Here is a 42772-nt window from a genome sequence, read left to right on the forward strand (position 1 = left end):
GGAGAACCACACCGAGCTGTAGACGTCGAAGAGCTGCAGCTTGTCGTAGACCGGGCCGAGCGTGGTGTGCCGGTCCATGAAGTCCTGGACCTTGAGCTCGTCGACGTTGTTCTGCGGGATCAGCGAGCCGGGGATCGCGCCGAGCGAGAGCAGCAGGAGCAGGATGAGGGCGACCCGCATCGAGGTCAGCTGCCGCCAGAACCAGCGGATCCAGCCGATGACGCCGATGGCGGGCATGTTGGGCGGCTCGTCGCGTTCCCGCGGGGCGGTCGACAGCTTCGCGCCGGCGGCGTCGTAGTCGCGTCGCTCCTCGGCGGTCTCGGTCGTGCCGCCGTGGGCTTCGGTCTTGCTCATGGATTCAGATCCCCACCGTGTAGCCGCTGGACCAGACCTGCATCTGCTGCACGATGCTGTCCCACACGCCGGTGACGAGGAGCAGCCCGGTCGCGATCATCATGACGCCGCCGATGCGCATCACCCACACGTAGTGCCGCTTCACCCAGCCGAAGGCGCCGAGCGCCTTGCGGAAGGCGACGGCCGCGAGGATGAACGGGACACCGAGCCCCAGACAGTACGCCACGCTCAGCAGCGCGCCGCGTCCCGCGCTGGCCTGGTCGAGGGAGAGCACACTGACGGCGGCGAGCGTCGGGCCGACGCAGGGCGCCCAGCCGACGGCGAACAGGGCGCCCAGTATCGGGGCGCCCGCGAGGCCGACGGCGGGCTTCTTGTGGAAACGGAACTCCCGCTGGGAGACCTTGGGCATGAGCCCCATGAAGAAGAACCCGAGCAGGATCATCACCGCGCCGAGCACCCGCGTGACGATGCTCTGGTTCTCCTGCAGGGTCCGCCCGAACTCGCCGAAGAGTGCCCCGTACGAGACGAAGACGACGGTGAAGCCGAGCACGAAGAGCCCGGAACCCGCCACCATCCGGCCCCGCTTGGCCTCGGCCATGTCCTGGCCGCTGACCCCGGTGACGTACGACAGGTAGCCGGGCACGAGCGGGAGTACGCACGGCGAGAAGAAGGAGACGAGACCGCCGAGCAGGGCGATGGGCAGCGCCAGCAGGAGCGCGCCGCTCATCACGGTCTGGTTCGGTCCGCTGATGGCGGCGAGGGTGGTCATCACTTCTCCGCGAGCACAGGGTCGATCATCTTCCGCAGCTTCTCTTCGTTCAGCGGCTGCTGCGAGCGGGCCGCGATCTTCCCTTCCCGGTCGATGACGAGCGTGGAGGGAATGAAGTTCGGGTTGAGCGAGCCCTTGGGGAAGCGCAGCATCAGCTTGCCCATCGGGTCGTGCAGACTCGGGTAGGGAATCCCGTGCTGCTTCTCGAACTGGATCGCCGGGCCGCGCCCGGGGTCACGCGTGTTGATGCCGACGAACTCGACGCCCTTGGACTTCGTCTCCTCGGCGACCTTCACGAAGTTCGGTGCCTCGGCCCGGCACGGGGCGCACCAGGAACCCCAGACATTGAGGACGACGATCTTGCCCTTGTAGTCCTCGGCGATGTTCAGCTTCTTGCCGTCGAGGGTCTCCCCGTCGAGCGAGGGGCTGGCCTTGCGGTCGCCCTTCTTGACGGTGGCGATGCCGTCGGAACCGGCGATGAAATTGGTGTTTCCGGAACCGCCCGAGGTGCCGCCGGAACTGCAGGCGGACAGCGCCAGCGCGACGACCGCGAGACCTGCGGTGAGCAGGGCAGCACGGCTGCGACGTTGACTGCTGCTATCGACGCGGTGTGGGGCACGGCAGGCAACACTCATGTGAAAAGTTTCGCATGCCGGTTTCGGGGATCTTCCGCACCCCCTCCGTAGCAGGAATCGCGCTCCTCAGAGCCACTTCGGCCCCTGTCCGGACATGCCTGTGGCCCTCTCCGGAGCTCCGGAGAGGGCCACACGAAATCCGGCGAAAGCTAGCGCAGGCTCTTCCAGCCGCCGGCCGGCTGCTGGCCGACCTCAAGGCCCTGGAGCTTGGCGAGCACCTTCGGGTCCTGCACGTCGAGCCAGTCGACGAATTGGCGGAAGGAGACCAGACGGACGTCCTTCTTGCCCGCGATGTGCTTCAGCGCCTCCTCGACGGCATCCATGTAGATGCCGCCGTTCCACTCCTCGAAGTGGTTGCCGATGAAGAACGGCGCGCGGTTGGACTCGTAGGCGCGCTTGAAGCCGGCTATGTAGGCCTCGGTGGCCTGCTTGCGCCAGCCCGGGTAGTTGGCCGGCGGCGCCTTCGTGGAGTTCTTCGACTGGTTGGCGAGGATGTTGTAGTCCATCGACAGGACCTCGAAGGAGTGCCCGGGGAAGGGGATGCCCTGCAGCGGCAGGTCCCAGATGCCCATCTTCTTCTGCGGCCACTTCTGGCGGCCGCCGGGCGAGGACGCGTCGTAGCGCCAGCCGAGCTTCTTCGCGGTCGGCAGCAGGTTCTCCTGGCCGAGCAGACAGGGCGTGCGGCCGCCGACGAGTTCCTTGTCGTAGTCGAAGGGCAGCGACGGCAGATCGGTCCAGCCGGTGTTCGTACGCCACTTCTTCACAAAGGACTTGGCCTGGTCGATCTCGTCCTGCCATTGCGCGGACGTCCAGTTGGCGACCGTTCCCGTGCCGGCGCAGAAGTGCCCGTTGAAGTGCGTGCCGATTTCATGGCCCTCGAGCCAGGCCTGGCGTACGTACTTCAGTGTGTCCTTGATGTGACCGTCGGTGAGATAACCGATGTCGGAGGCGCCCACCTTGTTGTTCGGCGGCCGATACAGGCGCTTCTTCGATTCCGGCAGCAGATAAAGCCCGGAGAGGAAGAACGTCATGTGCGCGTCGTGGTCCTCGGCGAGCTTCAGGAAACGCGGGAACAGTCCGTTCCCGACCTCGCCCGCACCGTCCCAGGAGAAGATCACGAACTGCGGGGGCGTCTCGCCGGGCTGCAGCGGTACGGGCTTGGCGGGCTGGCGGGGCTGCTTACCGGTATAGGCGGTCGAGCCGTCACCGATCGGCTTGGCCGGCTGCTTCTCGGCGCCGTCCCGGCCGTCACCGGCTTTCCCCGCGGACCCGGAGGAATCGCCTCCACCGCCCGAGCCGCACGCCGCGAGCCCGAAAGCGGCGGCCGTGCCGGCTCCGATCCCGAGCATTCCCCTGCGGCTGATGTCGCGCATTCCATCCCCATTCGTCGCGCCCTTGGGTCCGATCCTGCTGTATCTGCCATGCAAGAGGACAACCAGTTAGAGGGCGCGACGAACACCATGGTTCCGGCCAAGCCGCATTTATTTATGGCGATTTACCGAGAAGGACATACAGTTGCCGCGCGATTACACGCGGTTGATCGAGGGGCCGTTTTATCAGGCCCCGAATGCCTTGCCGTTGCCCTTATTCTTGCCCTTCCCCGGCTTGGCGCCGGCGAGAAGATGTGCGGGCACGAGATCCCGGGCCGGTTCGCTGTAACCCACCGAAACGATCTTGTCGCCGCGATAAGTGAACGTCGTCAGCGACGCCAGCGTGCACTGCCGCTTGCGCGGGTCGTGCCACAGCCGCCGCTTCTCCACGAAGCTGCGCACGATCCAGATCGGCAGCTGGTGGCTCACGCACACCGCCTCGTGGCCGCGGGCCGCGTCCTTGGCCGCCTCAAGGGCGCCCATCATCCGTACGACCTGCTCGATGTACGGCTCGCCCCAGGACGGCTTGAAGGGGTTGACGAGGTGCTTCCAGTTCTCGGGGTTCTTCAGCGCGCCGTCGCCCACCCCGAAGGTCTTGCCCTGGAAGACGTTGTCCGCCTCGATGAGCCGCTCGTCGGTGTTCAGGTCCAGGCCGTGCGCCTTGGCGATCGGCGTGGCCGTCTCCTGGGCGCGGTCGAGCGGCGAGGCCACGACATGCGTGACGTCGCGCCGGGAGAGGTGCTCGGCGACGCGGTCGGCCATCTGCCGGCCGAGCTCGGAGAGGTGGTAGTCGGGCAGCCGCCCGTACAGGATCCCGTCGGGGTTGTGCACCTCGCCGTGGCGCATCAGGTGGACGACCGTCAGCTCGTCGCCCGCTGCCGTGCCGCTCATGCGGTGGCCTCCGTCGCTTCCGCGGCCGCACGCGCGGCACCCGGCAGGGCGGCGGCGATGCGCTCGACGGCCTGCTCATCGTGGGCGGTGGACACGAACCAGGACTCGAACGCCGACGGCGGCAGGTAGACGCCCTGCGCCAGCATCGAGTGGAAGAAGGCGGTGAAGCGGAACGACTCCTGCGCCTTCGCGTCCTCGTAGTTGCGCACCTCGCGGTCGGTGAAGAACACGGAGAACATGTTCGACGCGTTCTGCACCCGGTGGGCGACGCCCTCCTTGGTGAGCGCGTCGGAGACCAGGGCGCGCAGCTGCCCCGACACGACGTCGATCTTGTCGTACGCCGCGTCGTCGAGGAGCCGCAGCTGGGCGATGCCCGCGGCCGTCGCGACCGGGTTGCCGGAGAGCGTGCCCGCCTGGTAGACGGGGCCCGCCGGGGCGAGGTGCGCCATGACGTCGGCACGGCCGCCGAACGCCGCCGCGGGGAAGCCGCCGCCCATGACCTTGCCGAAGGTCATCAGGTCGGGCGCCACGCCGTCGACGCCGTACCAGCCGGCCTTCGACGTACGGAAGCCGGTCATCACCTCGTCGGAGATGTAGAGCGCGCCGTTCTTGGCGCAGGCGTTCTTGAGCCCCTCGTTGAAGCCGGGGCGCGGCGGCACGACGCCCATGTTGCCGGGCGACGCCTCGGTGATCACACAGGCGATCTCACCGGGGTACGTGTGGAAGGCCTCGTGGACCGCTTCGAGGTCGTTGTACGGCACGACGATGGTGTCGCCCGCCTGGGCGCCGGTGACGCCGGGCGTGTCGGGAAGCCCGAACGTCGCCACGCCGGAGCCCGCCGACGCGAGCAGCGCGTCCACATGGCCGTGGTAACACCCGGCGAACTTGATCACCTTGGCGCGGCCGGTGAAGCCGCGCGCCAGACGGATGGCGGACATGGTCGCCTCGGTGCCGCTGGAGACGAGCCGCACCTGCTCGACGGGGTCGATGCGGTCGACGATCTCCTCGGCGAGCGCGACCTCGCCCTCACCCGGCGTACCGAAGGAGGTGCCGCGGGCGACGGCCTCCTGCACGGCGGCGATCACCTCGGGGTGGGAGTGCCCGAGGATCATCGGACCCCACGAGCACACGAGGTCTACGTACTCGCGGCCGTCGGCGTCAGTCAGGTACGGACCGGTACCGGACACCATGAAACGGGGCGTACCACCCACAGCGCGGAACGCGCGCACGGGAGAGTTCACACCGCCGGGCGTCACGGCCGCCGCACGGTCGAAAAGAGTCTGCGAAACTGGGGCGCTATACGGGAAGCTCACACGAGCCATGGTGTCAGAGGGTCCGGACATCCTGCGGACAGGTGTTTCACTCCACGTTTTAGCGGGTGAACGTGGGGGAGGTCACTGACACGATGATCGGGTTGCGTGGCGGGGGCCGCGAGGCCTAGAAAAGACAGGGCCGTGCCGCCCTGGCAAAGCAGTCGGGTGGAGATATGCATCGCGGTGGCGGACTGGGCGAGGGGACCGACGGCCTGGGCCCGCGGCGTGCCCGGCGGGGCAAGCACCGACGCGAGGCGGAAGCGGAACCGGCACAGGCGCCCGACCAGGCGCTCGGCGGCTCCGGCGGGTTCCGGCGGGACCGGGTGAGCAGCAGGAGTGGCGGGGTGGGGGTGACCTACAAATACTTCGGCGCCCCGGACGGCGCGACCGCCGCCCGAGTGCCCATCTCCATGCGGCCCGAGGAGCTCGGCGGCGACGAGCTCGGCATGGGCGGCATGTTCACGAAGATCAAGCCGGAGACGATGGCCGCGATGGTCCTCACCGGCATCGAGGGCATACCCCTGCACAAGGTCCCCCCGCTGGAACTGGTCGTCCTCCACCCCGACTACGCCGTGGTGAAGCTCCCCATGACCGTCGTCGACCCGCTGCGCGGCGTCGGCGAGGAGTCGGTGGGCGCCGCGGCGTTCATATGGTCCACGGTCCCGGACCGCGGCGGCCCGCGCGACGCGTTCAACGTCTACCAACTCCTGCACGAGTGGCAGGACTTCTCGCATCGGCTGCACGATGCGGGGCACCAGGCGTACTGCTTGGTGTGGCCCTGACAGCCTCTCTCCATCTTCGGCTGGCTCCCCCTTCCCTCTCCCCCTCCCCCCACCCCCTTCCTCCGCTCCCCTTCTCCTCAGTCGCGGCCCCAGCGTGGGTCGCGTCCCGTCTCGGCGAGCAACAACTCGAAGTCACGGGCCTGGCCGGGCACCGCCTCCGGCACCGTCACCGGCTCACCGAAGACGCCCATCTTGCGTGCGGTGGGACCGAGCCCGGCGACCGCCTCCCGCAGCCGCGCGACGAGCGCGCCGCTCCCGGCGTCCGGCCGGTACTCCTGCCTCGTGGCCCGGGCCAGGTCCCACGCGTGCACGGTCAGATCGAGCAGGACCATGCAGCCGACGGTCCCGGCCGGCATGTCCATCGCTCCCGTGGTCCCCTCTTCGGCGCCGGGCTCGCCCCAGGCGCGGACGAGCTTCTCCGCCTCGGCGAGAAGGCGCTCGCGCCAGTCACCGCCTGCGGCACCCTCACCGCCCTCGCCGATGTAGTCGGGGGACTCCGAGAAGTCCGCGTTCCGCTTGGCGGCCAGCTCCTGGAACTGGACCACGACGTGGAAGAGGTGGTTGACCAGCGCGCGCACGTCGTAGTCGGCGCACGGGGTGGGATCGCCGAGGCGATCGTCCGGAACGGCGCGGACGACGGGTGCGGCGCGCTCGACGGCCAGAGCCAGCAGCTCACTGATCCCGATGTCCGAGGTGCGTGAAGTGTCCATGGGGCGACCGTACGAGGACGGGTGGGCCCGCGGCTTGAAGAAACGCGACACTCCGCGGGCACCCACGGGCAGGCGCGCCACGACCGCGCACCCCGGATACGCACCCCGGGACCTACGATCCAGCCATGTCAGACGCCTCCGCTCCGCGCCGTGACACCCGGGGCATCGTGGACGCGGCCGGACTCTTCGCCAAGGTCCGCTTCCGCCGCCACGCGCCCGCCGAGGCGCTGCGCCCCTACCTGGAGCACTACTGGCTGATCGACTGGGGCCTGCCCGAGCCCTACGCCACCCACGTGGTGCCGCACCCGTCGGTGAACGTGGTCTTCCAGTCGTACGCGGCGCACCGCTTCGGAGAGGTCGCGGGCGTCGGACTCGACCTCTTCAGCAAGAAGCTGGAGGGTCGCGGGCGGGTGTGCGGGGTGCAGTTCCGGCCTGGCGCCTTCCGCCCGTTCGCGCCGGACCGCCCGGTGTCGGCCTGGACGGGCCGCGGGCTCCCGCTGGAACAGGTCTTCCCGCGCACCCCCGAAGACGCGGCGGACACCGCGGCGGCGATCCTCGCCCCCGACGACGAGCACGCGCGCGTGGCGGCACTCGACACCTTCCTGCTGAGCCTCGGCCCCGCGCCGGACCCGCACGCCGACCTCGCGACGGGCCTCGTCGAGCGGATCCGCGGGGACCGCTCGATCCGGCGCGTGGACGCGTTCGCGCGCGCGGAGGGCATGTCGGTGCGGGCACTGCAACGGCTCTTCGCCGCGTACGTGGGCGTGGGCCCGAAGTGGATCATCCTGCGGTACCGCATCCACGAGGCCCTGGAGCGGGCCGAGTCGCGGGACGACGTGGACTGGGCCGGTCTGGCGGCCACCCTCGGCTACGCCGACCAGGCCCATCTCGTACGGGACTTCACGGCGACGGTGGGTGTGCCGCCGACGGCGTACGGGCCGCGTTGATGGCTCGGTGACCGGGCCGTTGTCAGACCCTCCCTCTACCGTGCGTTCATGGAGCGATCACAGTCACCGCGACCGTCTCAGCCCTCTCGATCAACCAAGCCACCACAGCCACCTCAGCCATCGGCGATGCGGCTCGAACCCTGGTCGGAGGACGAGGGCCGCGCGCTGCTCCTGCGCCTCAACGCCCCCGAGATGACGGATCACTTGGGCGGCCCCGAGACGGAGGAGAAGCTCGCGGACCGCCACCGCCGCTATCTCGCCCTCGACGGCCGCGACGGCAAGGGCCAGATGTTCCGCATCACGCTGGACGGCCGGACGGCGGGCTCGATCGGGTACTGGGAGACGACCTGGCAGGGCGGGACGGTCTGGGAGACGGGCTGGGGCGTGCTGCCCGAGTTCCAGGGCCGGGGCGTCGCGGCGGGCGCGGCACGCCTGGTGATCGAGGCGGCGAGGGCGACGGGCCGCCACCCCTACCTCCACGCCTTCCCCGCGACGGACCACCCCGCGTCGAACGGCGTCTGCCGCAAGGCCGGTTTCACGCTGCGGGGCGAGGCGTCCATCGAGTACCCGAAGGGCAACTGGCACCCGTGCAATGACTGGCGGGTCGCCTTGGGCGGGGAGTGAGGGGCCCACGAGCCGCGCCGTCGTGCCGCCCCGCATGCCACCCCGCACCCCGCACCCCGCATGCCACCCTGTCGACCATGCTCATCGCCCGCTCCGCCGCCCTCTTCGTACTCGCCGCGCTCTTCGAGATCGGCGGCGCCTGGCTCGTCTGGCAAGGCGTGCGCGAGCACCGGGGCTGGGCCTGGATCGGCGCGGGCGTCATCGCGCTCGGCGTCTACGGCTTCGTGGCGACGCTCCAGCCCGACGCCGAGTTCGGCCGCATCCTCGCCGCGTACGGCGGCGTCTTCGTCGCGGGCTCCCTCGCCTGGGGCATGGTCGCGGACGGTTACCGCCCCGACCGGTGGGACGTGGCCGGCGCCCTGGTCTGCCTCGCCGGTATGGCCGTGATCATGTACGCCCCGCGGGGCGACTGACCCGCACGCATATCCTGACGTGAGACCGGACGGAGCCCGGCGGCCCGGCCGCCCCTGCTCCACCCGCCGCACCCACGCCCGACCCGAGGAGCGCCCATGACCGCCGCCGCCCACCGCATCGCGATCGTCACCGGCGCGAGCAGCGGTATCGGTGCCGCCACCGCCCGCGGGCTCGCCGCCGCCGGTTACCGCGTCGTCCTCACCGCGCGCCGCAAGGACCGCATCGAGACGCTCGCCGCCGAGCTCACCGACGCCGGGCACGACGCGGTCGCGTACGCGCTCGACGTCACCGACCGCGCGGCCGTGGACGAGTTCGCCACCGCCTTCCGCGAGATCGCGGTCCTGGTGAACAACGCGGGCGGCGCGCTCGGCGCGGACCCCGTCGCGACCAGCGAACCGGCCGACTGGCGCCAGATGTACGAGACGAACGTCATCGGCACGCTCAACGTCACGCAGGCGCTGCTGCCCGCGCTCACCGCGAGCGGCGACGGCACGATCGTGGTGCTCTCCTCCACGGCGGGCCACGGAACGTACGAGGGAGGCGGCGGTTACGTCGCCGCCAAGCACGCCGAGCACGTCCTCGCCGAGACCCTCCGCCTGGAGATCGTCGGCACCCCGGTCCGCGTCATCGAGGTCGCCCCCGGCATGGTCAAGACGGACGAGTTCGCGCTGACCCGCTTCGGCGGCGACGCCGACAAGGCCGCGAAGGTCTACGCGGGCGTCGCCGAACCGCTCACCGCGGACGACGTGGCGGACACGATCACCTGGGCGGTCACCCGCCCGCCGCACGTCAACATCGACCTCCTGGTGGTCCGCCCGCGCGCCCAGGCCTCCAACACGAAGGTCCACAGGGAGTCGTGACGATGACGCTCCCCGGCGACGACCCGGGCGGACCCGCCTACTCCGCGGACTCCCCCGACCCGCTCGAACGCCTCACCCACGAGCACGAGACCCGCCGCCTCGCCGAGGAGCAGAAGAACGAACGCCTGGTGTGGTGGTACCTCGCGTACTTCCTCTTCGGCATCCACATCGTCGCGTTCATCATGATCTACGCGGTCACCCACGCGAAGTAGCGCGTCAGCCCTTCACGCAGACGACCTGCTTCAGCTTCGCGACGACCTGGACGAGGTCCCGCTGCTGGTCGATGACCTGCTCGATCGGCTTGTACGCGCCCGGGATCTCGTCCACGACGCCCGAGTCCTTGCGGCACTCGACGCCCCGCGTCTGCTCCTCCAGGTCCTTCGTCGAGAAGCGGCGCTTGGCCGCGCCCCGGCTCATCCGCCGGCCCGCGCCGTGCGAGGCCGAGTTGAAGGACGCCTCGTTGCCGAGACCCTTCACGATGTACGAGCCGGTGCCCATGGAGCCCGGGATGATGCCGTAGTCCCCGCTGCCGGCACGGATCGCGCCCTTCCGGGTGACCAGCAGGTCCACGCCGTCGTAGCGTTCCTCGCTGACGTAGTTGTGGTGGCAGGAGATCTCCTGCTCGAACGTCGGCTTGGCCTTCTTGAACTCCTTGCGGATCACGTCCTTGAAGAGGGCCATCATGATCGCGCGGTTGTACTTCGCGTACTCCTGGGCCCAGAACAGGTCATTGCGGTACGCCGCCATCTGCGGAGTGTCCGCGATGAAGACCGCGAGGTCGCGATCGACCAGGCCCTGGTTGTGCGAGAGCTTCTGCGCTACGCCCATGTGGTGGTCGGCGAGTTCCTTGCCGATGTTGCGGGAGCCGGAGTGGAGCATGAGCCAGACCGAATCGGATACATCCACGCAAAACTCAACAAAGTGGTTGCCGGCTCCAAGCGTTCCCATCTGCTTGACCGCCCGCTCCTCGCGGAACTTCACCGCCTCCGCGATCCCCTCGAACCGCCCCCAAAAATCGTCCCACCCGGCCGTCGCCATGCCATGGAAGCGCCCCGGCCCGACGGGGTCATCGTGCATGCCCCGCCCCACCGGAATCGCCTGCTCGATCTTCGACCGCAGGCGGGAAAGGTCACCCGGAAGATCGTTCGCGGTCAGCGACGTCCTGACCGCCGACATGCCGCAGCCGATGTCGACGCCGACCGCCGCCGGGCACACCGCACCCTGCATGGCGATCACCGAGCCGACCGTCGCGCCCTTGCCGTAGTGGACGTCCGGCATGACGGCCAGGCCCTTGATCCACGGCAGCGTCGCCACGTTCTGGAGCTGCTGCATCGCCGAGTCCTCGACCGACCGCGGATCCGTCCACATCCGGATCGGTACCTTCGCGCCCGGAACCTCTACGTACGACATTTCGTCCTCTTTCCCCCGTGATCGCCTACAAGCCAAGAAGCGCAAATACCGGAGCCAAGGTCAACGAAAGGGGTGACGGACCGGCATCCACGGCAGTGCGTGCGATACACATTGTCTCCACCGGCCGCCCACCAGCGGCAACCCAATATCCAGGCAGAGCCAGGTGAGAGGAGCCATCACGGTGCAGCGGAACGGCAGGGCCCGTGTCCCGGGAATCGTCCCGGGAGTCGCCGCACTGCTCGCGGTGATCCTGACCGGCTGCACCGGCGGGTCCGGCGACGACGGGGGCGACGACGCCAAACCGGGCGACAACGGCAGCTCCGCAGCCCCGGCGCAGCCCGGCAAGTACCGCACGCTCCCCGAGCCCTGCGGCGCGGTCGGCCACGGCGCCCTCGACGCGATGCTGCCCGGCATCGTGGAGATCGAGGACGCCGACCAGCGCGAGAAGGCGTACGAGGGCACGCCCGCGGCGACGTACGACACCGACCGGCGCGTGGGCTGCAACTGGAAGATCGAGTCCTCCGGCGCCTCCCACCACCTCCTCGTCGACTTCGAGCGGGTCGTCTCGTTCGACGGCACGGTCAGCGACGACGCCCGCGCCGCGGAGGTCTACGCGACGAAACTGCGGGAGGCGGGGCTGTCCCGGCCCGCCGGGACCTCGACCCCGGACGACGGCGAAGGGCCGGACGCCGAGTCCACGGATGAGCCCGGCGACAAGGCCCAGGGCGGCAAGAAGGGCACGAGCGACGACGACAAGGGCAAAGGCAAGGGCAAGGACGCCGGGAGCGGCGAGGAGAAGGACGAGGGCGCGCAGGACGCCTCCGGCTCGCACCCCGCCACCCCGCCCCCCGGCCTGGAGCCCCGCTCCCTCACCGACCTCGGCGACGAGGCCTTCCTCGACGACGCCCTCGCCACCGCGGGATCCGCCTCCCGTCACCGCACCGTGACTGTGGTGTTCCGCACGTCGAACGTCATCGTCACCATCGAGTACGACGAGCAGCCGGGCCGCCGCACAGACGTCCCCGACAGCAAGGAAATGCAGGACAAAGCGCAGGAACTGGCCGACAGCCTGGCCGGCGAGTTCGACGAGTAGCGGCCGTCCCGAGCGGGTACGGACGGCCGGCCGACTCCCCGAAGCGGAGTCGCCCGCCACCCCGTACGCGTACCGTGGCCCCTCGGACCCGACGACGTCACGAGACGATCTGGACGTCACGAGACGAACAGAGTGAAGGAACCATGCACCGACCTGCACAGCGAAAGCGACAGCTCCGCAGCCGCCTCCTCGTCTGCGCGGCCGCCGTACCGGTGATCCTCGTCGCCGGCTGCTCCTCCGACTCCGGCTCCGGTTCCGACGGGGCCAAGAAGGACTCGGGCGCGAAGGCCTCGGCGCCGGCCAAGGGCGACGACAAGAAGGCGAGCGTGGAGAAGGCGGCGTACGCCAAGCTCCCCGAGCCCTGCGACGTCGTGACGGAGAAGACGCTCGGCGAGCTGGTGCCGAAGGCGAAGGACAAGTCGGGCAAGGCCGGCACGTCCAGCGACACGGCGCTGCGCGGCAGCTGCTCCTGGGACAGCCTCGACAACAACGGCGTGAACGGTTCCCAGTTCCGCTGGCTGCGCGTCTCGCTGCTGCGGTTCGAGTCGGACGCCTCCCTCGGCAGCGGTGCAAAGCGCGCGCAGGACAGCTTCGCCAAGCAGGTCGAGGACGCCAAGGCGACCAAGGACGCCAAGGGCGTCAAGACGGAGCCGGTGCAGGGCGTCGGCGAGCAGGCGACGCTCGTGCGGTACGACCTGAAGAAGGACAAGGACACCTTCAAGCAGCAGACGTTCGTGACGCGCACGGAGAACGCCGTCATCACCGTCGACTACAACGGCGCGGGCCTCGCGGGCGACAAGGCCCCCGACGCCGGCAAGCTGTCGAAGGATGCTCAGAAGGCGGCGAAGGAGGCCGTGGACGCGGTCATCGCGGCCAACGGGGGCGGCGGCAAGGCGTCCGGCGCGGGCGAGCCGTCGAAGAGCGACGCGCCCAAGTCCGGTGACAGCAAGGGCGCCAAGGACGACAAGAGCAGCAAGGACGGCAAGGACGCCAAGGACAGCGCGCCGAAGAGCGACGACAAGCCGAAGGACGGCGCCGGCAAGTCCTGACGGCACACGCCGCGTCCGGCGCCAACAGGCGCCCCCGGCGGACAAGTTGACGGAGCCCGGCCCGCGAGGGGCCGGGCTCCCGGCGTACCGGCCCACGGCTCCTCGCACGCGTGTGCCAGGCTGTCGCTCGCAACAAGCCGACACAGGCCTTGAACAGGGAGGGGATCGCGGGTGGCCGCGATGCAGCTGACACGCACGCACCGGATACTCATCGGCGTGGTCGTCGCCGGAGCGGTCGTCATCGCCGGAATCGGTTTCGCGGGATCGTACGCGGCCGTCCGCGAACTCGCCGAGAAGAAGGGCTTCGGCAGCTTCTCGGCGGTCTTCCCCATCGGCGTCGACGCGGGCATCTGCGTCCTGCTCGCCCTCGACCTCCTGCTGACCTGGCTGCGCATCCCCTTCCCGCTGCTGCGTCAGACGGCGTGGCTGCTCACGGCGGGCACGATCCTCTTCAACGCGGCGTCCAGCTGGGGCGATCCGCTCGGCGTCGCCATGCACGCGGTGATCCCGGTCCTCTTCGTGGTCGCGGTCGAGGCCGCCCGGCACGCGGTGGGCCGGATCGCGGACATCACCGCCGACAAGCACATGGAGGGCGTGCGCCTCACCCGCTGGCTGCTGTCCCCCGTGCCCACGTTCAAGCTGTGGCGCCGCATGAAGCTGTGGGAGCTGCGCAGTTACGAGCAGGTCATCAAGCTCGAACAGGAGCGCCTGGTCTACCAGGCCCGTCTGCAGGCCCGGTTCGGCCGCGCCTGGCGCCGCAAGGCCCCGGTCGAGTCGCTGATGCCGCTGCGTCTCGCCCGCTTCGGCGTCCCGCTCGCGGAGACCGCCCCCGCCGGTCTCGCCGCGGCGGGCATCGAGCCGGTGCTCCTTCCGCCGACCCCGGCGCTCCCGACGACGAACCCCACGTCCTCGGGCGGCCCGAAGAACCCCCATGAGACCAACCAGGCCCACCAGCCCCACCAGCCCCAGCTGACGGCCGCACCGCCCACCGCCGCCGAACCCGAGCCCGCCCACGACCCCGAGCCCGAGTCCGAGCCCGAGTTCGTCGAGGACCCGGCCTCGGCCCCGGTCCCGCCGCCCCAGGCGGAAACCCTCCCCGTGGCGAACCACGCGAGCCCCTGGTTCGCGGCGCACAACGCCTCGTACGAGCCCGTGGCCCCGTACGACGAGTGGTACGCGGAACAGGAGCAGCGGAACCAGGCAGGTCCCCATAACCAGCAGTTCCAGGAGGACCTCCAGCCCCAGCCCGAGCCCGAGCCCGAGCCCCGGCCCGAGCACGGCCCCGCCCCCGCCCCCGGCCCCTCCGAGGACGACCTGTACCAGGTGTTCCGTCACTCGATAGAGGGTGAGGGCATGCCCACTCCGGGCGCCTTCGCGGCCAACGTCGAGGCGGCCTACGGCCTGCGTCTCCAGGCGCGCGAGGTGAACCACTACATGGACGAGTTCATCGCCCGCCTGGAGAACGAGCTGATGGAAGACCACATCGCGTAGCGGCGGCCCGGCCGCCCTGGACCGGTCAGGCCCGCGTCCTTTGGCGCTTCTTCGCGCTCTCCCCGTACACCGCGAGCGCCGCCCCCACCACGAAGAGCGCCACGTACATCGGCGTCGGCACGTCCCACCACTTCTGGAGCATTCCCCAGGGATCGTCGCCGAAGATGCGGCCCGCGGCGCCGAGGGCGCCCTGGATGCCGACGATCCAGCCCACGATGGCGATGATTTCTCTCATACGTTCATGCTCGGCGCCCCGCGACGGGCCCGCGTCCTGCCTCCGGTCGAATTCCCGGTAGTCCGAAGGATGCACCCGGGAACGCACTGGGGCCCCGTTCCCATCGGAACGGGGCCCCAGCCGCGTACACCTACAGGTACATCACAGGTACACCTGCGCGTACCGCCGAGAACGCTACGAACCCAGCAGCTTGCGCACCCGGTCCGCGCCCACGGCCAGCAGCAGCGTGGGCAGGCGCGGGCCGGTCTCCCGGGTGACGAGGAGGCGGTACAGGAGCGCGAAGAACGAGCGCTGCGCTCCCTTGATCTCCGCAGGCAGCTCCTTGGCCGTGGCGTCCGGGGAGAAGCCCGCCTGGACCTTGGGCACGCCGTACACGAGGTGGGTCAGGCCGTCCAGGGACCAGTGCGAGTCGAGGCCGTCCAGGAGCAGGCGCAGCGATTCGCGGCCCGCCTCGTCGAGCGAGGACAGGAGCTCCTCGTCCGGTTCGGCGCGGACGATGGTGCGGGCCTCGGCCGGGACCTGGGTGGTGATCCAGTTCTCGGCGCGGTCGAGGCGCGGCCGGGTCTCGTCCAGGGACGTGATCGGGTCGGCCGGGTCGAGGTCGCGCAGGATGCGGAGCGTCTGGTCCTCGGCGCCCGCGGTGATGTCGGCGACGGAGGCCAGCGTGCGGTACGGCAGCGGGCGCGGGGTGCGCGGCAGCTCACCGGCCGCGGTGCGCACGGCGCGGGAGTGCGCGGCCACGTCGGCGGGCAGCGCCGATCCCTCGGCGACCTTGGACTCCAGCTTGTCCCACTCGTCGTAGAGCCGCTGGATCTCCTGGTCGAAGGCGATCTTGAAGGACTGGTTGGGCCTGCGGCGCGCGTACAGCCAGCGAAGGAGCGGCGCCTCCATGATCTTCAGGGCGTCGGCCGGGGTCGGCACACCACCCTTGGAGGACGACATCTTCGCCATACCGGAGATGCCCACGAAGGCGTACATGGGACCGATGGGCTGTACGCCGTCGAAGATCTGCCGCACGATCTGGCCACCGACGACGAAGGACGAGCCGGGGGACGAGTGGTCGACGCCGGACGGCTCGAAGACGACGCCCTCGTACGCCCAGCGCATCGGCCAGTCGACCTTCCAGACCAGCTTGCCGCGGTTGAACTCGCTGAGCAGGACGCTCTCGCCGAACCCACACGCCGTGCAGGTGTAGACGAGCTCGGTGGACTCGTCGTCGTAGGAGACGACGGTCGTCAGGTCCTTCTCGCACCGGCCGCAGTACGGCTTGTACGGGAAGTAGCCGCTGGCGCCGCCGCTGCCGTCGTCCTCACTCGCCGCGCCGGAGCCCTCGGCGGCCTCCAGCTCGGCCTCGTCGACGGGCTTCTGCTGCTGCTTCTTCGCACCGCCGCCCTTGCCGCCCTTGGAGGGGTCCTTCTTGGTGCGGTACTGGTCGAGGATCGCGTCGATGTCGCCGCGGTGCTTCATCGCGTGCAGGATCTGCTCGCGGTAGACGCCCGACGTGTACTGCTCGGTCTGGCTGATCCCGTCGTACTCCACGCCGAGCTCGGCGAGCGCCTCGGCCATGGCGGCCTTGAAGTGCTCGGCCCAGTTCGGGTACGCGGAGCCGGCCGGGGCCGGGACGGAGGTCAGCGGCTTGCCGATGTGCTCGGCCCAGGACTCGTCGATGCCGGGGACCCCGGCCGGCACCTTGCGGTAGCGGTCGTAGTCGTCCCAGGAGATGAGGTGGCGGACCTCGTACCCGCGGCGGCGGATCTCGTCGGCGACCAGGTGCGGGGTCATGACCTCGCGGAGGTTGCCGAGGTGGATCGGGCCGGAGGGGGAGAGTCCGGACGCGACCACTACGGGTTTGCCCGGGGCACGGCGCTCCGACTCGGCGATGACCTCGTCCGCGTAGCGGGCGACCCAGTCGGCGGTATCGGTGCTCTGAGCAGCCACGATCGGCACGTCCTCTTGTTTCCTCGGGGTTCCTGAAAGCTGGCGTAGGCCATTGTCCCAGACGGAAGGGCCCGGTCCGGGGTCGGCGTTTGATCGGGGGGAAATCAGGGGGAGGTGGTATCCCCGCTCATGGGACACTTGACGCTCACCACGACGCACCTCATTTTCCAGCACTTACGAGAACGGAAGCTCATGGCCCCGGTCACGTCCCTCACCGCCTCCGTCCACCAGCGCCTCGCGGACGCCCTCTCGGCTGCCCTGCCGGACGCCGGCGCCGCGGACCCGCTGCTGCGACGTAGCGAGCGGGCGGACTTCCAGGCCAACGGCATCCTCGCGCTGGCCAAGAAGCTCAAGGGCAACCCCCGGGAGCTGGCGGCGCAGGTCGTGGGCAGGATCGAGAGCGGCGACCTGCTCGCCGACGTCGAGGTCTCGGGCCCCGGCTTCCTGAACGTGACGGTCACCGACAAGGCCATCGTGGACACCCTCGCGGCCCGCGCCGCCGACGGCGACCGGCTCGGCGTGCCGCTGAACCCGGCCGCGGGCACGACGGTCATCGACTACGCCCAGCCGAACGTGGCGAAGGAGATGCACGTCGGCCACCTGCGCTCCGCCGTCATCGGCGACGCGCTGCGCCACATGCTGGACTTCACGGGCGAGAAGACGGTCGGCCGCCACCACATCGGCGACTGGGGCACCCAGTTCGGCATGCTCATCCAGTACCTGATCGAGAACCCCGGCCAGTTGGCCCCGGCCGACGAGGTCGACGGCGAGCAGGCGATGAGCAACCTGAACCGCGTCTACAAGGCGTCGCGGGCGGTCTTCGACACGGATGAGGGGTTCAAGGAGCGGGCCCGCAAGCGGGTCGTCGCCCTGCAGTCCGGCGACAAGGAGACCCTGGAGCTCTGGCAGCGCTTCGTCGACGAGTCGAAGGTCTACTTCTACTCGGTCTTCGAGAAGCTGGACATGGAGGTCCGCGACGAGGAGATCGTCGGCGAGTCCGCGTACAACGACATGATGCCGGAGACGGCCCGCCTCCTGGAGGAGTCCGGCGTCGCCGTCCGCTCCGAGGGCGCGCTCGTGGTCTTCTTCGACGAGATCCGCGGCAAGGACGACCAGCCGGTCCCGCTGATCGTGCAGAAGGCGGACGGCGGCTTCGGTTACGCGGCGTCCGACCTCTCCGCGATCCGTGACCGCGTCCTCGGCCTGCACGCCACGACCCTGCTGTACGTGGTGGACGTGCGCCAGTCGCTGCACTTCAGGATGGTCTTCGAGGCGGCCCGCCGGATGGGCTGGCTGAACGACGACGTCACGGCCCACAACATGGGCTACGGCACGGTGCTCGGCGCGGACGGCAAGCCGTTCAAGACGCGTGAGGGCGAGACGGTGCGCCTTGAGGACCTGCTCGACGAGGCGGTGCAGCGCGCGGCCGAGGTCGTGCGGGAGAAGGCGCGGGACCTCACCGAGGAGGAGATCCAGGAGCGGGCCTTCCAGGTCGGCATCGGCGCCGTGAAGTACGCGGACCTGTCGACGTCGGCGAACCGCGACTACAAATTCGACCTCGACCAGATGGTCTCCCTGAACGGTGACACGTCGGTCTACCTGCAGTACGCGTACGCCCGGATCCAGTCGATCCTGCGCAAGGCGGGCGAGACGAAGCCGGTCGCGCACCCCGAGCTCGCACTCGCCCCGGCCGAGCGGGCGCTCGGCCTGCACGCGGACGCGTTCGGCGACACGGTCGCGGAGGCCGCCGCGGAGTACGCCCCGCACAAGCTGGCCGCGTACCTGTACCAGCTGGCGTCGCTGTACACCTCGTTCTACGACAAGTGCCCGGTCCTGAAGGCGGACTCCCCGGCGCAGGTCGAGAACCGCCTGTTCCTGTGCGACATCACGGCGCGGACGCTGCACAAGGGCATGGAGCTGCTGGGCATCAGGACGCCCGAGCGCCTCTGACCGCCCGAGCGGCGCCTCTGACCGCCCGAGCGCCCCGGAGAGCCTGTCTTTGACCGCCCGAGCGTCTCTTGCGCCCGGGCGGTCCTGACGGGGTACGGGGCGGTCAGGCGTAGTAGTGAATCGTGCCGTTCAGCGCGGCCGTGCCGTCGCTTTCGCAGCGCTGCTTGAACGTCGCGGCGAACGCCTTGAGTTTGCCGGTCTCGTCGAGGGCGAGCTTGGTGACCTTGAACTCCCCCGACGTGGTGTTGCAGCCACGCCCGTCGCCGTAGACGTCGAGTTCCGCGAGGCCGTCGTCGCCGAACCGGTTGGCCTGGTAGGTCTTGCCGACCTCCAGGGTCTGCCCCTTCGGCGCGCCGATGTCGGCCCACCACTCGTCGCGCTTCCCCGAGACCGAGTACCGCACCCCCGAGGCGTCCCCGCTCGCCCTGAAGGTGCTGGTGGAGCCGGTGTAGCCGACGGTCCGGCCGCCGCCGATGTAGTCACCGGGGTCGCTCTGGAAGCGGTACGAGAGCGGGTAGGCCCGGAACTTGACGGCGCCCTTGAGGGCGGGAGCCGTGGCATCCTCGCAGTTCTGGGTGAACGCCGCGTCCAGGAGGGTGACCTTGCCTTCCGCGTCCGTCTCGATCTGGTTGACCGAGAACTGCCCGTACACCTCGTTGCAGCCCCGGCTGCCGCCGCTGACGTCGAGACCGGGCGAGCGGCCGGTGCGGAACGCGGCGCGCTCTGCGCCCCGGTAGACGCCGGGGCGCAGCTTCTCGCCCCGCGGCGCCGCGATGACGATGCTCCACTCCGCGTCGGGCAGCGACACCGTCAGGTACTCCGCGGTCCCGCTGATCCGCACCGGGCTCTGCGGATCCTTGTACGTGCCCGACTTGCCCTGACCGATGTAGTCGCCCTCGGCGCTCGTGTACGCGTACGAGCTGACGGCGACCGGGTCACCGGGGGCGGCCTGCGCGGAGGTGGCTGCCTGCGCGGGGGCGGCTGCCTGCGCGGGGGCGGCTGCCTGCGCGGGGGCGGCTGCCTGCGCGGGGGCGGCTGCCTGCGCGGGGGCGGCTGCCTGCGCGGGGGCGGCGACGGCGAGCAGGCCGCCGGCCACCGCGACGCCGGTCAGGGCACGCCGGAATCTCTTGGCGGGCAGGGTTGAACTGCGCATGGGTGATCCCCTCTGTCCGGTGCGTCCGCACTCCCCGGGCGGACGCACGCTCAACAGGGGTCACCCTAGGCTCGGGAGTCGGCAACTGCCTGCGAAATCACGTGAGTTCGTTCAGTCTTCACCAAGGCCGCGGGCGAGACGCCGCAGCCCCTCCGCGATCTCCTTTGGCGACTGCGTCACGAAGCACATGCGCAGGGTCGACCGGTCCGGCTCACCGGCGAAGAACGGCGCACCCGGCACGTAGGCCACGTCGTGCGCGATGACGGTCCGCAGCAGTTCCGACGTGTCGTAGCCATCGGGGAGCTTCGCCCACACGAACATGCCGCCCTCGGGCCGGATCCAGCTGGAGCCCCGCGGCAGCGCATCGCCGAGCCCCGCGAGCATCGCGTCGCGGCGGTCGCGGTAGATCGCCGCGACGCGGGCGACGTGCGCGTCCAGGTCCCGGTCGGTCAGGTAGCGGGCGGCGGCGAGCTGGTTGACGGTCGGGGTGTGCAGGTCGGCGGCCTGTTTGGCGACGGCGCAGGCGCGCAGCAGCGCGGCGGGCGCGCGCAGCCAGCCGATCCGCAGGCCGGGCGCCATGACCTTGGAGAAGCTGCCGAGCAGGACGGTGCGGTCCTCGGCACCGGGGTACGTGGCGATCCACGGCGCGCGCTCACCCTCGAAGCGCAGCTCGCCGTACGGGTCGTCCTCGACGATCCACAGGCCGCGCTCCTCGGCGACCCGGGCGACGGCCGCGCGCCTGTCGGTGGGCAGGGTGCGGCCGGTCGGGTTCTGGAAGGTGGGCACGGTGTAGAGCAGCTTGGGGCGGTGCAGGGCGACGAGTTCGTCGAGGGCGGCCGGGTCGATGCCCGACGCGTCGCAGGGCACGGGCACGACGCGCGCGCCCGCGAAGCCGAAGGCCTGAAGTGCCGCCAGGTAGCAGGGGTTCTCGACGAGGACGGTGTCGCCGGGCTCGATCAGCGCGGTGGCGAGCAACGAGAGCGCCTGCTGCGATCCGGTGGTGACGAGTACGTCGTCGGCGCCGGTCGGCAGTCCGCGGGCGGCCGTCCGTGCGGCTATGACGGTACGCAGCGCGGGTTCGCCCTCGGTCGTCGAGTACTGGAGCGCCCGCTCGGGCGTCTCGGCGAGCACGGCGCGGAAGGCGGCCGCGATGCCGTCGCCGTCGAAGAGGTCGGGGGCGGGCAGCCCGCCCGCGAAGTTGATGACTTCGGGCCGCGCGGTGACCGCGAGGATGTCCCGCACCGGGGAACCGCCGACCGCGGCGGCGCGCGTGGCGAACGGCGGCATGGGGGCGGGGGCCGGGGCGGCGGTGGGTGCGGGCTCGGTGACGGTCACGGCGGGGCTCCTCGGACGGCTCGGACGGCTCGGCTTGCCCGCACCCTAAGCACGTGGGTGGCCCCTACACCGGCCATTCCGGGATGCGGACGGGGGATGCGGGCGCGGTGGGCAGGGCCGTACCGGAGACACCCATTTCGGCCCACGGCCCGCCGTCCCGCTCCGCGCCCAACCGTCCCGCTCCGCGCCCAGCAGTCCCGCTCCGCGCCCAACCGTCCCGCTCCGCGCCCAGCAGTCCCGCTCCGCGCCCAACCGCCCCGCTCCGCGCCCAACCGCTCCCTCCCGCCCTCAGCCGTCCTGCAACTGCCTCTCCCACTTCGTGTTGCCGGGCGGCCAGCCGTACGTGGGGCGCCCCGACGCACCGCTGGTGCGGAACGGCTTGCCCTGGTCGTCGATGCGGGCCACGCCGTGCCGTTTGCCGCTGGACCACCGCAGTTCGAGGTACCAGCGGACGTCGTGCGACGCGACGTCGGCGTTGATGTAGAAGACCTCGGGGTCGCTCTCGCTGACCTTGTACGGGAAGTCACGCTGGCCCCGCTTGGTCGTGACGCGCGGCGCCGCGTCGTCGAGGTCGACGTTGAAGGACTTGGTGAACACGTCGCCGCCGCAGCCGGTCGCCATCTGGTAGTTGTTCCAGGTCAGCGGCGCGCTGGTGCTCTGCACACGGACGTCCATGCCTTCCAGGACGACGGTTTCCTTGCTGAGGCCCTGCACGGTGACCTCGATGTACTGGTCGCCGGACGCGACCGCGCCGAGGTCGCCGACCCAGCTGGGGGTGTCCTGCGGCGCGGCCGGCGGCTGCGGCACCTCACCCGGCTTGCGGTTGACCAGGAAGTCCCTGCCGCAGGGCTCGTCGTAGGCGTACGGCTTGGTGCGGGTGGTCACCACGTCGAGGTCACCCTGCGCGCCGCCGGCCGCGGGCCCCTTGTCGCCCCGGGTGGAATCGGGTGCCACGTTGCCCTTGTGGGACGGCGTCGCGGAGGGGGCGCCCTGCTTCTCCTTGCCGCCGTCCTTGCCTTTGCCCTCGCCCTTGCCCTTGCTCTTGTCCTGGGCCTCGCCCTTGCCGCTGACCTCGCCGGGGGATTCGGGCGAGGCCGCGCTCGGGCCCGACGATGCGGCGGGCCCGGCGTTCCGCTCGTGCCCGCCGCCCTCGTCGCCGTTCATGGCGAGGGCGACGGAGCCGACCCCGACGACCGCGGCGACGGCGGCCGCGAGGACGAGGGTCCGGCGTCTGCGCGAGGGCCCGGGCGCGTCACCCGGCTCGGACGGCTCCGGCTCCGGGTCCGACGGCTGCTCCGGCTCCGGGTCCGACGGCTGCTCTGCCGGAGCACCGGACCCGGTCTCCCGCGCCGCCTTGCGAGCGGTCGGCGGCTCCGTCTTCCGCCCCCGGTCCGCGTCCGCCAGGATCCACCGCCGGTGGACCTCCACCAGCTCTTCCGGCGTCGCCTTGCAGAGGCGGGCGAACCGCTCCACCGGCGCGAACTCGGTGGGCACCGCGTCCCCGTTGCAGTACCGGTGCAACGTCGACGTACTCATGTGAAGCCGCTTGGCCAGCACTCCGTAGCTGTGCCCCGACCGCTCCTTGAGCTCCCGCAGCAGCTCCGCGAGCGACGCCATCTCCGTCCTCCCCCATCCCAGTCCATCGTTCCAGGGTGATGTCGTCCGCCCTGGTCAGGGCCGGTACGAACGTTCCAGCGTCCCCAACTCCCCCGCGCTTGTGGCGGCTGGGACGAAGTACCGCACAAGCTTTCGTCATCCAAGCATGCCGTTCACGGCACCCGTCACGAAGGACCAGCCATGTTCCGCACCAGTACCGTTACGAACACCCGGCCCAACCTCGCCCTCCGCGCCTTCACCGCCGCCGCGATCACCGTTGGAACCCTGTCTCTCGCGGCCTGCGCGGACGGCACCGGCACCCGCGACGAGGGTGCGGCGACGTTCACGGCGCAGACCGCTGCCAACCACAGCACGGCGTCGCAGCCCACCGCCAACCGGCGCACCGCGGAGGCCGCGAATCCGGTCACCTGCTCGGGAGCCACCACCAAGCTGAAGGTGACCGAAGTCGCCCGCCCCGCGAACCATCTCCTGATCACCGCCACCAACACCGGCACCACCCCCTGCTACGCCTACGGCGCCCCCTACCTCCGCTTCGACGACGCCCAGTCCTCCACCGCCGTCAACAGGGACTCCGTCCCGCAGGCCGTGGTCACCCTGGAGCCCGGCGAGTCGGCGTACGCGGGCGTCCTGACCTCGGCGGCCGACGGCAGCGGAAGCGACGGGTACACCGCCCACCGCCTCGGCGTCCTGTTCGCCAACCGGGCGATGGACGGCGGCGTCGGCAGGGAGAAGGCGGTCAAGCTGCCCGCGGCCGGCGTGTATGTGGACAGCACGGCCACGACCACCTACTGGCAGACGTCGCGGGAGCTCGCCCTGAGCTGGTGAGGGCGAAGGGGTGCCGTGCGGCACCGACGACGCACAGGGGCACGTCATGGACGCCCGCCCCCGAACCCCCAAACCGGCCCGGCCGCGGGCAAGGCGCCGAAGCGCCCGCCCGCGGCCGGTAGGGTTCGTCCTGACACAGGCCCCTCAGAGCTGTCGCGCGACCTCGGTCGCCCAGTACGTCAGGATCATGTTGGCGCCCGCGCGCTTGATCCCCGTCAGGGACTCCATGATCGCCTTGTCCCGGTCGATCCAGCCCCGCTCCGCGGCGGCCTCGATCATCAAGTACTCGCCGCTGATCTGGTACGCCGCCACCGGCACGTCCACCTCGTCGGCGACCCTCGCGAGGATGTCGAGGTAGGGGCCCGCCGGCTTCACCATCACCATGTCGGCGCCCTCCTCGAGGTCCAGCGCCAGCTCCCGCATGGACTCCCGGGTGTTGGCGGGGTCCTGCTGGTAGGTCTTGCGGTCGCCCTTGAGGGACGAGCCGACGGCCTCGCGGAAGGGGCCGAAGAACGCCGAGGAGTACTTCACGGTGTACGCGAGGATGGACACGTCCTCGTGGCCGACCTGGTCCAACGCGTCACGGATGACGCCGATCTGACCGTCCATCATGCCGCTGGGCCCCACCACATGGGCGCCCGCGTCGGCCTGCACCTGCGCCATCTCCGCGTACCGCTCAAGAGTCGCGTCGTTGTCGACGCGGCCCTCGGCGTCCAGGACACCGCAGTGCCCGTGATCGGTCGTCTCGTCGAGGCACAGGTCCGACATGACGATGAGGTCGTCGCCGACCTCGGCCCGCACGTCACGGAGCGCCACCTGGAGGATGCCGTCCGGGTCGGTGCCCTGCGTGCCCACGGCGTCCTTCTTCGACTCCTCCGGCACGCCGAACAGCATGATCCCGGCGACCCCGGCCTCCAGCGCGTCGACGGCGGCCTTCTTCAGGCTGTCGCGGGTGTGCTGGAAGACGCCGGGCATGGCCCCGATCTCCACCGGAGCACTGATCCCCTCGCGCACGAACGCGGGCAGGATCAGATCGGCCGGGTGCAGCCGCGTCTCGGCGACCATGCGCCGCATGGCGGGGGTGGTCCGCAGCCTGCGGGGCCGTGCCCCGGGGAACGATCCGTACTTGGTCACTGTCTCTCTCACCTCACGAAAGGTTCTGGTCCCGGCTGAAGGTTCTCAGCCGGGACCAGGGGAATTCAGCCCGTCCGGCGTTCGAGGACGGACTCGGCGAAGCCGGTGATCAACGGTGCCGGACCGCTCAGGGCGCCGTACGCCTCCGACGGGACCCCGGCCGACGCTCGCTGGGCCGGGTGACAGGATCGCCCGCCTCCAGCGCGGCGGCACGCCGCGCCGTACCGAACTGCGCCAACGCCTCCGCCAGCTTGTGGACCGAAGGCTCCGGGGCCATCACGTCCACCCGCAGCCCGTGCTCCTCCGCGGTCTTCGCGGTGGCGGGACCGATACACGCGATCACGGTCACGTTGTGCGGCTTCCCGGCGATCCCGACGAGATTGCGCACGGTCGAGGACGACGTGAAGAGCACCGCGTCAAAGCCGCCGCCCTTGATCGCCTCACGCGTGTCCGCGGGCGGCGGCGACGCCCGCACCGTCCGGTAGGCGGTCACGTCGTCGACCTCCCACCCGAGGTCGATGAGCCCGGCGACCAGCGTCTCCGTGGCGATGTCGGCCCGCGGCAGGAACACCCGGTCGATCGGGTCGAAGACCGGGTCGTACGGCGGCCAGTCCTCCAGGAGCCCGGCGGCCGACTGCTCACCGCTCGGCACCAGGTCCGGCTTCACACCGAAGGCGATCAGCGCGTTGGCGGTCTGCTCACCGACGGCCGCGACCTTGATCCCGGCGAAGGCACGCGCGTCGAGCCCGTACTCCTCGAACTTCTCCCGCACCGCCTTGACGGCGTTGACGGAGGTGAAGGCGATCCACTCGTAACGCCCGGTCACCAGGCCCTTGACCGCGCGCTCCATCTGCTGGGGCGTGCGCGGCGGCTCCACCGCGATGGTCGGGACCTCGTGCGGCACGGCGCCGTAGGAGCGCAGCTGGTCGGAGAGCGAGGCCGCCTGCTCCTTCGTGCGCGGCACGAGCACGCGCCACCCGAAGAGCGGCTTCGACTCGAACCACGACAGCTGGTCGCGCTGCGCGGCGGAGGAACGCTCGCCGACCACGGCTATGACGGGCTGGCCCCCGTCCGGCGAGGGCAGCACCTTCGCCTGCTTGAGGACCTGCGCGATGGTGCCGAGCGTCGCGGTCCAGGTGCGCTGGCGCGTCGTCGTACCGGCCACGGTCAGGGTCATCGGGGTGTCCGGCTTGCGGCCCGCGGCCACCAGCTCACCGGCGGCCGCGGCCACCGAGTCGAGCGCCGTCGAGACGACGACGGTCCCGTCGGACGCGCCGACCTCGCTCCAGCAGCGGTCGGAGGCGGTACGGGCGTCGACGAAGCGGACGTCCGCGCCCTGCGCGTCGCGCAGCGGCACACCGGCGTACGCGGGCACGCCGACGGCCGCCGCGACGCCCGGCACGACCTCGAAGGGGATGCCCTCGGCCGCGCAGGCGAGCATCTCGCCCGCCGCGTACGAGTCGAGGCCCGGGTCGCCGCTCACCGCACGCACGACCCGCCTGCCGCCCTTCGCGGCCTCCATGACAAGATTGGCGGCAGCTCGGAACGGCGTCGCGTCGGCGGTCATTGACGTGTCGTCAGCTGTCGGCCGGGGTGTGTCCACACCTCCCCTGGCATGCACGCGGACGACGTCGAGCACATCGGGCTCGGCGATCAGCACATCCGCTCGGGCCAGCGCCTCGACGGCGCGCAGGGTCAGCAGTCCCGGATCTCCGGGTCCGGCACCGAGAAAGGTGACGTGCCCGTGTGCGGGAAGGCCGGGAAGGTTCGAGGTGGGGCTCAAAGTGCTCGCTCCCCCATCAGACCGGCCGCGCCCTTGGCGAGCATCTCGGCCGCGAGTTCGCGGCCCAGCGCCATGGCTTGGGTCTCCGTCTCAGGCACGGGACCGGTGGTGGACAGCTGCACCAGCGTCGAGCCGTCGGTCGTACCGACGACGCCTCGCAGGCGCATTTCCTTGACAATCTGCCCGTCGGCCAGGACGTCGGCCAGCGCACCCACAGGTGCGCTGCAACCGGCCTCCAGGGCGGCGAGCAGGGACCGCTCGGCGGTGACGGCGGCCCGGGTGAGCGGGTCGTCGAGCTCGGCGAGCGCGGCGGCGAGTGACGCGTTGTGCGCGGCACACTCGATCGCCAGTGCCCCCTGGCCGGGGGCGGGCAGAACGGTGTCGACCGACAGGAGCTCGGTCACCTCGTCGGACCTGCCGACGCGGTTGAGTCCGGCGGCGGCGAGCACGACGGCGTCGAGCTCCCCCTTGTGCACGTATCCGATGCGGGTGTCGACGTTCCCGCGGATCGGCACGGTCTGGATGGTCATGCCGTGGCTGCGCGCGTAGGCGTTCAGCTGCGCCATGCGGCGCGGCGAGCCGGTGCCGACGCGAGCTCCGTCGGGGAGCTCGGCGAAGGTGCGTCCGTCGCGTGCGATCAGCGCGTCGCGCGGGTCCTCGCGCGGGGGCACCGCGGCGAGGGTGAGCTCTGCGGGCTGCGCGGTGGGCAGGTCCTTGAGCGAGTGGACGGCGAAGTCCACCTCGTCGCGGGACAGGGCCTCGCGCAGGGCGGCGACGAAGACGCCGGTGCCACCGATCTGCGCGAGGTGCTCGCGCGAGGTGTCGCCGTACGTCGTGATCTCCACCAGCTCGACGGGTCGCCCCGTGAGTTCCGTGACGGCAGCGGCCACCTGGCCGGACTGGGCCATGGCCAGTTTGCTGCGCCTGGTCCCGAGCCTGAGGGCCTTCTCGTTCATGCCCGGCCTCGATTCGGGTCGTCGTTCTCGTTGTTCATGTGGTCAGCACGGCTGACCGCCGCGACCGTCTGCGGGTCGAGGTCGAAGAGGGTGCGCAGCGCGTCCGCGTATCCGGCGCCGCCGGGCTCGCTCGCCAGCTGCTTGACCCGCACCGTCGGCGCGTGCAGCAGCTTGTCGACGACGCGGCGCACGGTCTGGGTGATCTCCGCGCGCTGCTTGTCCTCCAGGCCGGGCAGCCGTCCTTCGAGCCGCGCCATCTCACCGGCCACCACATCGGCGGCCATGGTGCGCAGGGCGACCACGGTCGGCGTGATGTGCGCGGCCCGCTGCGCGGCGCCGAACGCGGCGACCTCGTCGGAGACGATGCCGCGCACCTGCTCGACGTCGTTGGCCATGGGTGCGTCGGCGGAGGCCTCCGCGAGCGACTCGATGTCGACGAGCCGCACGCCGGGGACGCGGTGCGCGGCGGCGTCGATGTCGCGGGGCATGGCGAGGTCGAGGAGGGCGAGCACGGCCGGGCGGGCAGCGCCGGCCGACGACGACGCCGGGTTGCGCCGCTCCGGGAGCCGGCCCGTGACGCGAGCGGCGGCCGCGAGCGCGGCGATCGCCTCGGCCTCGGCCCGCGGGTCCGGGGCCTGCTCCTCGCGCCGCTCGGCCGGGGCGTTGTCCATCCAGGCCGCGTGCTGTTCCAGGGCCGCCGCGTCCATTCCGGCGACGGCCGCCTCACCTGCGACGGAGAAGCCGCGCGGCGCGGACAGGTCGACCGGGCAGCCCTCGTCGGCCACGGTGGCCGTCCGGGTGCCCTGGTCCGCCGGGCCGTTCCCGGCCTGCGGGGGCGCCTCGCCGGTCCGGCCGTCCGAGGCGGGTACGCGCCCCTCGACGGCGGCGACGACGGCGTCCGCGGTCAGCACCAGGCCGGTCGCGCCGGTGCAGGAGACGGCGACGTCGGCACGTGTCAGTTCTTCCGCCACGGCGTCCATGGGAACGGCGCGGGCGCGCAGGCCGCGGTCACCGGCGGACTCGCCGAGGATCTCCGCGAGCCGCTCCGCACGCTCCAGCGTGCGGTTGGCGACCACGATCTCCGCCATGCCGGCGCGCGCGAGCGTCGCCGCGGCCAGCGAGGACATGGACCCGGCGCCGATGATCACGGCGCGCTTGCCCGCCGCCCAGGCGTCGACCGGCTCGCGCCCGGCGAGCTGTTCGAGGCCGAAGGTCACGAGCGACTGCCCGGCCCGGTCGATGCCGGTCTCGGAGTGCGCGCGCTTGCCGACCCGCAGGGCCTGCTGGAAGAGGTCGTTGAGGAGCTTGCCCGCGGTGTGCAGCTCCTGGGAGCGCGCGAGGGCGTCCTTGATCTGCCCGAGGATCTGCCCCTCGCCGACGACCATCGAGTCGAGCCCGCAGGCCACCGAGAAGAGGTGGTGGACGGCGCGGTCCTCGTAGTGGACGTACAGATAGGGGGTGAGCTCCTCCAGGCCGACGCCGCTGTGCTGCGCGAGCAGGGTGGACAGCTCGGCGACGCCCGCGTGGAACTTGTCCACGTCGGCGTAGAGCTCGATGCGGTTGCACGTGGCGAGCACGGACGCCTCGGTGGCGGGCTCGGCGGCGAGGGTGTCCTGCAGGAGCTTGGCCTGCGCGTCGGCGGACAGCGCGGCCCGCTCAAGGACGCTCACGGGGGCGCTGCGGTGGCTCAGCCCCACGACCAGGAGACTCATGCCGGCATCACGGCGGGTACGTCCCCGTCGGGTCCCTTCCGCTGCTGCTTGGCGGCGACGGGCGGCACGGGCCCCTCGGTGGCCGCGTCCTCACCGGCCTTGCGCTGCTCGTGGAAGGCGAGGATCTGCAGCTCGATGGAGAGGTCGACCTTGCGCACGTCGACACCGTCCGGCACGGAGAGGACCGTCGGAGCGAAGTTCAGGATGGAGGTCACACCGGCGGCGACGAGCCGCTCGCAGACCTGCTGGGCGGCGCCCGCCGGGGTCGAGATGACGCCGATCGAGACGCCGTTCTCCTCGATGATCTTCTCGAGGTCGTCGCTGTGCTGCACCGGCATGCCCGCGACGGGCGTGCCCGCCATGGCCGGGTCGGCGTCGATCAGCGCGGCGACGCGGAAGCCGCGGGAGGCGAACCCGCCGTAGTTGGCGAGGGCCGCGCCGAGGTTGCCGATGCCGACGATGACAACCGGCCAGTCCTGGGTCAGCCCGAGTTCGCGGGAGATCTGGTAGACGAGGTACTCGACGTCGTAGCCGACGCCGCGCGTTCCGTAGCTGCCGAGGTACGAGAAGTCCTTGCGCAGCTTCGCGGAGTTGACTCCCGCGGCGGCCGCGAGCTCCTCGGAGGAGACCGTGGGCACCGAGCGCTCCGACAGTGCGGTGAGGGCTCGGAGGTACAGCGGAAGCCTGGCGACGGTGGCCTCGGGAATCCCTCGGCTGCGGGTCGCCGGTCGGTGAGTTCGGCCAGTTGCCACGGTGCTCCTGCGGGTAGAGCGGGGCTGCAGGCGGTCACTCGTCCCCAGACCGCCCCGTCGAATGCAGGCTATGTCTTTGTGAACGCGTGCACAAAGATGGTGTCCGATTTGCCCGGCCAACGTGACCGGGGTCACGCGCCCCCGGCGCACCATCGTGGAACCGGCGCGCGGGCCGCGTCGTTGCTCATCTACCGGGGGCAAAACCGCACACACTCCTCACGATCATCGCCCCCGAGACCAAAACCGCCCCAAAGCGTAAACGAAATCGCGCACCCTTTGGACTGGTCGGTCAGTAGGTGCCGGAGCTACCCGGTCAATTCCCGCCGCAGCCGGTTCTCGTCCACCCGCCAGAAGGTGTGCTGCTCCCCGTCCACGAGCACCACCGGGATCTGCTCCCAGTAGGCCCGGTGCAACTCCTCGTCCTGCGTGATGTCCTTCTTCTCCCAGGGCGTGCCCACCTCCCCGCAGACCTTCTCGATCACCGACTGCGCGTCGTCGCACAGATGGCACCCCGGCTTGCCGATCAGGGTGACAAGCCGCTCCTGCGGCTTCTTCTTCGTACGACCGCCACTACGACGAAAAATCGGGCTCATGGCCGCCATTCTCACCCCATCGGCGCGGGCCCCTTAACGGCATGGACGCGGAGAGTTCACAGGCCCGAATCCTCCCGACTCCGGAACCACCGGACCGACTGGCTATGCTCACCGCATGGCCGCTCTCGGATGGCTCACTCCCCGTAGGCGCTCCGCCACGGCGCGGAGCGTGTTGGCAGGCGAGGCCTCCGCCGAGGCCGCCCGCAAGTCCTCCCAGGAGCTGGAGGAGCTCGAAGGCCTGGCGGCGCGGACCGCGGCCGGCGAGGAGCCGAAGGAACCGGAGTTCCCCGTCGTCGGCGACGTCAAGGCCGCCGCCTTCTTCGACCTCGACAACACCGTGATGCAGGGCGCCGCGATCTTCCACTTCGGCCGCGGCCTGTACAAGCGGAAGTTCTTCGAGCGCCAGGAACTGTTCCGGTTCGCCTGGCAGCAGGCGTGGTTCAGGCTCGCCGGGGTCGAGGACCCCGAGCACATGCAGGACGCCCGCGACAGCGCCCTCTCCATCGTCAAGGGCCACCGCGTCGCCGAGCTGATGTCCATCGGCGAGGAGATCTACGACGAGTACATGGCGGAGCGCATCTGGCCGGGCACCCGCGCCCTGGCCCAGGCCCACCTCGACGCGGGCCAGAAGGTCTGGCTGGTCACCGCCGCCCCGGTGGAGATCGCCACGGTCATCGCCCGCCGCCTCGGCCTGACCGGCGCGCTCGGCACCGTCGCCGAGTCCGTCGGCGGCGTCTACACCGGCAAGCTCGTCGGCGAGCCCCTGCACGGCCCCGCCAAGGCCGAGGCCGTCCGCGCCCTGGCCGCCGCCGAGGGCCTGGACCTCACCCGTTGCGCCGCGTACAGCGACTCGCACAACGACATCCCGATGCTTTCGCTCGTCGGGCATCCCTACGCGATCAACCCCGACGCCAAACTGCGCAAGCACGCGCGGGAGCGGGAGTGGCGGCTGCGGGACTACCGCACGGGCCGCAAGGCGGCGAAGGTCGGCATCCCGGCCGCCGCGGGCGTCGGCGCGCTCGCGGGCGGCGCCGCCGCGGCCATCGCCCTGCACCGCCGCCGTCACTGACACCCCGTCCGCCAGGGCACGCGCGTTCCTGCGCTGCCCGGCCCGGCATTCCGACGCTCCTACCCCGGCCCGGCTCCGGCCAGTCACGGCGGTAGCACTCGACCACAACACGCCTCACCCCGACACGGAATGTGAACTGATTCGATCAACAATCGGTCACTCTCCGGTACTTGAACAGGCGTCAGTCGGTTACGGAAGCGACGTAATCGATGATTTTAGCAACTGGGTGTAGTGCTGCCTGTACGAAGCGTTATTCTCCTCAGACGCATAAGGGACCCCGCACGTCGCTACGACGAGTGAAAGGTCCTGTACTGCACGTGATGGAAGCTCTGCCTCTGGGAGTCCCGTGTACCCACACGTCGGGGTTGACGCCTCGGGCCTGGCTACGCTGCGCGCAACGGTCATCGACCGCTTGCGCGGCTTCGTCCCCACCGCGTACGCCGTCCCCGCCGTCCCCGCCCTCGCCGTCCCCGCACCCGCCGGGCCGTGCTACGCCCTGGCGAACGGCATCGAAGAGGTGCCGGCACGCAGTGCCGTCCTTGAGGGGCGGCGGTCGGGAGACGGACGGGCTGTCAGCAGACGGTCCCGCTCCGGCGCCGCTGCCGCCACCTCCGCCCCCACCCCCCGCCGTCCCGCCGCGGACAGCGACAGCGCCCGCATGATGGAACTCGTCGAGCGCGCCCAGGCCGGCGAGTCCGACGCCTTCGGCCGCCTCTACGACCAGTACAGCGACACGGTCTACCGCTACATCTACTACCGCGTGGGCGGCAAGGCGACCGCCGAGGACCTCACCAGCGAGACCTTCCTGCGCGCACTGCGCCGCATCGGCACCTTCACCTGGCAGGGCCGCGACTTCGGCGCCTGGCTGGTCACGATCGCCCGCAACCTGGTCGCGGATCACTTCAAATCGAGCCGGTTCCGCCTCGAAGTGACCACCGGTGAAATGCTCGACGCCAACGAGGTCGAGCGCAGCCCCGAGGACTCCGTCCTGGAGTCCCTCTCGAACGCGGCGCTGCTCGAAGCCGTCCGCCGCCTCAACCCCCAGCAGCAGGAGTGCGTGACCCTGCGCTTCCTCCAGGGCCTCTCCGTCGCCGAGACCGCGCGGGTCATGGGCAAGAACGAGGGCGCGATCAAAACCCTCCAGTACCGCGCGGTACGCACGCTCGCCCGCCTCCTGCCCGACGACGTCCGCTAGCCCCGCCCGCGCCCCCCACCCCTCCACCCACGGAAACCACCGCCGCCGTAATGCTCCGTAACCTCCAACTCACCTTCCGTGGCGGCCAGATGGCCGCTGCGGACTTGTCGCGGTCCGATCATCTTTCGTCCGTAACCCAAGTGCCGCGACGCTCGTTGTGCGGGATGCAGGCTCCCTGTGGTCGCTACCTGTCCGGCTCCGCTCACGAGATCGTGTGGAAATGGTCAGGACATGCAACCCTCAGGACCCCCTGGGGAGTCGACCGTCTTGACGAGAGGAGGTGCCGCCAGTGATCGCGAACGTATCGGCCCACCGGCGGGCGAACGCCTTCGCCCAGGCCCTGGAGGAGCATTCCGACCAGGGTCCGGCGGCCGAGCAGTCCGAGGACTCCGCGCCCACATCCGCACCCGCGGCCGCATCCGTGGAGTCCGCCGAAACCACCGCGGCCCGTTCCGAACCGACCGAGCAGAGCCACCTGCTGGCCCTGGCGGAAGGTCTCGACGCGCTGCCCAAACCCGCCCTCGACCCCGAGGTCAAGGTCGTCCAGCGCGCCCAGCTCGTGGCCGCGATGGAAGCCATGCTTCTCGAGGGCAACAGTCCATCGGTGCCCGAACAGCGCTCCCGCAAGGGCGCGCACCGAGCGGGCGCCCTGCGGAAGCTGCGGCCGCGCTCCCGTCTGTCCAAGGGAATCGCGGCGGGCGGCCTCACCGTCGGCGTCGCCGCGGGCGCGTTCGGCGGAGTTGCGGCCGCCAGTTCCGACGCGCTGCCCGGCGACTCGCTCTACGGCCTCAAACGCGGCATGGAGGACTTCAAACTGGGCCTGGCCGACGACGACACCGACCGCGGCCAGATCTACCTCGACCACGCGTCCACCCGGCTCAGCGAGGCACGCAGGCTCATGGAACGGGGCCGCTCCGGCACCCTCGACCACGAGTCCCTCGGCGAGGTCAGACGCGCCCTCTCCGGCATGCGGCACGATGCCACCGAGGGCCGCCGCCTGCTCCTCGAGGCCTACGAGCGCGACGGCTCCCTCGGCCCCATCCAGGCGCTGTCCTCGTTCTCCCGATCGCACCGCGAGGCGTGGAGCGACCTCCAGGGCCGCCTCCCCGTCCAGCTGGGTGACGTGGGCCAGCAGGTGAGTTCCGTCTTCGACGCCATAGACGACGAGGTCGACCCGCTGCGCGCCAGGCTGCCCCACCCCCCGGAGCGGGGCGGCGCGACCGGCCGGACGCCCCGGAGCCCCAGCGGCTCCGGCGACTCCGACCGGCGCCCCTCCCATCCCTCGGGCGGTGGCGGTTCGCACAGCGGCGGCACCAGCCACGACAGCAAGCCCAGGCCGAGCACGTCGCACAGCAAGGACGACGGCCTCCTCGGCGGGACCACGGGCGGCCTCCTCGACCCACCGGCCGAGAAGACGTCCCCGACCCCGTCGGACGGCAAGGGCAAGGGCAAGAGCAAGCCCGGCCAGGACGCGTCCCCGGCCAAGCCCGACGTCACCCTGCCCCCGCTCCTGCCCGGCCTGCTCCCGGAGCTGGGCGTCAAGGGAGAGGACGCGAAGTAGTCGCAGGCGGTACGTGATCGGGGGCGCCCTCCTGGCGAGGAGAGCGCCCCCGATCAGTCATGCGGCCGAACGGCCTGAAAGAACACGGCCTGAAAGAACACGGTCCGGGGGAACACGGCCTACAAGAACACGGCCTAGAAGAACACCGACCGCCGCTGCACAAGCAGCTTGTACAGCGAATGCTGGATCTGCTCCCGCACCTGATCCGTCAGGTTGAACATCAGCATCGGATCCTCCGCCGCCTCCGGCGGATAGCCGTCCGTCGGGATCGGCTCCCCGAACTGGATCGTCCACTTCGTCGGCAGCGGCACCGCGCCCAGCGGCCCCAGCCACGGGAACGTGGGCGTGATCGGGAAGTACGGGATCCCGAGCACCCGCGCCAGCGTCTTCGCGTTGCCGATCATCGGGTAGATCTCCTCCGCCCCGACGATCGAGCACGGCACGATCGGCGAGCCCGTGCGCAGCGCCGTCGAGACGAAGCCGCCGCGGCCGAACCGCTGCAGCTTGTAGCGCTCGCTGAACGGCTTGCCGATGCCCTTGAAGCCCTCCGGCATCACACCGACCAGCTCACCCCGTCCGAGCAGCCGCTCGGCGTCCTCGGCGCAGGCCAGGGTGTGCCCGGCCTTGCGGGCCAGCTCATTGACGACCGGCAGCATGAAGACCAGGTCGGCGGCGAGGAGCCGCAGATGCCGGCCCTGCGGGTGGTTGTCGTGCACCGCGACCTGCATCATCAGGCCGTCCAGCGGCAGCGTGCCGGAGTGGTTGGCGACGATCAGCGCCCCGCCGTCGGCGGGGATGTTCTCGATGCCCTTCACCTCCACCCGGAAGTACTTCTCGTAGAACGGGCGGAGCAGCGACATCAGGACCTGGTCGGTGAGCTCCTCGTCGTAACCGAAGTCGTCGACCTCGTACTCGCCGGTCAGCCGCCGCCGCAGAAAGGCAAGGCCGCTCGCGATGCGCCGGTCCCAGCCGCCACCGCGCGGCTCCGGGGCCCGTCCGGCCGGCCCGGGGGCGGTCGCCCGCGCCTCCTCGGCCCGTGGCCCTTCCGGCTGCGGTCCCTCCTGCTGCCCGGGCAGCGCCTTCACCCCGGCCACGGGATCGCCCGGGCGCCGGGGCGCAGGCCTGCGGCGCGCCGCGCGCTGTGCGCCGCCGCGCGACCGGTCGTCGTCGAACGGAATGACCTTGGCGTCCGCCATCGTTGACGCTCTCCTCAGTTGGCGCTCTGGTGGCCGCCCGCGAGGGGCAGCGCGGCGATCCGGTCGACTGCCCCCGCGAGGGCACTTGGCGGCAGCAGCCCGGGGCCCCGGCTGCGTACGAAGTCCGCGAAGGTCTCCGCCGTCGTGTACTTCGGCCTGAACCCCAGTGTCTCGCGCATCTGCCGGATGGCCACGACCCTGCCGTGCGTGAGCAGTCTGATCTGCTCGGGCGAGAAGTCCGTCATGCCGAGCGTGCGCAGCGCCGAGCCGACCCAGGTGACGGCCGGCAGGAACACCGGGACGGTGGGGCGGCCGAGCCGCCGCGAGCACTGCGAGAGCAGCAGCTGCCCCTCGCCCGCGATGTTGAACGTGCCGCTGTTGAGCGTGCCGCGCGCCGGTTCGTGCGAGCCGAGCCGCAGCACCTCGACCGCGTCGTCCTCGTGGACGAACTGCAGGCGGGGGTCGTAGCCGAACACGGTCGGCAGGACCGGCAGCGAGAAGTACTCGGCGAGCGGGGAGTCGGCGGCGGGCCCGAGGATGTTGGCGAAGCGCAGTACGCACACCGCGACGTCAGGGCGGCGCCGCGCGAAGCCGCGCACATAGCCCTCGACCTCGACGGCGTCCTTGGCGAAGCCACCGCTGGGCAGCGATTTGGGCGGGGTGCTCTCCGTGAAGACCGCGGGATCCTTGGGCGCCGAGCCGTACACGCTGGTGCTCGACTTCACCACGAGCCGCTGCACCGTCGGCGACTTCTGGATGGCCCCGAGGAGCTGCATGGTGCCGATGACGTTGGTCTCCTTGACCGAGCCGCGGCTGCCCCTGCCGCCCCGGCCCAGGGCGGTCGCCGTGACGTCCATGTGGACGACCGTGTCCACGCCGTGCTCGGCGAGCACGCGGGCGATGGTGGGCTGGCGGATGTCGGCCCGGACGAAGTCGGCGCCGCCGAGATGGTGCTCTGGCGGGACCGCGTCGACGGCGACCACCCGGTCGACGTCCGGGTCACGCTGGATACGCCGGACGAACCGCCCGCCCAGCTGTCGGGCCACTCCGGTCACGAGCACGACCTTGCCCAAGATCAGCGCCTGCCTTTCCCCAAAGCCTCACCGCGCTACCGTCCGCTGTGCTGCGACCACGCTATCGGGTGGACGTTGCGGGGTGATGTCCGTGGGCCCGGAGACGGCCGAAAACACCGAAGCCCTCCCGTCGGATGACGGGAGGGCTTCGGAATTCGCTGTGCAGCGGCCGCCTACTTCTTGTTGCGACGCTGAACGCGAGTGCGCTTCAGCAGCTTGCGGTGCTTCTTCTTGGCCATCCGCTTACGCCGCTTCTTGATAACAGAGCCCACGACTACCCTCGCTCACTTCTCTTCACTCGGTGCGGGGCAGCAGACTGGGCCCACACGACCTACGTCGGCCTAGCCTACCCGCCCCCGCGTGAGGGACGTAATCGAGGGGCCATGACCCCTGCCGCGAGAGCCCGCGAGGCCCCTCGCTCAACCTGCTTCGACCCCCACATAGGACTCGCGGAGGTACTCGTGAACCGCCTGCTCCGGTACCCGGAAGGACCTCCCGACCCGGATGGCGGGCAGATGACCGCTGTGCACCAAGCGGTACACGGTCATCTTGGACACTCGCATCACCGAGGCGACTTCCGCCACGGTCAGAAACTGAACCTCGTTCAGCGGCCTCTGGTTCTCAGCCATGACACCCCACCTGAACCTTCCGCACATGACGGGCACCGGCTTCCCCTTCCGGTGACTCTTCGTCGCTATGCGCTCACTCCCCAGACTAGGGGCGGATGATGCGAGTGGGGAAGAGGAGCAGCCATCGGCCGCCTACTGTGACAGACACGCTCGATTGAGTACATAGCGAGTAAGCGGTCGGTAGTAATCAGACCGCACAGCGTCATCAAGCGGAACGACGACGGACACCCGCCCCTCGGCCTCTCCGACGAACAGCGCGGGGTCGTCCGTATCCGCGAGCCCGATCGCCTCGAACCCCAGCTGACCTGCCCCGCAGACCCATCCGTGGTCCCCCACGACCAACTCTGGAAGCGGCCCGCCGGCCTCCGCCGCGGCGTCCAGAACCGCCCGAACCGGCAGTGGTGAGTGGGTGTGTGCGCCGGTCTCACTCCCGGTGGGCCGCACGCCGGGTTCGCGCACCAGCGCGACTCCTTGTACGTAGTCAAGGTTGTACGTGCGTAGGCCGAACCGGGTCGTTATGTCGACACTGTTGCCCTGCGCGGGGGTGAGGACGGTGCACCCCGCCGCCGACAAGGCGTCCGCCAACGCGGCGTAGAACCCGAGCAGCCGATGCGGATGACCGGTCCCGAGGAGCACCGGAAGCCGCCGTCGCGCCGCGTCCGCGAGCCGCTCCGCAAAGGCGTCGAGCGCGGCCAGCGTCCGCTCCGGATCGATGACATCGGCCCCCGTGGTGAGCCGCGGATCGGCGGACACCCCGCACTTGTCGGCCATCAGCCCCAGCAGATCGTCGGCCCCCCAACTCCACTCGGGGTCGAGCCCGAGCAGTATCCGCGGATCCCGGGCCGCGAAGAGCCGATAACTGCGCAGACTCTGCTCCCGCGAAGTGGCCACGGGCCCGGCCAACCGAGCCGCCAACAAATGCGCACGCAGCGCGCCGGTGCTCAACACGCTGCCGATGCTGGCGCATCCCCCACCCCGAAACATACAAAACCCCGAAAAACCCCAACAGTTGGGCTAACGGGACTACGGTCCGCCCCGGCCGACAGGCGAGGCACCGGGGGCAATCGCAGCCCCTCCGGGCCGGGGCCGAAGCCCCCGGTTACGGGAAGGGCCGGGACAGGGGAAAGCCCCCTACGCCAACAACCCCCGCAAGGGAAACACCGCCCGACGAGCCGCAACCACGGCCTGGTCGAGCCGATCCGCGGGGTCGTACCCCGACTCCCACCCCCGCCACCCCACGGGCCACCGCCCATCCGTCATCCGCCCCGGCCCCAACTCCCGCGTCCGCGCGAACACTTCCCGCCGCCACGCCTCGGGAACAACCGCCGTCGGCTCGACGGGCCGCCCCGCCGCGACCCCCACGAGATGCGTCCACGACCGCGGCACCACATCCACCACGGCGTACCCCCCACCCCCCAGAGCGACCCACCGCCCCTCGGCGTACTCATGGGCCAGCTCATGACAGGCGACCTGCACGGCCCGCTGCGCGTCCAGCGATACGGCGAGGTGCGCGAGGGGATCCTCGAAGTGCGTGTCGGCCCCGTGCTGCGTCACGAGGACCTGTGGCCGGAAGTCGGCGAGCAACTCCGGCACCACGGCGTGAAAGGCGCGCACCCACCCCGCGTCCCCGGTCCCGGCCGGCAGCGCGACGTTCACGGCGGACCCTTCGGCCACCCCGTCCGCCCCCGTCTCCTCGGGCCACCCGGTCTGCGGGAACAGCGTGCGCGGATGCTCGTGGAGCGAGATCGTCAGGACCCGGGGGTCCTCCCAGAAGGCGGCCTGCACCCCATCCCCGTGGTGCACGTCGACATCCACGTACGCGACGCGCTCGGCGCCCAGCTCAAGGAGGCGCGCGACGGCGAGCGCCGCGTCGTTGTAGATGCAGAACCCGGAGGCGCCCCCGGGCATCGCATGGTGCAGCCCGCCCGCGAAGTTCACCGCGTGCAGCGCGTCCCCGCGCCACACCGCCTCAGCCGCGCCGACGGACTGCCCGGCGATCAGCGCCGACACATCGTGCATCCCGGCGAAGGCGGGGTCGTCCTCCGTACCGAGCCCGTACTCCCCGCGCGCGGAGTCCGGATCGGCGGAGGCGGCCTTGACCGCTTCCACGTAGTCCCCGCGGTGCACGAGCCGCAGCGTCGAATCACCGGCGCGCTTTGCCGCGACCACATCCAGCTCCTGGTCGAGCCCGAAGGCGCCGACCAGGCTTCGGGTCAGCGCGAGCCTGACCGGGTCCATCGGGTGACCCGGGCCGAAGTCATAGCCCGTTACTGCCTCGTCCCACATCAGCTGTGCGCGGCCGCTCATGCCCGTCACCGTACCGGTCCGTTCCCGGGGCGAAGGAACGGGCGTACAGCAAGGTCAGGAGGACCAACACCAGAGGAACGACCATGGCGCCCCGATAGTTCCACGCATCCCCGAGCCCACCCACCAGCGGTGAACCGATCAGAAAGCCCACATAGTTGAAGATATTCAGTCGCGCGACGGCCGCGTCCGAAGCCCCCGGGAAGAGCCTGCCCGCCGCGGCGAACGTCTGCGGAACGATCACGCACAATCCCAGCCCAAGGACCGTGAACCCAGCGATCCCCACCCACGCGCCGGGCGCCACCGCCACCACCGCGAACCCCGCCGCGGCCACCACGGACCCGCCCCGCACCACCGCCGCGGCCCCGAACCGCCGCACACCCAGATCGCCGAGCCCCCGCCCCACCAGCGTCATGACCATGTAGACGTTGTACGGAACGGTCGAGACCTCCTCGGAACTCCCCAGCACGTCCTGCAGGTATTTGGCGCTCCAGTTGGAGACGGTCGAGTCCCCGATGTACGCGAAGGTCATCACCAGGCAGAGCGGCAGCAGCACCCTGAAGACGACACTCCCGCCCTCTCCCGCCGCCCCGGACCCCGCACTCGCCTTCTCCGCCCCCGCATCGGCGTACCACCGGCTCCCGACCAGCGCAGTCGGCAGCAGCACCACCACGACCGGCAGATAGGAGACGAAGAGCGACAGGTCCCAGTGCGCCCCGACCCAGGCCAGCGAGGCCCCCACGATCCCGCCCAGGCTGTACGCGGCGTGAAACCCGAGCATGATGCTGCGCCCGTAAGCCCGTTGAAGACTCACCCCGAGCATGTTCATCGACGCGTCGAGCGCGCCCACCGCGAGCCCGAACACCCCGAGCGCCACGGCCGCCTGCCACAGCGCCTCCCCCGCGCCCACCCCGAGCAGCGCGAGCAGCACCACGGGCTGCGACCACCTCAGCACCACACTCGGCGGCACCCTCTTGACCAGCTGCTCGGTGCCCACGCTCCCGGCCCCGGCCAGGATCGGCACCGCCGCGAGGAAGACGGGCAGCAGCCCGTCGGATATCCCGTAGCGATCCTGGATCGCCGGAATCCGCGTCACGAGCAGGGCGAAAGTCGCTCCCTGCGCCAGGAAGGCGAACGCCAGCGAGGCCCTGCCGCGCCGCAGCTCTTCGGTCATGGCTGCAGAGCGTAGGGCCCCGGGCTACCCATGGGTAGATGGATCACGATGGATCTCTGGACCAATTCCGGCGCCCCACGACCACCGGGGCGACCGCTCGGCCAGCCGCCTGGGCGACCGCTTAGGCAGCCGCCTGGGTGACCGCTTAGGCGACCGCCCGCGCGGCGTCCTTGCAGACCATCTTCTCCATCGGCTCGACGACCAGGCGACCGCTGACGGCGACGGTCAGCGTGATCGTCACCGCAGCGATCACCCCGCCCAGCCACACCATGGTGTCGATGGGCAGCGTGTACGCCCCCACGACCCGCAACAGCGCCTCTCCGAAGAGTGCCAGTCCCCACCCGGCGGAGAACATCCGCTCCAGCCGCGCGAACCGCCCACGCTCGGCACTCAGCCGCTCCCAGGCCGCGGTCCGCGCCGCGTCCCCCTTGGTCACCCAGGGCTTCAGACCAGTGGTCATCAGCGGCCGCCCGGCCACCACCGACAGCAGGACCGCGATCCCCACGGTGGCGGTGATCCCGCTGTCCTTGGCGAGCATCAGCCGCGGATCGCCGGCGATCAGGCTCAGCAGCAGCCCGACGACGTTGGCGGCGAGGATCAGCGCCGCGAGCCCGTTGACCCGCCGCTCCCTGACCAGCCCCCACACGGTCCGCCCGGCCGGCAGCACGCTGCTCCAACCCAGGGCCGCCATGGTCCCCATCCCGAACCCCTTGCTCAGCAGGTAGTACGAGGCGGTGGGCACCAACGCGTCGAGGACCAGCGGCTTCAGCGACTCCAGACGGGCCTTGCGGGCGTCACCGGTGACGGCAGCGCGGACATCGGAAACCTCAGGGACGGAGGCGACCGGCGTGATGTTCTCGGCAGGGGCCTCGACGGCGAGCTGAGTCATGATCGTGTTCCTCCGTGTTGGGGCTGCGTAGTCCCGGTTCCGCCGCGTTCCTTCGCGACCACCTCAGCTTCGCCGCCGGCCCCTGCCCACCGATAGAAACGATCATCCGGATCTGATGGTGACAAATGTCAGTGCCGACCCCCGGCCCACGTCATACGAGCAGGTCAGCCAAGTCCCGCAGATCCCCGAACAGTTCAGTCGCGCCTACGAGCCGCTCCGGAGGCGTCATGGCGGTGAACCCGAGGACGTCCATCCCGGCGGCGTTGGCGGCCCGCACGCCCAGCGGACTGTCCTCCACGACGACACATCGCTCCGGAGCCACCCCCATGCGCTCGGCGGCGTACAGGAACAGATCGGGGGCCGGCTTCCCTCGCCCCACATCCTGAGAGCTGAACACCCGGCCGTCGTCGAACCACTTGTCGAGCCCGGTCTTCCGATGCCCGACCCGAATCCGCTCATGGCTTCCGGAGGACGCGAGACAGTACTCCACCCCGTCCTTGGCCAGCTTCTCCAGCACTTCCACCGCCCCGTCCACGGGTTGCAGCTCCCGCTCGAAAGCGGCGAACACCCGCCCGTGAAAGACGTCGTCGAAATCCTCGGGCAGCCGTTGCCCGGTGCGCTGAAGAATCAGATCGTGTACGCGATGGATGGCGGCCCCCATGTAATCCCGCAGGGAGTCCTCGTACGTGGTGGGGTGCCCCAGCTCGGTCAGGTACCCGGCGAGGATGGTGTTGGAGATCGGCTCACTGTCGACGAGGACGCCGTCATTGTCGAAGATGACCAGTTCGTAGCGCATATCCCGACTCTAAGCCTCGACACCCTGAGCCTCGATTGAAGTACCCGGAACGCAGAAAACCCCCGCACCATAAGGTGCGGGGGTTTCCCATTCAAAATTAGTTCGGCGGCGTCCTACTCTCCCACAGGGTCCCCCCTGCAGTACCATCGGCGCTGTGAGGCTTAGCTTCCGGGTTCGGAATGTAACCGGGC

The 42772-nt window shown here is 70.7% G+C and carries 42 protein-coding genes and 1 rRNA gene (1 of these 43 cut by a window edge); 14 read left to right on the forward strand and 29 right to left on the reverse strand.

Annotated elements, in window-relative coordinates:
• The 6 genes from resB to hemL form a co-directional block, all read right to left on the reverse strand.
• A protein-coding gene (gene resB, locus AC07DI_RS18855; RefSeq protein ID WP_478905270.1) for a cytochrome c biogenesis protein ResB crosses the window boundary here: on the reverse strand, positions 1-354 show its 5' portion. 1398 nt of this gene lie to the left of the window's left edge; the window shows 354 of its 1752 coding nt (coding positions 1-354); the start codon lies at positions 352-354; the stop codon falls past the left edge of the window.
• A gap of 4 nt (positions 355-358) precedes the next feature.
• Positions 359-1123: a cytochrome c biogenesis CcdA family protein gene (locus AC07DI_RS18860; RefSeq protein ID WP_471130374.1), complete on the reverse strand. Its 765-nt coding sequence runs from the start codon at positions 1121-1123 to the stop codon at positions 359-361.
• Positions 1123-1758: a TlpA family protein disulfide reductase gene (locus tag AC07DI_RS18865; RefSeq protein ID WP_478905271.1), complete on the reverse strand. Its 636-nt coding sequence runs from the start codon at positions 1756-1758 to the stop codon at positions 1123-1125. Before AC07DI_RS18865 ends, AC07DI_RS18860 begins: the two co-directional genes overlap by 1 nt.
• A 149-nt stretch (positions 1759-1907) precedes the next feature.
• The gene (locus AC07DI_RS18870) at positions 1908-3131 is read right to left on the reverse strand and encodes a polysaccharide deacetylase family protein (RefSeq protein WP_478905272.1); all 1224 of its coding nucleotides are present in this window, start codon (positions 3129-3131) and stop codon (positions 1908-1910) included.
• Between the two features lie 183 nt (positions 3132-3314).
• Positions 3315-4019, reverse strand: coding sequence for a histidine phosphatase family protein (locus tag AC07DI_RS18875; RefSeq protein ID WP_384260511.1), 705 nt, complete (start codon positions 4017-4019; stop codon positions 3315-3317).
• Positions 4016-5341 carry a glutamate-1-semialdehyde 2,1-aminomutase gene (gene hemL, locus AC07DI_RS18880; protein ID WP_478905273.1) on the reverse strand — a complete coding sequence of 442 codons (1326 nt, stop codon included), beginning with the start codon at positions 5339-5341 and terminating at the stop codon, positions 4016-4018. The genes AC07DI_RS18875 and hemL overlap by 4 nt, the downstream gene beginning before the upstream one ends.
• 164 nt (positions 5342-5505) lie before the next feature.
• On the opposite strand from hemL, the gene AC07DI_RS18885 reads away from it, so the two are divergent.
• The gene (locus AC07DI_RS18885; protein WP_384260506.1) at positions 5506-6114 is read left to right on the forward strand and encodes a hypothetical protein; all 609 of its coding nucleotides are present in this window, start codon (positions 5506-5508) and stop codon (positions 6112-6114) included.
• Between the two features lie 77 nt (positions 6115-6191).
• Here AC07DI_RS18885 and AC07DI_RS18890 read toward each other — a convergent pair whose 3' ends face one another.
• Positions 6192-6824 carry a TIGR03086 family metal-binding protein gene (locus AC07DI_RS18890; protein ID WP_478905274.1) on the reverse strand — a complete coding sequence of 211 codons (633 nt, stop codon included), beginning with the start codon at positions 6822-6824 and terminating at the stop codon, positions 6192-6194.
• Positions 6825-6949: 125 nt separating this feature from the next.
• Here AC07DI_RS18890 and AC07DI_RS18895 point away from each other — a divergent pair, with 125 nt between their 5' ends.
• The 5 genes from AC07DI_RS18895 (at position 6950) to AC07DI_RS18915 (ending at position 9881) form a co-directional block, all read left to right on the forward strand.
• On the forward strand, positions 6950-7771 hold the full coding sequence (locus AC07DI_RS18895) for a DUF6597 domain-containing transcriptional factor (protein ID WP_478905275.1): 822 nt from the start codon (positions 6950-6952) through the stop codon (positions 7769-7771).
• Positions 7772-7897: 126 nt separating this feature from the next.
• Positions 7898-8395 carry a GNAT family N-acetyltransferase gene (locus AC07DI_RS18900; protein ID WP_478905276.1) on the forward strand — a complete coding sequence of 166 codons (498 nt, stop codon included), beginning with the start codon at positions 7898-7900 and terminating at the stop codon, positions 8393-8395.
• Positions 8396-8472: 77 nt separating this feature from the next.
• Positions 8473-8808: a YnfA family protein gene (locus AC07DI_RS18905; RefSeq protein ID WP_478905277.1), complete on the forward strand. Its 336-nt coding sequence runs from the start codon at positions 8473-8475 to the stop codon at positions 8806-8808.
• A 96-nt stretch (positions 8809-8904) separates the two neighbouring features.
• Positions 8905-9669: an SDR family NAD(P)-dependent oxidoreductase gene (locus AC07DI_RS18910; protein ID WP_478905278.1), complete on the forward strand. Its 765-nt coding sequence runs from the start codon at positions 8905-8907 to the stop codon at positions 9667-9669.
• A gap of 2 nt (positions 9670-9671) precedes the next feature.
• On the forward strand, positions 9672-9881 hold the full coding sequence (locus AC07DI_RS18915) for a hypothetical protein (RefSeq protein WP_384260560.1): 210 nt from the start codon (positions 9672-9674) through the stop codon (positions 9879-9881).
• Positions 9882-9885: 4 nt separating this feature from the next.
• On the opposite strand, the gene AC07DI_RS18920 is transcribed toward AC07DI_RS18915, so the two are convergent.
• Entirely contained in the window at positions 9886-11079 is a 1194-nt protein-coding gene (locus tag AC07DI_RS18920; protein WP_478905279.1) for an RtcB family protein, read from the reverse strand.
• 181 nt (positions 11080-11260) lie between these two features.
• Here AC07DI_RS18920 and AC07DI_RS18925 point away from each other — a divergent pair, with 181 nt between their 5' ends.
• From AC07DI_RS18925 to AC07DI_RS18935, 3 genes are all read left to right on the forward strand, one after another.
• On the forward strand, positions 11261-12172 hold the full coding sequence (locus AC07DI_RS18925) for a DUF3558 domain-containing protein (RefSeq protein ID WP_478905280.1): 912 nt from the start codon (positions 11261-11263) through the stop codon (positions 12170-12172).
• Positions 12173-12315: 143 nt separating this feature from the next.
• The gene (locus tag AC07DI_RS18930; RefSeq protein WP_478905281.1) at positions 12316-13221 is read left to right on the forward strand and encodes a DUF3558 domain-containing protein; all 906 of its coding nucleotides are present in this window, start codon (positions 12316-12318) and stop codon (positions 13219-13221) included.
• Positions 13222-13401: 180 nt separating this feature from the next.
• Positions 13402-14712 (forward strand): DUF2637 domain-containing protein, encoded by a 1311-nt coding sequence (locus tag AC07DI_RS18935; RefSeq protein WP_478905282.1) that lies wholly within the window; start codon positions 13402-13404, stop codon positions 14710-14712.
• Between the two features lie 25 nt (positions 14713-14737).
• On the opposite strand, the gene AC07DI_RS18940 is transcribed toward AC07DI_RS18935, so the two are convergent.
• Together AC07DI_RS18940 and lysS are read right to left on the reverse strand one after the other, a co-directional pair.
• Entirely contained in the window at positions 14738-14947 is a 210-nt protein-coding gene (locus tag AC07DI_RS18940; RefSeq protein WP_478905283.1) for a hypothetical protein, read from the reverse strand.
• A 174-nt stretch (positions 14948-15121) separates the two neighbouring features.
• Positions 15122-16894 (reverse strand): lysine--tRNA ligase, encoded by a 1773-nt coding sequence (gene lysS / locus AC07DI_RS18945; RefSeq protein ID WP_478905284.1) that lies wholly within the window; start codon positions 16892-16894, stop codon positions 15122-15124.
• Positions 16895-17077: 183 nt separating this feature from the next.
• Between lysS and argS the strand changes: the two genes are divergently transcribed.
• Positions 17078-18835: an arginine--tRNA ligase gene (gene argS / locus AC07DI_RS18950; RefSeq protein ID WP_478905313.1), complete on the forward strand. Its 1758-nt coding sequence runs from the start codon at positions 17078-17080 to the stop codon at positions 18833-18835.
• A gap of 103 nt (positions 18836-18938) precedes the next feature.
• On the opposite strand, the gene AC07DI_RS18955 is transcribed toward argS, so the two are convergent.
• The 3 genes from AC07DI_RS18955 to AC07DI_RS18965 all read right to left on the reverse strand — a co-directional run bounded on the left by AC07DI_RS18955 (position 18939) and on the right by AC07DI_RS18965 (position 22940).
• A complete protein-coding gene (locus tag AC07DI_RS18955) occupies positions 18939-19988 on the reverse strand; it encodes a hypothetical protein (protein ID WP_478905285.1) in 1050 nt (349 codons plus the stop codon).
• A 111-nt stretch (positions 19989-20099) separates the two neighbouring features.
• On the reverse strand, positions 20100-21323 hold the full coding sequence (locus AC07DI_RS18960) for an aminotransferase-like domain-containing protein (RefSeq protein WP_478905286.1): 1224 nt from the start codon (positions 21321-21323) through the stop codon (positions 20100-20102).
• 288 nt (positions 21324-21611) lie between these two features.
• Positions 21612-22940: a helix-turn-helix domain-containing protein gene (locus AC07DI_RS18965; RefSeq protein ID WP_478905287.1), complete on the reverse strand. Its 1329-nt coding sequence runs from the start codon at positions 22938-22940 to the stop codon at positions 21612-21614.
• Between the two features lie 180 nt (positions 22941-23120).
• On the opposite strand from AC07DI_RS18965, the gene AC07DI_RS18970 reads away from it, so the two are divergent.
• Positions 23121-23765: a DUF4232 domain-containing protein gene (locus tag AC07DI_RS18970; protein ID WP_478905288.1), complete on the forward strand. Its 645-nt coding sequence runs from the start codon at positions 23121-23123 to the stop codon at positions 23763-23765.
• 144 nt (positions 23766-23909) lie between these two features.
• On the opposite strand, the gene hemB is transcribed toward AC07DI_RS18970, so the two are convergent.
• From hemB to AC07DI_RS19000, 6 genes are all read right to left on the reverse strand, one after another.
• Entirely contained in the window at positions 23910-24899 is a 990-nt protein-coding gene (gene hemB / locus AC07DI_RS18975; protein WP_478905289.1) for a porphobilinogen synthase, read from the reverse strand.
• A 127-nt stretch (positions 24900-25026) separates the two neighbouring features.
• Positions 25027-26682, reverse strand: a complete 1656-nt coding sequence (locus AC07DI_RS18980; protein ID WP_384260468.1) for a bifunctional uroporphyrinogen-III C-methyltransferase/uroporphyrinogen-III synthase — start codon at positions 26680-26682, stop codon at positions 25027-25029.
• Complete coding sequence (hemC, locus tag AC07DI_RS18985) at positions 26679-27638, reverse strand: hydroxymethylbilane synthase (RefSeq protein WP_384260465.1); 960 nt, start codon at positions 27636-27638, stop codon at positions 26679-26681. The genes AC07DI_RS18980 and hemC overlap by 4 nt, the downstream gene beginning before the upstream one ends.
• On the reverse strand, positions 27635-29350 hold the full coding sequence (locus tag AC07DI_RS18990) for a glutamyl-tRNA reductase (RefSeq protein ID WP_384260463.1): 1716 nt from the start codon (positions 29348-29350) through the stop codon (positions 27635-27637). The genes hemC and AC07DI_RS18990 overlap by 4 nt, the downstream gene beginning before the upstream one ends.
• Positions 29347-30102, reverse strand: a complete 756-nt coding sequence (locus tag AC07DI_RS18995) for a redox-sensing transcriptional repressor Rex (RefSeq protein WP_384260460.1) — start codon at positions 30100-30102, stop codon at positions 29347-29349. The genes AC07DI_RS18990 and AC07DI_RS18995 overlap by 4 nt, the downstream gene beginning before the upstream one ends.
• 305 nt (positions 30103-30407) lie before the next feature.
• Positions 30408-30704, reverse strand: a complete 297-nt coding sequence (locus tag AC07DI_RS19000) for a glutaredoxin family protein (RefSeq protein ID WP_384260458.1) — start codon at positions 30702-30704, stop codon at positions 30408-30410.
• A gap of 106 nt (positions 30705-30810) precedes the next feature.
• On the opposite strand from AC07DI_RS19000, the gene AC07DI_RS19005 reads away from it, so the two are divergent.
• From AC07DI_RS19005 to AC07DI_RS19015, 3 genes are all read left to right on the forward strand, one after another.
• Complete coding sequence (locus AC07DI_RS19005) at positions 30811-31764, forward strand: HAD family hydrolase (RefSeq protein WP_384260455.1); 954 nt, start codon at positions 30811-30813, stop codon at positions 31762-31764.
• A 346-nt stretch (positions 31765-32110) separates the two neighbouring features.
• Complete coding sequence (locus AC07DI_RS19010; RefSeq protein ID WP_384260452.1) at positions 32111-32959, forward strand: ECF subfamily RNA polymerase sigma factor, BldN family; 849 nt, start codon at positions 32111-32113, stop codon at positions 32957-32959.
• Between the two features lie 289 nt (positions 32960-33248).
• Complete coding sequence (locus AC07DI_RS19015) at positions 33249-34520, forward strand: DUF5667 domain-containing protein (RefSeq protein ID WP_478905290.1); 1272 nt, start codon at positions 33249-33251, stop codon at positions 34518-34520.
• 134 nt (positions 34521-34654) lie between these two features.
• Here the strand turns inward: AC07DI_RS19015 and AC07DI_RS19020 are convergent, their stop codons facing one another.
• From AC07DI_RS19020 to rrf, 10 genes are all read right to left on the reverse strand, one after another.
• Positions 34655-35716, reverse strand: a complete 1062-nt coding sequence (locus AC07DI_RS19020) for a lysophospholipid acyltransferase family protein (protein ID WP_478905291.1) — start codon at positions 35714-35716, stop codon at positions 34655-34657.
• A 14-nt stretch (positions 35717-35730) separates the two neighbouring features.
• Entirely contained in the window at positions 35731-36789 is a 1059-nt protein-coding gene (locus tag AC07DI_RS19025; RefSeq protein ID WP_384260444.1) for an NAD-dependent epimerase/dehydratase family protein, read from the reverse strand.
• A gap of 173 nt (positions 36790-36962) precedes the next feature.
• Complete coding sequence (locus tag AC07DI_RS19030; protein ID WP_003948845.1) at positions 36963-37061, reverse strand: 30S ribosomal protein bS22; 99 nt, start codon at positions 37059-37061, stop codon at positions 36963-36965.
• 147 nt (positions 37062-37208) lie between these two features.
• Positions 37209-37418: a helix-turn-helix domain-containing protein gene (locus tag AC07DI_RS19035; protein WP_062770509.1), complete on the reverse strand. Its 210-nt coding sequence runs from the start codon at positions 37416-37418 to the stop codon at positions 37209-37211.
• Between the two features lie 132 nt (positions 37419-37550).
• A complete protein-coding gene (locus AC07DI_RS19040) occupies positions 37551-38366 on the reverse strand; it encodes a phosphatase (protein ID WP_478905292.1) in 816 nt (271 codons plus the stop codon).
• Between the two features lie 183 nt (positions 38367-38549).
• Entirely contained in the window at positions 38550-39725 is a 1176-nt protein-coding gene (locus AC07DI_RS19045) for an acetoin utilization protein AcuC (RefSeq protein ID WP_384260439.1), read from the reverse strand.
• A complete protein-coding gene (locus AC07DI_RS19050; RefSeq protein ID WP_478905293.1) occupies positions 39676-40896 on the reverse strand; it encodes an MFS transporter in 1221 nt (406 codons plus the stop codon). The genes AC07DI_RS19045 and AC07DI_RS19050 overlap by 50 nt, the downstream gene beginning before the upstream one ends.
• A gap of 145 nt (positions 40897-41041) precedes the next feature.
• Positions 41042-41785 (reverse strand): VC0807 family protein, encoded by a 744-nt coding sequence (locus AC07DI_RS19055; protein WP_478905294.1) that lies wholly within the window; start codon positions 41783-41785, stop codon positions 41042-41044.
• 151 nt (positions 41786-41936) lie between these two features.
• Positions 41937-42581, reverse strand: a complete 645-nt coding sequence (locus AC07DI_RS19060) for an HAD family hydrolase (protein WP_384260431.1) — start codon at positions 42579-42581, stop codon at positions 41937-41939.
• A 100-nt stretch (positions 42582-42681) separates the two neighbouring features.
• Positions 42682-42772, reverse strand: a 5S ribosomal RNA gene (gene rrf, locus AC07DI_RS19065); the annotation flags it as partial.

The organism is Streptomyces sp. NPDC044106 (assembly GCF_056433985.1).

Bases quoted from the DNA above. Each gene is read 5' to 3' on its own strand.
- AC07DI_RS18865 (WP_478905271.1), bottom strand. From the start codon at position 1,758: ATGAGTGTTGCCTGCCGTGCCCCACACCGCGTCGATAGCAGCAGTCAA.
- AC07DI_RS18890 (WP_478905274.1), bottom strand. From the start codon at position 6,824: ATGGACACTTCACGCACCTCGGACATCGGGATCAGTGAGCTGCTGGCT.
- AC07DI_RS18900 (WP_478905276.1), top strand. From the start codon at position 7,898: ATGCGGCTCGAACCCTGGTCGGAGGACGAGGGCCGCGCGCTGCTCCTG.
- AC07DI_RS18905 (WP_478905277.1), top strand. From the start codon at position 8,473: ATGCTCATCGCCCGCTCCGCCGCCCTCTTCGTACTCGCCGCGCTCTTC.
- AC07DI_RS19045 (WP_384260439.1), bottom strand. From the start codon at position 39,725: ATGAGCGGCCGCGCACAGCTGATGTGGGACGAGGCAGTAACGGGCTAT.
- AC07DI_RS18930 (WP_478905281.1), top strand. From the start codon at position 12,316: ATGCACCGACCTGCACAGCGAAAGCGACAGCTCCGCAGCCGCCTCCTC.
- AC07DI_RS18965 (WP_478905287.1), bottom strand. From the start codon at position 22,940: ATGGCGTCGCTCGCGGAGCTGCTGCGGGAGCTCAAGGAGCGGTCGGGG.
- AC07DI_RS19060 (WP_384260431.1), bottom strand. From the start codon at position 42,581: ATGCGCTACGAACTGGTCATCTTCGACAATGACGGCGTCCTCGTCGAC.
- argS (WP_478905313.1), top strand. From the start codon at position 17,078: ATGGCCCCGGTCACGTCCCTCACCGCCTCCGTCCACCAGCGCCTCGCG.
- hemC (WP_384260465.1), bottom strand. From the start codon at position 27,638: ATGAACGAGAAGGCCCTCAGGCTCGGGACCAGGCGCAGCAAACTGGCC.
- AC07DI_RS18875 (WP_384260511.1), bottom strand. From the start codon at position 4,019: ATGAGCGGCACGGCAGCGGGCGACGAGCTGACGGTCGTCCACCTGATG.
- AC07DI_RS18990 (WP_384260463.1), bottom strand. From the start codon at position 29,350: ATGAGTCTCCTGGTCGTGGGGCTGAGCCACCGCAGCGCCCCCGTGAGC.
- AC07DI_RS19035 (WP_062770509.1), bottom strand. From the start codon at position 37,418: ATGGCTGAGAACCAGAGGCCGCTGAACGAGGTTCAGTTTCTGACCGTG.
- AC07DI_RS19050 (WP_478905293.1), bottom strand. From the start codon at position 40,896: ATGACCGAAGAGCTGCGGCGCGGCAGGGCCTCGCTGGCGTTCGCCTTC.
- AC07DI_RS18910 (WP_478905278.1), top strand. From the start codon at position 8,905: ATGACCGCCGCCGCCCACCGCATCGCGATCGTCACCGGCGCGAGCAGC.
- AC07DI_RS18935 (WP_478905282.1), top strand. From the start codon at position 13,402: ATGCAGCTGACACGCACGCACCGGATACTCATCGGCGTGGTCGTCGCC.
- AC07DI_RS18885 (WP_384260506.1), top strand. From the start codon at position 5,506: ATGCATCGCGGTGGCGGACTGGGCGAGGGGACCGACGGCCTGGGCCCG.
- hemL (WP_478905273.1), bottom strand. From the start codon at position 5,341: ATGGCTCGTGTGAGCTTCCCGTATAGCGCCCCAGTTTCGCAGACTCTT.
- AC07DI_RS18970 (WP_478905288.1), top strand. From the start codon at position 23,121: ATGTTCCGCACCAGTACCGTTACGAACACCCGGCCCAACCTCGCCCTC.
- AC07DI_RS18895 (WP_478905275.1), top strand. From the start codon at position 6,950: ATGTCAGACGCCTCCGCTCCGCGCCGTGACACCCGGGGCATCGTGGAC.
- AC07DI_RS18920 (WP_478905279.1), bottom strand. From the start codon at position 11,079: ATGTCGTACGTAGAGGTTCCGGGCGCGAAGGTACCGATCCGGATGTGG.
- AC07DI_RS19055 (WP_478905294.1), bottom strand. From the start codon at position 41,785: ATGACTCAGCTCGCCGTCGAGGCCCCTGCCGAGAACATCACGCCGGTC.
- AC07DI_RS18915 (WP_384260560.1), top strand. From the start codon at position 9,672: ATGACGCTCCCCGGCGACGACCCGGGCGGACCCGCCTACTCCGCGGAC.
- AC07DI_RS19000 (WP_384260458.1), bottom strand. From the start codon at position 30,704: ATGGCGGCCATGAGCCCGATTTTTCGTCGTAGTGGCGGTCGTACGAAG.
- AC07DI_RS19020 (WP_478905291.1), bottom strand. From the start codon at position 35,716: ATGGCGGACGCCAAGGTCATTCCGTTCGACGACGACCGGTCGCGCGGC.
- AC07DI_RS19005 (WP_384260455.1), top strand. From the start codon at position 30,811: ATGGCCGCTCTCGGATGGCTCACTCCCCGTAGGCGCTCCGCCACGGCG.
- AC07DI_RS18940 (WP_478905283.1), bottom strand. From the start codon at position 14,947: ATGAGAGAAATCATCGCCATCGTGGGCTGGATCGTCGGCATCCAGGGC.
- AC07DI_RS18955 (WP_478905285.1), bottom strand. From the start codon at position 19,988: ATGCGCAGTTCAACCCTGCCCGCCAAGAGATTCCGGCGTGCCCTGACC.
- AC07DI_RS18870 (WP_478905272.1), bottom strand. From the start codon at position 3,131: ATGCGCGACATCAGCCGCAGGGGAATGCTCGGGATCGGAGCCGGCACG.
- AC07DI_RS18860 (WP_471130374.1), bottom strand. From the start codon at position 1,123: ATGACCACCCTCGCCGCCATCAGCGGACCGAACCAGACCGTGATGAGC.